46 protein-coding genes and 5 pseudogenes (1 of these 51 only partly in view) are annotated in these 56,829 nt (G+C 67.7%); 28 read left to right on the top strand and 23 right to left on the bottom strand.

Features of this window, described 5'->3' with window-relative positions:
- Positions 1-34 (top strand): annotated as a pseudogene (locus tag BLT59_RS32240) (IS5 family transposase) (its annotated part extends 392 nt beyond the left edge of the window); the annotation flags it as partial.
- Positions 35-198: 164 nt separating this feature from the next.
- Entirely contained in the window at positions 199-2,334 is a 2,136-nt protein-coding gene (locus BLT59_RS09010) for a hypothetical protein (protein WP_091778616.1), read from the top strand.
- A 1,293-nt stretch (positions 2,335-3,627) separates the two neighbouring features.
- Here the strand turns inward: BLT59_RS09010 and BLT59_RS09005 are convergent.
- From BLT59_RS09005 to paoA, 5 genes and pseudogenes are all read right to left on the bottom strand, one after another.
- Positions 3,628-3,822, bottom strand: a pseudogene (locus BLT59_RS09005) (transporter substrate-binding domain-containing protein); the annotation flags it as partial.
- A 119-nt stretch (positions 3,823-3,941) separates the two neighbouring features.
- Positions 3,942-4,658, bottom strand: a complete 717-nt coding sequence (locus BLT59_RS09000; protein ID WP_091778614.1) for a RibD family protein — start codon at positions 4,656-4,658, stop codon at positions 3,942-3,944.
- A 14-nt stretch (positions 4,659-4,672) separates the two neighbouring features.
- Entirely contained in the window at positions 4,673-6,880 is a 2,208-nt protein-coding gene (gene paoC, locus BLT59_RS08995) for an aldehyde oxidoreductase molybdenum-binding subunit PaoC (protein WP_091778612.1), read from the bottom strand.
- A gap of 3 nt (positions 6,881-6,883) precedes the next feature.
- Positions 6,884-7,834, bottom strand: coding sequence for an FAD binding domain-containing protein (locus tag BLT59_RS08990; protein WP_091778610.1), 951 nt, complete (start codon positions 7,832-7,834; stop codon positions 6,884-6,886).
- Positions 7,831-8,466 carry an aldehyde dehydrogenase iron-sulfur subunit PaoA gene (gene paoA / locus BLT59_RS08985; protein WP_091778608.1) on the bottom strand — a complete coding sequence of 212 codons (636 nt, stop codon included), beginning with the start codon at positions 8,464-8,466 and terminating at the stop codon, positions 7,831-7,833. The genes BLT59_RS08990 and paoA overlap by 4 nt, the downstream gene beginning before the upstream one ends.
- Positions 8,467-8,682: 216 nt before the next feature.
- On the opposite strand from paoA, the gene BLT59_RS08980 reads away from it, so the two are divergent.
- The gene (locus BLT59_RS08980) at positions 8,683-9,576 is read left to right on the top strand and encodes a LysR family transcriptional regulator (protein ID WP_091778606.1); all 894 of its coding nucleotides are present in this window, start codon (positions 8,683-8,685) and stop codon (positions 9,574-9,576) included.
- Positions 9,577-9,784: 208 nt separating this feature from the next.
- Here BLT59_RS08980 and BLT59_RS08975 read toward each other — a convergent pair whose 3' ends face one another.
- Complete coding sequence (locus BLT59_RS08975) at positions 9,785-10,672, bottom strand: LysR family transcriptional regulator (RefSeq protein ID WP_091778604.1); 888 nt, start codon at positions 10,670-10,672, stop codon at positions 9,785-9,787.
- A 146-nt stretch (positions 10,673-10,818) separates the two neighbouring features.
- Between BLT59_RS08975 and BLT59_RS08970 the strand changes: the two genes are divergently transcribed.
- Positions 10,819-11,742: an aldo/keto reductase gene (locus tag BLT59_RS08970; RefSeq protein WP_244513912.1), complete on the top strand. Its 924-nt coding sequence runs from the start codon at positions 10,819-10,821 to the stop codon at positions 11,740-11,742.
- A 427-nt stretch (positions 11,743-12,169) separates the two neighbouring features.
- Here the strand turns inward: BLT59_RS08970 and BLT59_RS08960 are convergent.
- The 5 genes and pseudogenes from BLT59_RS08960 to BLT59_RS08940 form a co-directional block, all read right to left on the bottom strand.
- A pseudogene (locus BLT59_RS08960) lies at positions 12,170-12,487 on the bottom strand (SDR family NAD(P)-dependent oxidoreductase); the annotation flags it as partial.
- Positions 12,488-12,540: 53 nt separating this feature from the next.
- Positions 12,541-13,044 (bottom strand): annotated as a pseudogene (locus tag BLT59_RS08955) (DUF1993 domain-containing protein).
- 31 nt (positions 13,045-13,075) lie between these two features.
- A complete protein-coding gene (locus BLT59_RS08950) occupies positions 13,076-13,834 on the bottom strand; it encodes an isocitrate lyase/PEP mutase family protein (protein ID WP_091778600.1) in 759 nt (252 codons plus the stop codon).
- A 63-nt stretch (positions 13,835-13,897) separates the two neighbouring features.
- Positions 13,898-17,089 carry an efflux RND transporter permease subunit gene (locus BLT59_RS08945; RefSeq protein WP_091778598.1) on the bottom strand — a complete coding sequence of 1,064 codons (3,192 nt, stop codon included), beginning with the start codon at positions 17,087-17,089 and terminating at the stop codon, positions 13,898-13,900.
- Between the two features lie 36 nt (positions 17,090-17,125).
- On the bottom strand, positions 17,126-18,367 hold the full coding sequence (locus tag BLT59_RS08940; protein WP_091778597.1) for an efflux RND transporter periplasmic adaptor subunit: 1,242 nt from the start codon (positions 18,365-18,367) through the stop codon (positions 17,126-17,128).
- Between the two features lie 124 nt (positions 18,368-18,491).
- Between BLT59_RS08940 and BLT59_RS08935 the strand changes: the two genes are divergently transcribed.
- Complete coding sequence (locus BLT59_RS08935) at positions 18,492-19,115, top strand: TetR/AcrR family transcriptional regulator (RefSeq protein WP_210185969.1); 624 nt, start codon at positions 18,492-18,494, stop codon at positions 19,113-19,115.
- A gap of 236 nt (positions 19,116-19,351) precedes the next feature.
- On the opposite strand, the gene BLT59_RS08930 is transcribed toward BLT59_RS08935, so the two are convergent.
- A complete protein-coding gene (locus tag BLT59_RS08930) occupies positions 19,352-19,858 on the bottom strand; it encodes a winged helix-turn-helix transcriptional regulator (protein ID WP_091778593.1) in 507 nt (168 codons plus the stop codon).
- Between the two features lie 106 nt (positions 19,859-19,964).
- Here BLT59_RS08930 and BLT59_RS08925 point away from each other — a divergent pair, with 106 nt between their 5' ends.
- Positions 19,965-21,146 carry an MFS transporter gene (locus BLT59_RS08925; protein WP_091778925.1) on the top strand — a complete coding sequence of 394 codons (1,182 nt, stop codon included), beginning with the start codon at positions 19,965-19,967 and terminating at the stop codon, positions 21,144-21,146.
- Between the two features lie 112 nt (positions 21,147-21,258).
- The gene (locus tag BLT59_RS08920) at positions 21,259-22,197 is read left to right on the top strand and encodes a DMT family transporter (protein ID WP_091778591.1); all 939 of its coding nucleotides are present in this window, start codon (positions 21,259-21,261) and stop codon (positions 22,195-22,197) included.
- Here the strand turns inward: BLT59_RS08920 and BLT59_RS08915 are convergent.
- On the bottom strand, positions 22,172-22,939 hold the full coding sequence (locus BLT59_RS08915; RefSeq protein ID WP_091778588.1) for an antibiotic biosynthesis monooxygenase family protein: 768 nt from the start codon (positions 22,937-22,939) through the stop codon (positions 22,172-22,174). The two genes, BLT59_RS08920 and BLT59_RS08915, sit on opposite strands and share 26 nt — an antisense overlap.
- Positions 22,940-23,116: 177 nt before the next feature.
- On the opposite strand from BLT59_RS08915, the gene BLT59_RS08910 reads away from it, so the two are divergent.
- Complete coding sequence (locus BLT59_RS08910) at positions 23,117-23,809, top strand: ArsR/SmtB family transcription factor (protein ID WP_091778586.1); 693 nt, start codon at positions 23,117-23,119, stop codon at positions 23,807-23,809.
- 95 nt (positions 23,810-23,904) lie between these two features.
- Here the strand turns inward: BLT59_RS08910 and BLT59_RS08905 are convergent, their stop codons facing one another.
- On the bottom strand, positions 23,905-25,179 hold the full coding sequence (locus BLT59_RS08905) for a flavin monoamine oxidase family protein (protein WP_091778923.1): 1,275 nt from the start codon (positions 25,177-25,179) through the stop codon (positions 23,905-23,907).
- Between the two features lie 501 nt (positions 25,180-25,680).
- On the opposite strand from BLT59_RS08905, the gene BLT59_RS08900 reads away from it, so the two are divergent.
- Positions 25,681-26,037, top strand: a complete 357-nt coding sequence (locus tag BLT59_RS08900; protein ID WP_139174035.1) for a hypothetical protein — start codon at positions 25,681-25,683, stop codon at positions 26,035-26,037.
- Here the strand turns inward: BLT59_RS08900 and BLT59_RS08895 are convergent.
- On the bottom strand, positions 26,034-26,609 hold the full coding sequence (locus BLT59_RS08895) for a helix-turn-helix transcriptional regulator (protein WP_091778583.1): 576 nt from the start codon (positions 26,607-26,609) through the stop codon (positions 26,034-26,036). The two genes, BLT59_RS08900 and BLT59_RS08895, sit on opposite strands and share 4 nt — an antisense overlap.
- Before the next feature lie 713 nt (positions 26,610-27,322).
- On the opposite strand from BLT59_RS08895, the gene BLT59_RS08885 reads away from it, so the two are divergent.
- A complete protein-coding gene (locus BLT59_RS08885; RefSeq protein WP_175543976.1) occupies positions 27,323-27,616 on the top strand; it encodes a hypothetical protein in 294 nt (97 codons plus the stop codon).
- Between the two features lie 261 nt (positions 27,617-27,877).
- On the opposite strand, the gene BLT59_RS08880 is transcribed toward BLT59_RS08885, so the two are convergent.
- The 4 genes from BLT59_RS08880 to BLT59_RS08865 all read right to left on the bottom strand — a co-directional run bounded on the left by BLT59_RS08880 (position 27,878) and on the right by BLT59_RS08865 (position 32,438).
- Positions 27,878-28,360: a hypothetical protein gene (locus BLT59_RS08880; RefSeq protein ID WP_139174033.1), complete on the bottom strand. Its 483-nt coding sequence runs from the start codon at positions 28,358-28,360 to the stop codon at positions 27,878-27,880.
- A 979-nt stretch (positions 28,361-29,339) separates the two neighbouring features.
- A complete protein-coding gene (locus BLT59_RS08875; protein ID WP_175543975.1) occupies positions 29,340-30,062 on the bottom strand; it encodes a Crp/Fnr family transcriptional regulator in 723 nt (240 codons plus the stop codon).
- 344 nt (positions 30,063-30,406) lie between these two features.
- Positions 30,407-31,774, bottom strand: coding sequence for a sensor histidine kinase (locus BLT59_RS08870; protein WP_091778579.1), 1,368 nt, complete (start codon positions 31,772-31,774; stop codon positions 30,407-30,409).
- Positions 31,758-32,438, bottom strand: coding sequence for a response regulator transcription factor (locus BLT59_RS08865; protein WP_091778578.1), 681 nt, complete (start codon positions 32,436-32,438; stop codon positions 31,758-31,760). Before BLT59_RS08865 ends, BLT59_RS08870 begins: the two co-directional genes overlap by 17 nt.
- Before the next feature lie 333 nt (positions 32,439-32,771).
- Here BLT59_RS08865 and BLT59_RS08860 point away from each other — a divergent pair, with 333 nt between their 5' ends.
- The 5 genes from BLT59_RS08860 (at position 32,772) to BLT59_RS08840 (ending at position 40,227) form a co-directional block, all read left to right on the top strand.
- Entirely contained in the window at positions 32,772-33,434 is a 663-nt protein-coding gene (locus BLT59_RS08860) for a sigma-70 family RNA polymerase sigma factor (protein WP_244513911.1), read from the top strand.
- Positions 33,435-33,938: 504 nt separating this feature from the next.
- Positions 33,939-35,255, top strand: coding sequence for a TadE/TadG family type IV pilus assembly protein (locus tag BLT59_RS08855; RefSeq protein WP_244513910.1), 1,317 nt, complete (start codon positions 33,939-33,941; stop codon positions 35,253-35,255).
- 452 nt (positions 35,256-35,707) lie between these two features.
- Positions 35,708-38,365 carry an MHYT domain-containing protein gene (locus BLT59_RS08850; protein ID WP_091778576.1) on the top strand — a complete coding sequence of 886 codons (2,658 nt, stop codon included), beginning with the start codon at positions 35,708-35,710 and terminating at the stop codon, positions 38,363-38,365.
- 425 nt (positions 38,366-38,790) lie between these two features.
- Entirely contained in the window at positions 38,791-39,753 is a 963-nt protein-coding gene (locus tag BLT59_RS08845) for a CorA family divalent cation transporter (protein WP_175543974.1), read from the top strand.
- A 30-nt stretch (positions 39,754-39,783) separates the two neighbouring features.
- Positions 39,784-40,227, top strand: coding sequence for a low affinity iron permease family protein (locus BLT59_RS08840; protein ID WP_091778574.1), 444 nt, complete (start codon positions 39,784-39,786; stop codon positions 40,225-40,227).
- Between the two features lie 81 nt (positions 40,228-40,308).
- Here BLT59_RS08840 and BLT59_RS08835 read toward each other — a convergent pair whose 3' ends face one another.
- Complete coding sequence (locus BLT59_RS08835; RefSeq protein ID WP_091778573.1) at positions 40,309-41,214, bottom strand: SDR family oxidoreductase; 906 nt, start codon at positions 41,212-41,214, stop codon at positions 40,309-40,311.
- A gap of 897 nt (positions 41,215-42,111) precedes the next feature.
- Here BLT59_RS08835 and BLT59_RS08830 point away from each other — a divergent pair.
- The 3 genes from BLT59_RS08830 (at position 42,112) to BLT59_RS08820 (ending at position 43,680) form a co-directional block, all read left to right on the top strand.
- The gene (locus BLT59_RS08830) at positions 42,112-42,606 is read left to right on the top strand and encodes a hypothetical protein (protein ID WP_210185968.1); all 495 of its coding nucleotides are present in this window, start codon (positions 42,112-42,114) and stop codon (positions 42,604-42,606) included.
- A gap of 2 nt (positions 42,607-42,608) precedes the next feature.
- Positions 42,609-43,049, top strand: a complete 441-nt coding sequence (locus tag BLT59_RS08825; protein ID WP_091778571.1) for a DUF421 domain-containing protein — start codon at positions 42,609-42,611, stop codon at positions 43,047-43,049.
- A 154-nt stretch (positions 43,050-43,203) separates the two neighbouring features.
- A complete protein-coding gene (locus BLT59_RS08820; RefSeq protein ID WP_091778570.1) occupies positions 43,204-43,680 on the top strand; it encodes a hypothetical protein in 477 nt (158 codons plus the stop codon).
- Between the two features lie 244 nt (positions 43,681-43,924).
- On the opposite strand, the gene BLT59_RS08815 is transcribed toward BLT59_RS08820, so the two are convergent.
- Positions 43,925-44,773, bottom strand: coding sequence for a MurR/RpiR family transcriptional regulator (locus BLT59_RS08815; protein WP_091778569.1), 849 nt, complete (start codon positions 44,771-44,773; stop codon positions 43,925-43,927).
- A gap of 151 nt (positions 44,774-44,924) precedes the next feature.
- On the opposite strand from BLT59_RS08815, the gene BLT59_RS08810 reads away from it, so the two are divergent.
- The 8 genes from BLT59_RS08810 (at position 44,925) to BLT59_RS08775 (ending at position 53,749) form a co-directional block, all read left to right on the top strand.
- On the top strand, positions 44,925-45,689 hold the full coding sequence (locus tag BLT59_RS08810) for a COG4280 domain-containing protein (RefSeq protein ID WP_091778568.1): 765 nt from the start codon (positions 44,925-44,927) through the stop codon (positions 45,687-45,689).
- An 11-nt stretch (positions 45,690-45,700) separates the two neighbouring features.
- On the top strand, positions 45,701-45,913 hold the full coding sequence (locus tag BLT59_RS08805) for a hypothetical protein (RefSeq protein WP_091778567.1): 213 nt from the start codon (positions 45,701-45,703) through the stop codon (positions 45,911-45,913).
- Complete coding sequence (locus tag BLT59_RS08800; protein WP_244513909.1) at positions 45,910-47,124, top strand: efflux RND transporter periplasmic adaptor subunit; 1,215 nt, start codon at positions 45,910-45,912, stop codon at positions 47,122-47,124. The genes BLT59_RS08805 and BLT59_RS08800 overlap by 4 nt, the downstream gene beginning before the upstream one ends.
- Positions 47,121-50,231 (top strand): efflux RND transporter permease subunit, encoded by a 3,111-nt coding sequence (locus BLT59_RS08795; protein WP_091778566.1) that lies wholly within the window; start codon positions 47,121-47,123, stop codon positions 50,229-50,231. Before BLT59_RS08800 ends, BLT59_RS08795 begins: the two co-directional genes overlap by 4 nt.
- Positions 50,232-50,342: 111 nt before the next feature.
- Positions 50,343-51,134, top strand: coding sequence for a COG4705 family protein (locus tag BLT59_RS08790; RefSeq protein ID WP_280141044.1), 792 nt, complete (start codon positions 50,343-50,345; stop codon positions 51,132-51,134).
- Positions 51,135-51,288: 154 nt separating this feature from the next.
- Positions 51,289-51,681 (top strand): hypothetical protein, encoded by a 393-nt coding sequence (locus tag BLT59_RS08785; RefSeq protein ID WP_091778565.1) that lies wholly within the window; start codon positions 51,289-51,291, stop codon positions 51,679-51,681.
- A gap of 77 nt (positions 51,682-51,758) precedes the next feature.
- Complete coding sequence (locus tag BLT59_RS08780) at positions 51,759-52,421, top strand: response regulator (protein WP_091778564.1); 663 nt, start codon at positions 51,759-51,761, stop codon at positions 52,419-52,421.
- Positions 52,421-53,749: a sensor histidine kinase gene (locus BLT59_RS08775; RefSeq protein WP_091778563.1), complete on the top strand. Its 1,329-nt coding sequence runs from the start codon at positions 52,421-52,423 to the stop codon at positions 53,747-53,749. The genes BLT59_RS08780 and BLT59_RS08775 overlap by 1 nt, the downstream gene beginning before the upstream one ends.
- Before the next feature lie 37 nt (positions 53,750-53,786).
- Here BLT59_RS08775 and BLT59_RS08770 read toward each other — a convergent pair whose 3' ends face one another.
- Positions 53,787-54,563, bottom strand: coding sequence for a COG4705 family protein (locus tag BLT59_RS08770; protein WP_091778562.1), 777 nt, complete (start codon positions 54,561-54,563; stop codon positions 53,787-53,789).
- Between the two features lie 35 nt (positions 54,564-54,598).
- On the bottom strand, positions 54,599-55,372 hold the full coding sequence (locus tag BLT59_RS08765) for a COG4705 family protein (RefSeq protein WP_091778561.1): 774 nt from the start codon (positions 55,370-55,372) through the stop codon (positions 54,599-54,601).
- 281 nt (positions 55,373-55,653) lie between these two features.
- Between BLT59_RS08765 and BLT59_RS32130 the strand changes: the two genes are divergently transcribed.
- Positions 55,654-55,785, top strand: coding sequence for a hypothetical protein (locus BLT59_RS32130; RefSeq protein WP_280141043.1), 132 nt, complete (start codon positions 55,654-55,656; stop codon positions 55,783-55,785).
- A gap of 50 nt (positions 55,786-55,835) precedes the next feature.
- Positions 55,836-56,668 (top strand): annotated as a pseudogene (locus BLT59_RS08760) (IS3 family transposase); the annotation flags it as partial.
- Between the last annotated feature and the right edge of the window lie 161 nt (positions 56,669-56,829).

Below are 56,829 nucleotides of genomic sequence, written 5' to 3'. Positions count from 1 at the left end.
CGCGCTAGTTTCCTCTGTCATCGCATGGACCTGAATGAGTCCCCTACCTAGGCGCCAGCACGGACAGGAGGCTCAGCCGCAGCATCCAGACGTGACAAAAAAAGTCTCGTCGAGGGTCGGTTTTCGCTCTGATGGCCCTGGAGATATGCCTACGGCCACGTAACAGTACTCGACAGGAAATCGCTTCGGTCTCAGCCCTTGTCCGCCAACCCCGGCCTTTTCGACCATATCTCGGACGCTGCCCGGCGCTTCACCGTCCAGCGCGTGCGCGAGACCGGTGCCCCGCTCGACGCCACCGAGATCCAGTCTTTCCTGGTGGCCGCAGCGGACGCTTACGTCGCGGCGGGTGGTACCGGCGTCGATGAGGACATGCTGGCCGACGTCCTGCCGCGCGTAGCCCGTTACTGCGTCGGCATGGACGTCAGCCCCGGGAAGAAAACGGCGTCGAACGAGCTGCTGTTCCGCGCGGTCGAGCCGGACGTGCGGGCATGGACCGTCGCGCACCGCCGGGCCACGCGCGCCCCGGTCGACGCCACCGCGCTACGGGCCGCGGTCGTGGCGTTTGTCGAGGCTTACCGGTCGGTCCCCGGTCAGGCCCAAGACGACGACGGGCACGCCGAGCTGATCAAGCGGTGGGTCGCCTGGTACAGCCGCATGACGGCGGTCCGGCAGGAGAGCACGCAGAAGCCCGGCGCGACTTATCGTGCCCGACAGGAGGCCGATTTCGAAGTGCACCTGATCGTCTCGTGGGAGCGGCAGGTTGCGGAGCACGAGGGCCGCGCCCCGAAGCGCCTGTCTATCGACGCCATCACGGAAGCCCTGCACGGTACCGGTATGAAGCGGTCCGCCATCCGCGGGGCCATGGAAAGGCTTCGCGGCCGCCCCGAGCGGCAGGCCCACATCGACGCCCTGCCCGGTACGGCCCGCGACCTGGTCGAGGCCTTGGAGACTTCCGGCCTCCCTAAAAACCGCCTGACGGTCGTGCGCACGGACGCCTTGGCGGCGAAGCTATGGCCGGCCACGATGAACACGGCGACGAAGCGCAAGCATCGCCAACGCCTACGGCAGGCCGCTGCCGAGATCACCGCGGCGCCCATCGACCTGCACGTCGTCGTCCTCGGCGAGGTGACGCTCGTGGGTCGCGGCCGCCGCCTGCCGGACGGTCCTGACGCGTTCGCAGCCGCGGTCGTCCGCCAGGGCAAGGTCCGTCAGATCCCGGGTGGCCTGCTCGCCCGTCGTCAGGGTGACTGGGGTACGCCGGAGGGTCAGGACGCACAGGCCTTGTGTCGCGTCGTTGCCTCGCACGCGGGCGACGAAGACATGCAGCGCGTCCTCGTGCAGGCCGGTCTCGCCGACGCCTGCGAGGATTTTATGCGTGTTAGCGGCTCCTACGCCGACGCCTGCCACAGGGACACGGAGGAGTGGTGCCGGGTCGTCGAGGAGCGCGCCGTCGGGCCGCTCGCGGGAATCGTCGCCGAGGCTTCAGGACAGGCCACCGAGGCCGTAACCCGGGTGCGCGGCCTGATCGAGCGGGCGCGTCAGGATGGCCTCGGCGCCGCCTGGGACGCCTACGTGGCCGAGGGCACGTCCTACGCTTACCGCCTGCATCGTGCCGAGGCCGCCCCTGTTCGCGAACGCCTGCGCCGCATCGGCGCTGCCCTGGCGACGGCCCCGACACCCGAGGCTTGGGAGGCGATCATGCTGCTCGCCTTGAGCTCAGGGCGTCCCGGCCGGCGCCCCTTGAACATCGCCCTGCCGCCGGAGCGTCGCCGCCCCGACCGCGCCGCCGCCACCACGAGCTACAAGAAGATGGACCTCTCGCTCAAGACCACGGTCCTCGAAGCCTCGAAGAAGTTCGTCCCGCGGCACACCGAGCGCACGGTGCTTTCGAGGTGGCTGGAGACAGAGGTGTCCAAGAACTGGCGCATCAACAACATCCGGCCGGCCGCCGACGACCTCATGCTCGCGTACCTTGGGCTGACACCCGAAGAGGCCAGGGGCATGGAAAAGCGGCCCCTCGTCCCAGGCGCCGGCACGGTCGAGGACGCCATGGAGGGCCTGCGCCGCATCCTCAGGAACTGGGGCGGGATGATCGCTCAAGCCGACGCCGAGCTCGACGGTGCTCTCCGCGGCTCGCTCGTCTGGGCCGGTCAGGCCCTAAGGGCGCACGGTTATGAGGCATATGTCATCGCCGCCGGAATTCCCCACGTCATCGTCGATGGTCTGCGCTCGTACGAGGGGACCGTGACCCTGCGGGCGGAGCTGGCGAACGAAGTTGAGTTCTGCGCCTGGGTGCTCGGACAGGCCGCCGCCGAGACCAGCGCCGCGGCCTGACGCGAGGTTTGTCCGTGCGTGGTGGCCTTCGCGCGCGAAGCAACATGAAGACTACGAGGGATCGCCCACGGGCTTGCGGATGTTCTGAGGCAGGCGATGGAGGAGATCGTCGAGCGTCGCGGCGTCGCGCAGCCTATGGTTGAGTGCGCTCTTATACAGCGCCTCGGGCTGACCCGTCAGGTCCGAAAGGGCACGCGCGGCCTGTCGTCGAGGAAGACCTGTCAGCAATCGCTGTCACACATGCGATTTATCTTCAAACGAGGGCCTACAACTGCAGCTACTTAACGTCAGAAAATCCTGACATGAACTGCCGAGCAGCATGAAGCGCGAAATATGACATGTCAGCAAATCCTGACACGCTATAATGCTTAAGTTGGTTGAGCGTCAACCGAACGCTGAGGTTGCTGTCATAATAACCTGACTATCGCTGCCGCGCTAAGCGGAAGTCTATGGCCTACGGTGTCAGAAATCTTAGACAGCACCATCAGCGTCTAATGCTTCAGGGGAGCGAATGGGTGTGACGCTGCGCCTTCTGATCGGATGCGCTTCTGAAGAAGCGTTCAGGGGCGGCTCGCTCAAAGATAGAGCTACCTGTATTTCGTTCCTGTACCGCTCGGCTACTTCGCGTAGACGCTCAATATGTTTGAAAGGCGGCGTCCCTCGAAACTGCATAGTTTTCGGATCCGTCTCCTCCCAGCGTCGAAGTTGCTTCTGATCGACTCCAAGCTCATTGGCTGCGCGACCGTGCCAAGTCGATCCCCAAATAGCTGTGGCCAAAACGCGTATCTGAACAATGGCAGGCAAGCGTGGAGCTCGCAGCAGCGGAGGTTGATATCTGGTCGCGCGTATCGGACCAAAGTACGCATGTTGATTGATGTCGTCTGCAGTCTCGTGGTCATCAGCGGCTGACCCATTCTTCAGCCATCTTAATCCCCCCATCCAGTCAACCATATCCAGTTGGCCTGGGAGAAATTCGGTCTGCACCCGTGGCTTGCTGGGCCTCTTCGCCATCACCTACGCCTAAAAAAATCTGGATCGACGTTCTACAACAGCGGCTATGGGGCACCGAGTCTGAAAGAGGTGGACGGTTAAAAGAAGTCTGCGAAGCGCGATGGCTGAGCTTCTTCGAGACAGCCTCGAAGGCCGACGTCACTATGACAAGGCGCTTCCGCGTTAGATTCTGCATCCAGTCCCTCGGTATCGTCGGCACGCGTTGCTCCACCGCAATGTCCTGCGGACGAATTGGGCACAGGCGACAGAAGAGCTGACTCGGGCCTCAGACGTGGCCGAGGCGGTCTGGCTGGCGATGAGCGGGATGCGCGTGGCCGAGGTCACGGCGTTGAGGCAGATGTCGAGTTTCACCAGGCCGAGACGCTCCTTCACGGCGTCCGCGATGCGGTAGCAGATGTCGAGCGCGTACCCGACCGGCTTCTGGTTGCCGTCGAGGAAGGAGAGCGGCACCGAGGCGTCCCTGAACCCCAAGGTGATCATTCACGGACGTGACGGCCCAGGCGGACGCGGCGAGGCCGCCGAGGACGGCGCGGCGGGGAAGCGGCATGGGCGCGAGCCTTCCATCGATGTTTGTCCCTGTTTCGAGAAGGGGAGACTCAGGCTGGGGCCTTCTCCACTTGGTAGCGGAGCCAGACCATCCCGCCGTCGAGGGTCTCCGTGTGGACGTGGCGAAGCGCCTGGCCAGCACCCGGCCGTTCGTCGGCCTCGCCCGCGTACTCGAAGATAGTCTGGACGCCGGCCAAGCCGTCGACGGCCGGGTGGATGAGCACGCTGATTTCGTCGAGGAGCCCAGCCTTCAGGAAGGCGCCGTTGATGGCCGCGCCGCCTTCCAGCAGGAGGGTCTCGACCCCGAAGGTGTCGCCAAGCGCGTCCATGGCCTTGGCGAGGTCGCGACCGTCCGGCCCGGCGAACACGTACGAGACGCCGTCCTCGCGCAGCTCGGCGAGGTAGGCGTCGGGCACACCCTCCGAAAGCACGGCGACGGCGTGGTCGCCGAGGAGGTGGTCCTTCCCGTAACGGACCTTGCCGTGCGGGTCGATGGCGACCGCGAGGTCCCGGTCCCCCCGGTCGCCGACGAACGGCTCTCGCGAGGAAATACCGGGCCCCTTGACCGTCCGGGCCTTCCCCTTCGAGATCTCCTGCATGGTCACGCGCCCGCACATCCAGCCCTGGGCGCCGAACTTGGCGGAGACCTCGTCGTAGTGCTTGCGGAGCCGTCCGGCATCGACGCCGGCGGCCGGCACGGTGAAGCGGCTCGGATGCAGCTTGCCGTCGACGGACGCCACCATGTGGCAGATGATCCTCGGACGCATCGGCGTTCCTCCGTTCAGGCAGCTTCCGGCATGCCGCCGAGGAGCTTGTCGAGGGTCACCGGGTAATCCCGGACCCGCACGCCGGTTGCGTTGTGGACCGCGTTGGCCACCGCGGCGGCGGCTCCCGAGATCCCGAGCTCGCCGACGCCCTTGGCCTTGAGCGGAGAGGCGGCAGGGTCGATCTCGTCGAGGAAGGACACCTGCAGGTCCGGGATGTCGGCGTGGACCGGCACCTCGTAGCCGGCGAGGTCGTGGTTCACGAAGAAGCCCCGCCTCGCATCGACGGCGAGCTCCTCCATCAGCGCCGCGCCGATGCCCATGGTCATCCCGCCGATGATCTGGCTGCGGGCGGCCTTGGGACTGAGGATGCGGCCCGCCGCGCAGACCGCCAGCATGCGCCGCACCCGCACCTCTGCGGTGTCGACGTCCACGCCGACCTCGACGAAGTGGGCGCCGAAGGTTTGCAGCGCGAACCACTCGGCGAGGTCGCCGTACTCGACGCCGTCCTCGGCCACGAGCTCGCCCCCGGCGGCCGCCCGGACGAGCGGCTCGCTCCGGTTGCCCGCGCGGACCTGGCCGTCCTCGAACACCGCGTCCGTGGCGTTGAACCCGAGCCGCCGGGCCACGGCCTCGCGCAGCTTCACGCAGGCGGCGTAGACGCCGGCGGTCGAGGAGGCGGCGCCCCACTGCCCGCCCGAGCCGGGGGACTCCGGATAGGCCGAATCCCCCAACCGGACCACGACCCTGTCGAGCGGCAGGCCCATCATCTCGGCGGCGGTCTGGGCGATGATGGTGTAGCTGCCGGTGCCGATGTCGGTCATGTCGGTCTCGACCGTGACCATGCCACGGCCGTCGAGGCGGACCCGGGCGGCGGACCTCATCACGGGCGCGCCGCGGATCGCGGAGGCCATGCCCATTCCGACGAGCCAGCGCCCGTCGCGAACCTGGCCGGGCTTGGCCACGCGCCGTTCCCAGCCGAAGAGTTCTGCGCCCCGGCGGAGGCACTCGACCAACTGCCGCCGCGAGAAGGGTCGCCTCGGGTTCTCCGGATCGACCTGGGTGTCGTTCAGGACGCGGAAGGCGACGGGGTCCATCCCCAGCCGCTCCGCCATCTCGTCCATGGCGATCTCAAGCGCCATCATCCCGGGGGCCTCGCCCGGGGCCCGCATGGCGCCGCCCTCGGGCAGGTCGAGGCGCGCCAGGTGCATGCGCATCAGCCGGTTGGGCCCTGCGTAGAGCAGGCGGGTCGGCTCCGTCGCGGTCTCGGGCGGGCCATCGGGCAGGTTGCCGGACCAGCTCTCATGGCCGATGGCGGTGATCCGCCCGTCCGGGCCCGCCCCGATGCGGATGCGCTGGATGGTGGCCGGACGGTGGGTCACGTTGTTGAACATCAGCGGACGCGGCAGCGACACCTTCACCGGGCGCCCCGCCGCGCGGGCGCCGAGCGAGGCGAGCACGGCGTCGGACAGGATCGTGCCCTTGCCGCCGAAGCCGCCGCCGATGAAGGGCGAGACGAGGCGGACATTCCCCTTGGCGATGCCGAGCGTCTTGGCGATGTCCCGCACGCCCCAGTTCATCTGCTGGATGGCGGTCCAGAGGGTGAGGCGGTCCCCGTCCCAGGACGCCACGGTGGCATGGGGCTCCATCATCGCGTGGGCGTGGTCGGGCGTGCCGTAACTCTCGTCGATCCTGACCGGCGCCGTGGCGAAGGCCGCCTCGAAGTCGCCGGCCTTCGCCTCCGGCGAGACGAAGGGGCCGGCCTTCGGCGCGACGGCGGTGTCCTTCGCCGCCGCGAGGTCGAAGACGCCCTCGGACCGGACGTAATCCACCCGGACCAGTGCGGCCGCGGCGCGGGCCTGCTCGAAGGTCTCGGCGACGACCAGCGCAACGGCCTGGTGGTAGTGGTCCACGTCCGGTCCGGCGAGCGCTCGGGCGACATAGAAGGCGCCGCGGTCGAGCTTGCCCGCGTTCGCCGCGGTCACGACCGCGAGCACGCCTGCCGCCGCTTCGGCCCGGGACACGTCCATGCCGGCTATGCGGCCCTTGCCGATCCCGGCGCCGACGACGTAGCCGTATGCGAGCCTGGACTGCGGATCGTGCCAGTCATTGGCATAGGGGGCGGTGCCGGTCGTCTTGCGCGGGCCGTCGATCCGGTCGGTCGGCTTGCCCACGACCTTGAGCCGGTCGATGGGGTTGGCGCCCGCGGGGGTGTCGAACTTCATGGATCAGGCCCTCGCCTGGTGGAGCACCGCGCCGAGGGTCCGCTCGGCGAGCTTCAGCTTGAACGCGTTCTCGTGGGTCGGCCTGGCACCTGCCAGCACGCCCTCGGCGACCGCCCGCGCGCCCCGGGGCAGGTCGGCCTCGGCCGCCTCGACCCGCCAGGGCTTGTGCGCCAGGCCGCCGAAGGCGACCCGGCCCGTTCCGTCCGGCCGGACGACCGCGGCGACCGAGACCAGCGCGAAGGCATAGGACGCCCGGTCGCGAACCTTGCGGTAGACGTGCGCCCCGCCGAGCGGCTTCGGCAGCGTCACCGCGGTGACGAGTTCGCCGGGCCTGAGCGTCGTGTCGAGTTCGGGCCGCTCGTCGGGCAGCCGGTGGAAATCGGCCATCCCGATCCTGCGCCGGGTACCCTCGGCGTCGACGGTCTCGACCGTGGCGTCGAGTATGCGCATGGCCACAGCCATGTCGCTCGGGTTCGTGGCGATGCAGGCCTCGCTCGATCCGACGACCGCGAGTTGCCGGCTGACCCCGTCGAGCGCGGCGCAGCCCGAGCCCGGCCGGCGTTTGTTGCAGGGTTGGGCGGTGTCGTAGAAGTACGGGCAGCGCGTCCGCTGGAGCAGGTTTCCGGCGGTGGTCGCCCTGTTACGGAGCTGCCCGGAGGCGCCCGCCAGGAGCGCGCGGGAGAGCACGGCGTAGTCCTTCCGGACGCGCGCGTCGGCCGCGAGGTCGGTGTTGCTGACCAGGGCCCCGATGCGCAGGCCGCCCTCGGGCGTCGGCTCGATCCCGTCGAGGCCGAGCCCGTTGACGTCGACGAGGTGCGCCGGCGTCTCGACCTGCAGCTTCATCAGGTCGAGGAGGTTGGTGCCGCCGGCGATGAACCTGGCGCCGGGCGTGCTCGCCGCGGCGGCCGCCGCCTCGGCCGGGGTGCCCGGGCGCTCGTAGGTGAAGGGCTTCATCCGCGGGCTCCCTCGTGGACCTCGCGGATGGCCGCGACGATGTTCGGGTATGCGCCGCAGCGGCAGATGTTGCCGCTCATGCGCTCGCGCACCTCGTCCTCGGAGAAGGCGACCTTGCCCAGGTCCGCGGTCGCGTGGCTCGGGATGCCGGCCTCGATCTCCCTCAGGACCGCGACGGACGAGCAGATCTGGCCCGGCGTGCAGAAGCCGCACTGGAAGCCGTCGTGCCTGATGAAGGCGGCCTGCATCGGGTGCAGGTCGCCCGGCTGGCCCAGCCCCTCGATGGTGGTGATCTCGGAGCCCTGGTACATCACGGCGAGCGTCAGGCAGGCGTTGATCCGGCGGCCGTCGACGAGCATCGTGCAGGCCCCGCACCGGCCGTGGTCGCAGCCCTTCTTGGACCCGGTCAGGTGCAGGTGCTCGCGCGCGGCGTCGAGCAGGCTGGTGCGGGTGTCGAGTTCGAGCTCGCGGCGCTCGCCGTTCACCGTGAGGCCGACCTTGGCCATCACGGGCTGCTCGCCCCCGGCGGGCCGGGCCGAGGTGCCCGTGGGCATGGCGGCCATGGCGGTGGCGGCCGAGGCGCAGGCCATCAGGTCCCTCCGATTGAGCTCGAAATCTTTCGGTCGTCGCATCGTGGTCTCCGAGCCTGCCCGCTGGAGGCACGGCGCCCGGGAAAGCCCCGGCACCTTGGATGACCTGCAAGGTAGCGGTGCCGGCACGTGGCGATTAGGCGCTCAAACCGGCATGAGGCTATGAACCATGCTTATGGATCGGGCTGGACGTGCCGCTTCCCGTGAGCGAGGCTCGCGGGCCGTTCCCGTTCGACGGGGCACGGTCCCGGGACATCGATGCTGCGTGAGAACCTGACCGACCTGCTCAACTTCGCGACCGTGGCCCGGGAGGGCAGCTTCACCCGCGCCGCGACGCGCCTGGGCGTGACCCAGTCGGCGCTGAGCCACGCCGTGAACGGCCTGGAGGGGCGGCTCGGCCTGCAGTTGCTGAACCGCTCGACGCGCAGCGTGACGCCGACCGCGGCCGGCGAGCACCTGCTGCGCGTCGTCGGCCCCCAGTTCGAGGGCCTGGAGGCCGATCTCGCGGCCCTGACCGAGCTCCGGGACAAGCCGGCGGGCACGGTCCGCATCACCGCATCCGAGCACGCGGCCGAGATGGTCCTGTGGCCGGTCCTGGAGAGGCTGCTGCCGGACTACCCCGACATCAACGTCGAGGTGGTCAGCCACGACGGGCTTACGAACATCGTGGCCGAGCGCTTCGACGCCGGCGTGCGGCTCGGCGAGGAGGTCGAGAAGGACATGGTGGCGGTTCGCATCGGCCCCGCCATGCGCATGGCCGTCGTCGGTTCGCCCGCCTATCTCGACACCCGCCCCGCGCCGGAGCGACCGGAGGACCTGACGGCCCACCGCTGCATCAACCTGCGTCGCCTGACGCGCGGCGGGAACTTCCCCTGGGAGTTCGAGAAGGCGGGGGTCGGGCTCGACGTCCGGGTGGAGGGGCAGGTCGCGCTCACCAGCCTGCACCTGGCCCGGGGCGCGGCCCTGGCGGGCGTCGGGTTGGCCTACCTCCCGGACGACCAGGTCCTGGCCGACGTGGAGGCGGGCCGCCTCGTGCGGGTGCTGGGGGACTGGTGCGACCCGTTCCCGGGCTACCACCTCTACTACCCGAGCCGCCGCCAGGCCTCGCCGGCATTCGCTGTCTTGGTCGAGGCCTTGCGTTACCGGGGCTGAGGCGCGCCAGGGTTCGCCGATGGTCATCCGGCGAGCATGGCCGCATCCATGCGCGGCGCGCCGGATCGAGATGGCCGAATCCCGACGGATTCGCGGTCCAACCTGATCGGCTCGGCAGGGAGAAGGACCGCCCAGGGTGGCAGGCGGGCTTCGGCGCCGCGCCTGGAAGCTGACCACCAGCCCTCGACCGAGGCCGCATGGGAATGCGCTAAAGTGCTCTCACGAAGCGTACGAAGGCCGCGAGCGCCGGATCGCGGCGATGGCTCCGAGGGAAGTTGATGCGGGGTCCGTCAAACTCCAGCGGCCAGTCGTCCAACAGGGTGGTGAGCTCACCGCGCTCGACATGATGGGCAACGAACTCCTCGAAGGTGAACAAGACGCCGTTTCCAGCGATGGCTGCGGCGACCTGGATGTCGCTTGAGGTGGTTATCAGCCGCCCTTCCGGCCGCACCCTGATCCGTTCGCCATCTCGCTCGAATTCCCAGACGGCCACACGTCCGCTCGGGAACAGGTGCCCGATGCCCGCATGGGCTTCCAGTTCCGCCGGATGGCGTGGCGTGCCGTATGCGGCCAGATACGCCGGGGACGCCACGCCAACATACCGCTGACGCCTCGGTCCGATTGGCACTGCCATCATGTCGGCTGCGATGTGCTCGTCGTAGCGGATGCCAGCGACGCATCCCGCTTCCATGACGTCGACCAAGCCTTCGGTCACGCTGATCTCAAGTCGGATGCGAGGATGGGCGGCGAGAAAGGCGGCGGCGATCGGGGGGAGGATGTGGCGTGCGACGACGCCGGGCACATCGAGCTTCAGCGTGCCGCCCGGCTCACCACCGGGCGTCAGGTCGTCGTAGGCCACCGCGATTTCCGTCAGGGCGGGACGCAGCCTTTCCAGGAGCCGCTGACCAGCCTCCGTCGGCACGATGCTCCTGGTGGTTCGATTGAAGAGGCGGACGCCCGTCGCCTGTTCCAGCCGCTGGACGGCATCACTGAGTGAGGAGGCCGAAACGCCATGGCGTTGCGCGGCGGCCCGAAAACCTCCGGCATCGGCGACCCGCATGAACGAACCCAGGTCATTGAGGTCGGCACCTGCCATTGTCCGGCTCCGCGAACGCCTCGTTCGTGCGTGTGCGTCTTATCGGACAATAGGTCGATGGCCTACTGCATTCTCGGGAGCCCCGCCGATGGGGTTCATGAATGGAGGGTGCAATGGAGACGCGTCGTCTCGGCCCGAACGGGCCGATGGTGTCGGCAATCGGCCTCGGCTGCATGGGCATGTCGGAGTTCTACGGCCACAGTGACCGTGCCGCCGCCCTTGCCACGATCTCGGCGGCAATCGAGGCGGGGGTCACCCTGTTCGACACGGGCGACTTCTACGGCATGGGCCACAACGAATTGCTCTTGGCCGAGGGCCTGCGCGGTAAACGCGGCAGGGCTTTCATCCAGGTAAAGTTCGGCGCCCAGCGAGGGCCGGACGGCGCGTTCGTCGGGACCGACGCGCGCCCTTCCGCCGTGAAGACCGCGTTGGCCTACTCGCTACGGCGTCTCGGGACCGACCACGTCGATCTCTACCAGACGGGTCTCGACCCGGCCGTCCCGGTCGAGGACACGGTCGGGGCCATAGGAGACCTCGTGCGGCAGGGTTACGTCCGGCACGTCGGCATCACCAACGTCGATGCCGCGACCTTGCGGCGGGCCCACGCGGCGCATCCGGTCACGGCGCTGCAATTCGAGTATGGGCTCATGTCCCGCGACATCGAAAGCGAGGTGTTGCCGACCTGCCGAGAGCTCGGCATCGGTGTCACGGCCTACGGCGTCCTCGGCCGGGGCCTTCTGACGGGCAGTTCGGGAAGCGGCGCGGGCGACTTCCGGGCGACCGTCTTCCCACGTTTCCAAGGGGTGAACCGGGCTCGCAACGGAGAGCTTGCGGGCGCGCTGCACCAAGTCGCGCGGACTTACGGGATCACGATCGCGCAGGCGGCCATCGGTTGGGCTGCAAGCCAGGGCGACGACATCGTCCCCCTGGTCGGCGCTCGCACGCCGGAGCGTCTGACTGAAGCGTTGGCATCGCCCTTACGGCTGTCGCCTGAAACCCTGTCGGCCATTGACAAGTCGGTTCCGCAAGACGCGGTTCGCGGGAGCCGTGAGATGATCGCGCACGGTTGAGCAGGAGCGAGCGCGGAGATCAGGCCGACAACCGGTTCGCGCTCCGCCGGTCGATCTTCCATCCATGGCGGCCATGCCGCGCCACTCCAACAGGCGGCCCGCCAGCGGACATCCCCGAGGCCGCTCGGGATCGGAAGCCGATGCCTGCTCGACCCGGCAGGATGCGCAAGGACCGGGATCGTCAACGATTTCCAAAAAGGGGCAGCGCTTTGGCGAAAGCCCCGGCGCGGAAGATGGTCGCGCCCCGGCCACCATCGCCGTCGCTCGTCACGATGAGGAGCTCATCGGTGCCCAGCCTGAGCGCCATGCTGGTGGTGCGCAGGTGGTGGCCCTCGTCCCGGCCCGGCAGCAGCACCTGCCCGATGGGGATGCCTTTCGGATTGAACACCATGACGCGTCCCTGCCCGTAGAGGGCGACGTAGAGGTTGTCCGAGAGCGCCATGTCCTTGACCTCGGAGAAGCGGATGATCCCCGCGTTGTTGACGAGGATGTCCAGCCCGCCGAGCGCCTCGACGGCCTTTCCGACGGAGGCCCCGACCGCGTCCGGGTCGGCGCTGTCGGCCTGGATGGCGACGCCGCGGCGGCCCTGCTCCTCGACGGCGCGAACGACGCCCGCGGCGGCGTCCGCCGACTTCTCGTAGGTGATGGCCACGTCGGCCCCCTCGGCGGCCAGGGCCTTGGCGATTGCGGCGCCGATGCCGCGGCTCGCGCCGGTGACGAGGGCGCGCTTTCCTTGAAGTGACATCGTCGTTCTCCTCAGTTGGGGATTGCCTTGGGTCGTCCGGCCGGCTGGTCCGGTCATGGCTTCTCGAAGTTCAGTTCTCCGAGGAAGTCCATCTTCCCGAGATCGACTCCGTTGTGGCGGAGGATCACGTAGATCATGGCGAGGTGGAAATAGACGTTGGGTATGGTGATCTGCAGCACTTAGTCCTTGGCCGCGAGGGTTTTTCCCGGCGCCCACGGAAGCGTGATCTTTCGTTCGGCGGCTCCGCCGTAAGCATGTGCTTCGACGCCCTCGATGAACGAGAGGGTCTTCGCGACGCGGGTGCGCAGTTCCGGGAACGTCGTCTCGGTGTCGTCGTGCCGGGGCGGCGCCAGGCCGGCGAGCCGGGCCCCCGCCTTCACGTAGTCGCAGGCGCTGGTGACCTGGTAGGCGAGCGGCGCCATGTCGGGGGCGAGGCGCGCGGAGGCCAGCACGCCGGCGTCGAACTTCCGCTCCGTGGCATGCTCCTCGGCCTTGTCGAGCCAGGCGTCGACGAGCCTCAACGTGCTGGCGCATTGGGAGACGACGTCGTGGTACATCGGATGCTCTCCGTCGATTGGGCGGGGCGCCTCAGAAGAAGGCGTAGCGGGCCGCTTCCGTGAGGGTCGCGGTGGCCTGGACGTACGGGGACGAGCCGTGGCTCAGGCGCGCCACCCCGAGCTCCGCGAGGCGGCGCTGCGCCGGCACGCCCTCGCCGGTCAGGACGTTGACGGGCAGGCCGGCGCCCTCGACGGCGCGACCGATCAGGCGCTCGTCGCGCAGGCCCGGGACGAAGAACCCGGAGGCGCCGGCCTCGCGGTAGGCCTCGGCCCGATCCAGCGCCTCCCCGATGGCCACCTCCGGGTCGGGACCGCGGCCCAGGAACAGGTCGGTCCGGGCGTTGATGAAGAGCGGGAGGCCGAGGTTGTCCGCGGCCTCGCGGATGGCCGCGATCCGGCGCGCCTGCCGGTCGATGGGGTAGAGGCCGGGCCCCTGGACGACGCGGTCCTCGAAGTTGATTCCGACGGCGCCGAGGGCCACGAGCCGCGAGACGTTCGCGGCGAGTTCGTCCTCGTCCTCGGCGTAGCCGCCCTCGAAGTCGACCGTGAGAGGCGCGTCGACGACGGCGGCGATGCGCGCCGCGACCCGCTCGACCTCGGCGAGCGGGATGATCTCGCCGTCGCGGTAACCCTGCGCCTCGGCGACCGCCCAGCTGCTGGTGGCGATGGCCTTGGCGCCCGCCCCCAGCACGGCCTTCGCCGAGCCGGCATCCCAGACGTTGTAGAGGATCAGCGGCGAGCCGGTGGCGTGCAGCGACGCAAACAGCTTGGCCTTCTCGACCTGTGTCATGACGAACTCCTGGTTTTCTGGGGGGACGAAGGACGGGCGGTATGGCCCGACCAGTGGAGAGGGTCAGGCGGAGTGGGCCTCTCGGTGGGCGGCTTGGGCGTTCGCTCCCTGAGGGCCCGCCACCCGGCTCTTTGCGCCCAGACCGCGCACGATCACGTAGAAGGTCGGCGTGAAGAGCAGGCCGAAGAGGGTCACGCCCAGCATGCCCGTGAGCACCGCGGTCCCGAGCGATTGCCGCATCTCCGAGCCCGCGCCGGTGGCGATGGCCAGCGGTACGACGCCGAGGATGAAGGCGAACGAGGTCATCAGGATCGGACGCAGGCGCACCCGCGCCGCCTCGATGGCCGCTTCCTTGGCCGTCTCGCCGTGCTCCTCGGCCTGCCGGGCGAACTCGACGATGAGGATCGCGTTCTTGGCGGCGAGGCCGACGAGGACCACGAACCCGATCTGCGCGAGGATGTCGATGGGCATGCCCCGGAGGTCGAGACCCGTTGCCGAGGCCAGCAGGCACATCGGCAGGATCAGCACGATGGCCAGCGGGACCATCCAGCTCTCGTACTGGGCGGCGAGCACGAGGAAGACGAACAGGCCAGCCGCGGCGAAGATGGCGACCGTCGGCGTCCCCTGCTGCTCCTCCTGGTGGGCGAGGTCGGTCCACTCGAAGTCGAAGCCGGCCGGCAGCACCTGCCTCGCGAACTCGGACATCGTCGCGATGGCCGTGCCCGACGACACCCCGGGCCCGGCCGCGCCCATGATCTCGGCGGCCGGGTAGAGGTTGTAGCGCGGCACGCGGTAAGGGGCGGTCTGGGTCTTGAAGGTCGCGACCGAGCCGACCGGCACCATCTCGCCGCTGGCGTTGCGGGCCTTGAGCCGTGCGATGTCCTCGGCGGTGCGCCGGAACTGCTCGTCGGCCTGGACGAAGACCGGGTAGGTCCGCCCGATGAAGTTGAAGTCGTTGACGTACTGCGAGCCGATGTAGAGCTGCAGCGTCGAGAACACGTCGGCGGGCGTCAGGCCGACCTTCTCTGCCTTCAGGCGGTCGATGTCGGCGTAGATCGACGGGGCGCCGGCGTTGAACAGCGTGAACACGCCCCCGAACTTCCCGGACTTGTTGGCGGCCGCGACGAGGTCGTTGGTCGCCTTCGCCAGGGCCTGGGGCCCGTGGTCGCCGCGGTCCTGCACCATCAGCTTGAACCCGCCGGCGGCGCCCAGGCCCTGAACCGGCGGCGGATTGACCACGACGATGTAGGCGCCCTGGATGCCGGCGAGGCGGGCGCGGATCTTCGGCAGCATGGACGCCGCGTTGATGCCGGGCACGTGCTCGTCGTAGAGCGAGGGCAGGCCGTAGAAGACCGTGCCGACGTTCGGCGCGACGGTCGAGGTGGTCACGTCGAATCCTGTGACCGGCGAGGTATGGGTGATGCCCTTCACCTCGGGCGTGTCGAGGATGATGTCGTTGATCTGCCGGACGACCGCGTCGGTGCGTTCCAGGCTGGAGCCCGGCGGCAGGAAGGCGACGACCGCCTGGTATCCGATGTCCTGGTCGGGGATGAAGCCGGAGGGCATCCGCGACATCTGGAAGCCCGTCAGGCCGATCAGGGCGACGTAGACGACCGCGACCACGGCGGCCGCCCGGATGAGGCGCCCGGTGAACCGTCCGTAGCTCGACGACAGCCACTCGAAGCCGTGGTTGAAGCGCCCGAACAGGGCCGCCAGGATGCGGCCGAAAAACCCCTTCTGCGCATGGTTGTCATGGGGCTTGAGGAGCACGGCGCACAGCGCCGGGCTGAGCGTCAGGGAGACGAAGCAGGAGATCACCGTCGAGGCGGCGATGGTGATGGCGAACTGCTTGAAGAACAGCCCCGAGATGCCGGAGATGAACGCCGTCGGGACGAACACGGCGCAGAGCGTCAGCGCGATGGCGATGAGCGCCGTCGAGACCTCGGTCATCGTCTTGTGGGCGGCTTCCCGCGGCGACAGGCCGGCCGCCATGTTCCGCTCGACGTTCTCGACCACCACGATGGCGTCGTCGACCACGATGCCGACCGCCAGCACGAGGCCGAACATCGACAGGTTGTTGATCGAGGCGCCGAACAGGGACAGCAGCGTGAAGGTGCCGATCAGCGAGATCGGGATGGCGATGACCGGGATGATGGTCGCGCGCCAGCTCTGGAGGAAGATGAAGACCACGGCCACGACGAGGAGCACCGCCTCGAAGATGGTATGGATGACGCCTTCGATGGACTGGTCGACGAAGTTCGTCGGGTCGTAGATCTTGATGTAGTCGATGCCCGGCGGGAACTTCTTCTTAAGCTCCGCCATCTTGTCCCAGATCGCGTGGTGCAACTGGTAAACGTTGGCGTCGGGCGTGGCGATGACGAACCACGGGGCGGAGGCGTACCGGTCGGCGTAGGCCTTCGAGCTGTAGTCGGCCGAGCCGACCTCGGCGCGGCCGATGTCGCGGATGCGGGTGACGCGGCCCTGGTTGTCCGACTTGACGATGATGTTCTCGAACTCCTCCGGCGTGGTCAGCCGGCCGAGCGTCTCGACGTTGATCTGGTAGGCCGCCGGGCTCGACTGCGGCGGCTTGTTGAGCACGCCCGCCGAGACCTGTGCGTTCTGGGCCCGGATGGCGGCCAGGATCTCGTTGGCGGTGATGTCGTAGGCGGCGGCCTTGTCCGGGTCGATCCAGACGCGCATCGAGTATTGGCGCTCGCCGTAGATCTGGAAATCGGCGACGCCCGGGATGCGCGCGATCTCGTCCCGGATGCGCAGCATGTAATTCGAGATGTACTCGGGCGAACGGGATCCGTCCGGGGAATAGACGTGGACGCCGAGCAGCAGGGCCTGGATGGTCTTCTTGACCTGCACGCCCTGGAGCTGGACCTCCTGGGGCAGCCGGCTGAGGATGTCCTGGACGCGGTTGCGGGTCAGCAACAGCGCGGTGTTCACGTTGGTGCCGATCTTGAAGATCACCGTGACCGTGAGCGCGCCGTTCCCGGTCGACTGACTGGTGATGTAGTCCATGCCCTCGACGCCGTTGACCGATTGCTCGATGGGCGTCGCGACGGTCCTGGCGATGGTCTCGCCCGAGGCGCCTGGATAACTCGCGCTGATCTGGATCGTGGGCGGGACGATGCTCGGGTACTGGGCGATGGGAAGCGAGACCATCGTCGCCAGGCCGAACACCACGATGAAGATGTTGAGCACCACCGCGAACCGGGGGTGGTCGATGAAGAAGTGCGCGAGTCTCATGACGGCCCCCTGCCGTTGCTGTGCGTGAAAGCGCCGTCAGTTCTGAGCGGAAGCGACGGCGACGGTGGCCTGCTTCGCCGAGACCTTCGTCCCGGGGCGCGCCAGCGCGATGCCGTCGACGATGACCCGGTCGGTGGGCGCCAGCCCCGAGCGGATCACGCGCAGGCCGTCGCGCAGGTCGCCGACCTCCACCTTCTTCGGGGTCACGACATCGTCGGCGCCGACGGTCATCACGACGAAGTCCGACTGGTCGGGCAGCACGGCGGCGTCGGGAACGAGCAGCGCAGGCGCGGGCTTCGAGAGTGCGACGCGAACGCGGGCGAACTGGCCGGGAGACAGGAACAGGTCCGGGTTGGCGTAGGTGGCGCGGGCGTGGATGGTGCCGCTGGAGCGGTTCAGGACGTTGTCGACGAAGTCGAGCTTGCCGGTCCGGTCGAAGCCCGCCTCGTCGCCGAGCGCCGCCGTGACGGTCTTCGAGAGCGGCTGCTTCTGGTCGCGGCTGCGCTGGAACTTCAGCCAGTCGCCCTCGCTCATGTCGAAGTCGAGATAGATCGGGTCGAGGGATACGATGGTGGCCAGCAGCGTCGTGGCGCTCGCGCCGGCGCGGCTGCCGGCGATCAGGCCTCCGAGCGAGACCTGCCGGGCGCTCATGCGGCCGCTGAAGGGCGCGGTGACCCGGGTGTATTCGAGGTCGAGCTTGGCGTCGCGGACGCGGGCCTCGCTGGTATCGACGGCGGCCCGAGCGGCGGACTGCTCGTTCACGCGCTGGTCCAGGGTCTCCTGCGTGGCGTACTGGCTGCGGGCCAGGGACTGGGAGCGGGCGAGCTGGCTGTCGGCGAGGCCGAGCCGGGCCTTCGCGGTCTCAAGCTGCGCCTGCGCCTCCGCCAGCTTGATCTCGTAGGGGCGCGGGTCGATCACGAAGAGCAGGTCGCCCTTCCTGACGATGTCGCCGTCCTTGAAGTGGATCTCGGTCAGCGAGCCGCCCACCTGGGCGCGCAGCTCGACGCGATTGATGGCCGAGAACTGGCCCAGTCCAGTGAGCCGCACGTCAACGTCGCGTTCGGCGGGGACAGCCACCGTCACCGTCGGCAACGGCGTCGCCGCCGGGGCAGCGGCGTGCGAAGCCTCGTAGTGGCCGTAGCCGTACCAGCCCGCTCCGCCGAGCAGCGCCGCGACCAGCGGCAGGGCGACGAACCGCGCCTTGGAGGAGCGCCGCGGCGCGCCGTCCCGCGGGAGGGCCTCGAAGTCCGTCAGGGATTTGGGGGCGACGTCGATCATGACCGAGGTTCCTTCGCGCTCCGGCCCCGAGGGGCCTTTATTTGTGGAGCGTTTGCTCCTATAATCTGCATATGGCGAGGCGGACGGCCCCGTCAACACATTTTTGGAGCGAAGGCTTAGAAAAATGTCCGAGCCGCAAAAAAGGGGTCGCGGTCGACCCCCCAAGCTCGACCGGCAGGCGGCCCTGCGGGACGCGATGACGCTGTTCTGGGAGAACGGTTACGAAGGCACGACCTTCGACGACCTCATCGGCAAGATGAGCATCAGCCCGTCCAGCTTCTACAACGCGTTCGGCAGCAAGGAGCAGCTCTACCGGGAGGCGACCGAGTGCTTCGTCGAGGGCGCCCGCGAGTGGATCCTCGGAAGCCTGTTCGAGGAGGGCGTGACCGCGCGCGCGGCCTTCTCGAACCTGTTCGAGGCGGCGGCGACCCACTTCACGAAGCCGGGTACGCCGCGCGGCTGCATGGTCTCGCTGTCCGGCACGCACCAGGCCGCGAGCCTCGCGCCGCTGCGCGAGATGATGGTGGACATCCGTGCCGGGACGGAAACGTACTTCGCCGAGCGCCTTCGCAAGGGGATCTCGGACGGCGACGTGCCGGGCGACATCGACGTGGACGCTCACGCGGCCTTCCTCCACACGCTGCTGCGCGGCCTCGCGGTCCAGGCCCGCGACGGCGCCTCTTGCGAGAAGCTCGTGAGGATCGCGAAGGCCGGCCTCGCTGGGATGCCGGGGCGGATGGACGCGTGACCGCGTCCGGTGCGGTCGCCATGCCCAGGTGGCGGCCGCCCCGCCCGACCCGGGACTCCCTGCGAGCGTCGGCCTTGCGGCGACCCCCGGGAGTTTGTCCCTTCTTTGCGCCTCGGCACAAAGGTCAACGGAGCGTCAATTCCTGCCAAACGGCCGGAAGGCACCGCGGGGCCGGGGATGTCCCGTAGGCGCCGGTAGCCGGGGTTGCGCCTCGCCGGAGGCCGTCCCGGTCTCGGTCAGGCGCGGCCGAGGACCTTGCGGTTCCTGTCCTCGATCACCGCGTGCGTCGTGGCCGTCGCTCCCGGTCCGGGCACGAAGCGGACGTCCCGGAACGAGAGCGGGCGCCCGTTCTTGGTGCGCACGGCGATGGGCTCGACCGGCTCGCCGGTGGCGTCCTCGACGAGAGCCGTCCGGGGCTTGCAGTCGTCGGCCAGCCAGCGGTCGCCCCACTGCATCAGCGCGACGACGACCGGGTAGAGGTCCTCGCCCTTCGGGGTGAGCCGGTAGCCCTCCGTGTTGGCGCGCTCCTCAAGCTCAAACCGCTCGATGATCCCGAGTTCGGTCAGGCGCTGGAGGCGGGCGGTGAGGATGTTGCGGGCGATGCCGAGCCCGCGCTGGAACTCGTCGAACCGGCGCGCGCCCTGGGTGCACTCCCGTACGATGAGCAGCGACCACCACTCGCCGACCTCGTCGAGCGCACGGGCGATGGAGCAGTTCATGCCGGAGAAGCTCTTCCGCTGCATGGGACCCTTCCGCGAGAAAACAGTTGCATCATAAAACTGACGTTGATAGTTTCATGATGCAACTGCGATGGCCGAGGGTCAAGGCGCAGTGACGGAGGAGGCCTCCATGGATAGGCGTTTGCTCGTACTCGCCCTGGGCATGTTCGCCCTCGGGACCGACAGCTTCGTGATGGCGGCGGTGCTCCCCGAGATAGCCAGGGGCTTCGACGTCTCCATCGGCGCGGCCGGCCAGGTCACGACCGTCTACGCCATCACCTACGCGCTGATGGCGCCCACCGTGGCGGCCGTCGCCGCGAACGTGCCCCGCAAGACCCTGCTGCTGGCGAGCCTCGCGACCTTCGTGGTCGCCAACCTCGCCACCGCGCTGGCCCCGACCTTCGGCTTCGCCCTCGCCACGCGGGTGCTGGCGGGCATCGGCGCGGCGATGTTCGCTCCGACCGCCACCGGCGCCGCCGCGAGCATGGTGCCGCCCGAGAAGCGCGGCTTCGCGCTCGCGGTGGTGATCACCGGCCTGACGACCTCGACCGCGCTCGGCACGCCGGCCGGCGCGCTGATCGGCGGTCTCGGCGACTGGCGCTGGACGATGGTGTTCGTGTCCGCCCTCGCCGCCGTCTCGGGGCTGGGCGTCTGGGCGCTGCTCGCGGAGCTTCCGCTGCCCCCGGCCATCGGCCTGGCGAAGCGCCTGGCGCCCGTCGCCGACCCACGCGTGGCGCTGACCCTGCTGACGACCCTCGTCTACCAGACCGGCCACTTCATCAGCTACACGTACTTCACCGTCGTCCTCGACCGCGCGCTCGGCCACGACACGCTCCTGATCAGCGCGCTGCTCGTGCTCTGGGGGGCGAGCGGGATGGTCGCCAACCTCGTGACCGGGCGCCTGTCCGACGTCATCGGCAACCGCCGGGTGATCCTGGCAGGGCTGGTAATTCTCATCGCGGACATGGCGTGGCTGCCCACCGCCGGCGCCCACCTCTGGACGACGGTCATCGCCGTCGCGGTCTGGGGCGCGGTCGCCTGGGGCTTGCTCGCCCCACAGCAGCACCGCCTCGTCGTCGTCGCGCCGCAGTCCGCCCCGGTGGTGCTCGGCCTGAACACCTCGGGCACGTACCTCGGGGTCACGGCGGCCGGCGTCATCGGCGCGCTGGCCATCCCGACGGTGGGCGCGCACGACCTCGGCTACGTCGGTGCCGGCATCGTGGTCGCCGCCCTCGTCCTGGCGGAGCTCGCGACCCTCAGGATCAACGCGGCCAACCGCAGCGCCCACAGCGCGGCGCTGGCTTCCGCCTGAACCGAGGCGCATCGGGTCTCGGCCCGAAGTCTGGGAATGGCTCCGCTATAGGGACCATTCCCGTGCATGGGGATCGAGCCCCGCAGACCGAGCCATTCCCTGAGGGGCCGTCGTGACAACCACCTCGCAAGCCATCGCCCCTGGCGAGGCACCAGCCGCCGCCTCGCCCCTGTCGACCCTGGCGCTGTTCGGGTTCGTGGTGACGGCCTGGAGCCTGAACTGGGTCGTCATGAAGGTGGCCGTGCAGGAAGTCAGGCCGCTCTGGGCGGTCGCCATCCGCACCGCTCTCGCCGCCGTCGTGCTGTTCCCACCCTTGCTGGCTACCGGGCAGCTTCGGCGCCCCCCGCGCGCCGACCTGCCGGTCCTGCTCGCCATCTCGCTGTTCCACATGACCGCCTTCGCGGCCCTCATGACGATGGGGTTGGCGCTGGTACCGGCCGGCCGCGCCATCGTGCTCGGCTACACCACGCCCCTCTGGGTGGCGCCCGCCGCCTTCGTTTTCATCGGCGAGCGCATCTCCGCCCGGCAATCGGCCGGCATCGTCGTCGGCCTCGTCGGCCTGCTGCTGCTCTTCGGGCCGGCGAGCCTGGACTGGGGGAACCGGCAGGCCCTCCTAGGCCAGGTTCTGTTGCTCGCGGCGGCCCTCTGCTGGTCGGTGAGCATCGTCTACACCCGCGCCCATCGATGGGTGGCGACGCCGCTGCAGCTCATGCCCTGGCAGTGCCTGCTGGCCACGATGGTGCTTGCCAGCCTCGCGGTTCTGGTCGAGGGGCCGCCGCCTGATCCTGGCCGGACGAGCACGGCCGCCTTGCTGGCGCTCGCCTACAACGGCGTGATCGGCACCGCCCTTGGCTTCTGGGCGATGACTGTGGTGAACCGGCGGGTTCCCGCCACCACGGCCGCTTTGGGGGTCCTGGCGACGCCGGTGCTTGGCATCGGGCTCTCCGCCGCCGTCCTCGGCGAGGGATTCGACCCGATGCTCATCCTGTCCGCCTTCATCATCCTCGCCGGCATCGCCATGGGCGTCACCGGGCGCAAACGGTCCGCGTAACGCCGATGCCGGCGCAGCCATGCCGCGTCGGCCGGCGACGACCGTGGCGGAGCGGACGGAGCGTCGGGCTCACCGCTACTCCCGTCGGTCGACCGGCGGGTAGAACTGCGGGCTCGCGGCGGTCGAACATGCCGTAGTCGCGGATCACCCGCACGGTCCGGATGCGCATGCGTTCGGCCTGGTCTGGCGCGACAGGCCTGAACGCCGAGGCCGCGTCGGCATCGACCCACGACAACAGAAGCATGGTCTTGTCCGGATTGTAGATCGAGTCGAACACATCCGATGCCACGAGGCCGCCGGCCGTGAGCGCGAGCCCGAGCGCGCCCGTCAGGTCGTCCGGCAGGGCTTGGCCGGCGCGAGGCACCGTCTCGCACAACTGGCACACCTTGGCGTCGCCGACCTCGGTCGCGTCGAGCCGCTGCTCGCGCACCGCATGGCCCTGGGGCGGGTGGCTGTCCGCCGTCACCTCACCGATCCGAAGGTGGTAATCGGAGAACACCTCGAACCGGCCCTCCTCCTGGACGAGATGGTGGCCCGCATGCGTCCGCCAGCGGATCACCGACTTCTCGTCCCGCCAGGTCGAGTGCGACAGCACCCAACCCGGTCGGGTCCGGCTCGTGAAGCGCTCGTTGTCGATGAAGCCGTCGATGTTCTCCAACTCGGGCTTCAGCACCTTGCCGTGCTCAAGGTACGCGTCCTTCCGGCCCTCGCCGGGATGGACCTCGAAGATGACCGAGAACATGACTCCTCCGTCTTTGCAGGCCTGGTGAGGCCGAGTTGATCCCGGCCAGGTAGCCGGCCGACGCTGCATTGACGAGGAGTGTGTGGCGGGAAGCTCATGATGTCAGCGGCGAACGCTTCGGTCGCGACCGTAGCGTTCCGTCGTGATCGGCGAACGTCGGGGGCCTATGGTCGTGCGATGACGAACGCCGCCAGCCTCTCCGGCACCGCCGCCCTGATCGGGGATCCCGCACGGGCCAACATCCTCACGGCCCTGCTCGATGGCCGGGCCCTGACGGCCACGGAACTCGCCTACACGGCGGGCGTCACGGCGCAGACCGCGAGCGGCCACCTCGGGAAGCTGGTCGAGGGGCGCCTGCTGGGCGTCGCCGTGCAAGGCCGCCACCGATACTTCCGGCTCGCCTCGCCCGAGGTCGCCCGGATGCTGGAGACCATCTTGGTGGTGGCGGCCGCGGGACCGGGGGCGGCCAAGCCACGCGCGACACCGCGGGTCAGTCCGGAGCTGCGGGCGGCCCGAACCTGCTACGACCACCTTGCCGGACGTCTCGGGGTCGCCATCGCCGATGCGCTCGTCTCGCGCGGCCTGATCGTCTTGGGCGAAGAGGCGGGCGAGGCGACCGAGGCTGGTCACGCGTGGCTCGCGCGGTTCGGGGTGTCGGTCGAGCCCGTCGGCCGGACCAAGCGCCTATTCTGCCGCCCGTGTCTGGACTGGAGCGAGAGGCGACCACACCTCGCCGGTCGCCTCGGGGCGCTGCTTTGCCGCCGCTGCGAGGAACTAGGCTGGATTGATCGGGCCAGGGACGGGCGGGTCGTCACCTTGACCCAAACCGGCCGGCGCGGGTTCGCGGATACCTTCGGGCTCCACGTTTGAGGGCACGGCGAAGGGGGATGGGGTGACGCCGGCGTCGAGATCGTCGACCACGGCTCTGTGCTCTGCGGCCCAGGCCGCTACCAGGCCGCTCGCACTCACGCGGCGGCGAGCGGGTCTCGTCTTCCGAGGCGGTGCCTGTCCCGAAGCGCGGCCAGGGCCTCGTCGGCGGCCCTCAGCCCGCTGTCGTGGGCCCCGTGGGCGGTCATGAAGTCGAAGGGGTGCGTCGCCTCGCCCGCGAAGAAGAGCCGATCCTCGAAGGGCCGGGCCAGCCGCGCCCGCGCATCGGCCCGGCCCGGCAGGGCGCAGCTATAGGCGCCGCCGATGGACGCCATGCGGCTCCACGACGTCGCCGCCAGCGGCCGGATGGCCGACGCCACGTCGCTGCCGAACAGGGCGACCAACTCGGCCGCGACGTGGGCGAAACCGGCGGCCGGGCCGTCCTCCTCCAGGATGCGGGCGCCCTCGCCGCCGAGGAACGCCTCGATCACCGGCCAGCCGTTGGGTCGGATGGAATAGGCGGCGGCCCGCGGGTCGCGCAGGTCGCCGTAGGCGTGGCTGTCCGGCGCGAACGCGGCGTCGCGCGCGATCTCCAGGAAGATCTTCTCGTTGCGTCCGAGCGGCAGCGCGGCGGCCGCCTCGCGCCAGGGGTCGACCCCGGCGGGCAGGCGGATCGCGTCGCCAGCCAGGACCGCGGTGGAGACGGTGAGGATGGCGGCTCCGGCGCGGACGGTGCCGACACGGGTGGTCACGGCGACGCCTTCCGCCGTCAGTTCGATCCGCTCGGCCGGCGTGGCCAGCCGCAGCGCAGTTGAGGACGGCAGGCTGGCGGCGACCAGCGTGCCGTAGCCGAGCGGCAGGTTCCAGTTCTTGCCGGTCGAGGCATCGTCGTAGGCGAGGTAGTCGGTGGCGGAGATCTGCTCGGGTGCCATGCCGCTCATGAAGCCGGCGATAGCCCGCACGTAGGCGTTCCATTTGACACCCGCCTCAAGGGCGTCGCTTGCGCGGTCGCTGCCTTGCGCGACCTGGGCGAGGCGCTCTTCCCAATCGCCGAACGCCTTCCGGGCCGCCTCCTCGGCGTCTTCGTCCCGGGCGATGGAGGGATGCGCCTTCGTCCACGGCGGATCGCTGCGGTCGACCGGGAAGCCCGATGCCTCGGCGATGCCGACCCACGCGTTGCGGTCGCCCGAGTGAAGCCACTCGCAGCCGAGGTCGAGCGGATGGCCTCCGAGGTCTTGCGTGTACGCGCGGCCTCCGAGGCGCGACGACGCTTCAAGCAGCAGCACCGCCTTCCCGTCCGCCGCAAGCTGCCGTGCCGCGCCAATGCCAGCTGCGCCGCCGCCTACGATGATGATGTCAAACTCGCTTGCCATGAGGCTGTACGTGAGGCCGACCATTGGGTGCCACAAGCACCGAGGCTCGCGGGGAGCGGCATCGTTCGAGGTGGCTCAGCGCTACTTGGACTTTGTCGGCTGAGCTGCTGGAGTGTCCGCTTCGGAGAAGGCACCGGAGTTGGCTGAATGGCCGAGATGGGCGCGAAACCGAACGTCCGGTTCTGCGCGCGATGGCAGGCCGGCCTGACGGAAGTTGGCCGGAAGCGGAATGACCGCTTCGGAGAAAGCGGGCCGGAAAAGCGGACTGCCTCCTACCGACCCAACACAGCCGCCCACGCCGCCGTTGGCGCTACTCCAAAGCGGCCGTTCGTCAGGCTCTTGGCAAACTCAACCCGGGGTGGGAGCCTGACTGTGACGGGCAGCGTAAAAATGAGCTGCCGCTGAAACATTCGAAAGTTGAACTTAAAATACAAGAATAGGTTCTCACCATTCCAGAAACGAATCTGCCCTCAAAAGGGGGATGACAACCATACCGCTTTGATGGCAGAAAGTGTCGATCTCGGCTGCGTTGCGGTGCCACGCTCACTCAGTGATCGGGAGATCCGCTTGAATTTTCAAAGCTCGGTCTATGTGAGCTTCACGGGGGTCTGCGCCGCGACGCGACGGGCTTCTGAGGACGCGCACCTCGTCTTCGCCGATCAGTGCCTGGCTGCAGTCCTTCTTCCGGCCGAGGGGGGCTGGTTTCTGCAGGCCGGCTTCGGACCGTGCGATCACGAGGCCATCGTGTTCGATACGCTCTCGTCTGCAGCCGATTGGGTGCGGGAATGCTTCGCCGCGGCGGCCTCTGCCTTGAGTGCCGAGGCGCTGAACACGGAGGGTCCACCGGCCAGAATCTAGGGCAGCGACGCCAGGCGCAAGACGAGCACCACTAACTCGGCTTGGCGATGGGTGTGCGTCTTGTCAAACACGTATTTGAGCTGCGTCCGCACCGTCGCGACGCTGAGGTTGAGCATCTCCGCTATCTCCGCCAGCGTCTTGCCGCCGACCAGGAACAGCGTAAGCCGCGCCTCGGCGCGCGTGAGGCCGAATATCTGCTCCAGGCAGGCCGTGTTGGGCAGCGGTGTCGCATCGAGATCGATCAGCAGCAAAACCGAGTGCGGACCGTCGTCGCTGAGCACGGGTACCGGTACGCAGGTCATGATCAGCGGCCGCCGACAGCTGCGCTCGATCAGAATCCAATCTTCATTATCGAGGTTGATCCGAGATCGACCTCGGCTGAGCAGCTGTTTGATAGTCTCACGCCCCGAGCCGTTCAGGGCAGCGACGGCGGCGTCGTCAAGATTGAACATCTGCTTCAGGGTGAGCCGAGCGCTGATGTTTGTCGCCAGGATTTGGCCGGTGGTGGCCAGGATGATGCCCCCGCATCCCATGCGGTCGAATACGCGCAGCAATGGCATGCCCACCAGCATGTTTGATGGTCCTCCCGTTACCTCTCTCAGCCGACCCCATCGGGAAACTGTAGACTGATTATAAGGCGCGAATTTGCCCCGCCATACCCTTTCGATACGATGAAATAGAATTTATTATTGGGACGACAAGGTCTCGTTGCGTCCCGATGGTGATACATACCTTAGGTGCTTTCCTATGCCGGAATGTCTATGTTTCTACATTCTATCTGCCGCAAATCTGCAGATGCAACAGATATGCAACACGACGCTCAACTTCCGACTATTGAGTTTAGTGAATAGCTGCACATCCCTCATTTAAGGGATCCTGCTAGCGGCGATCTCATATAGTGCCCCGGTCGTCCGACCCGTAGATCCATTCGGAGATCACAGACTTGTACCGCTTGACCCCCCCTATGGCCGTGTGCGCGCTACTTGTCGTGGCGGCGCTTTCGCAGATTGCTGTCGGCGATCCAGTAAAGGCTTCGGAGGTCACCAGAGACGCCGGAGCGCCGGGCCTCGTCGGGGCTAACGTAGCCGCTTGCGCGGACGCCAATTCGGATTACGAGCGCTACGAGCTCGGCTGCCCGACCGATGAGCCCAGCCGCGACGTGGCGCCCGCCCTGAGCGACGACTGACCGCGCACTGTGCTCCTCTTGCAAGACGCAGTTTGCGGCAGCGCCGCCTTCGGCCTTTCCGCACCTGCCGGCCGCGACGCTTTCGTGTAGGACAAGTCGATGATCAGCATATCTGCGCCGGCCGTGCAGGTCTGCGCCTTCGCGGCGGGCTGCGCCGCCATACATGCCGCCCGAGCTCACGCCACGGCTGTGACATACTTACTCGTTGCCGCTGCGGCTGTCGTTGCGACCGCCCTCTCGTTTGTCGTGTCGCTGAACATCGCACCCGATCATGAGCTGCCGTTTGACGAGATGATGTTGTTTGCCGACCTTGCATCGAAGCCTGTGGCCATCCGAGCTGAGGCGGAAGCGCGGCCAGGAGGCCCATCGATACAGCAAGGTGGCGGCAATTGAGTGAGTGTCCCCCGGAGCCCGGCAAGGCCGAGACTTAGGCCTCCAAATCTCATCTGGCGGCCTTTTAGGCCGCCCATTTCGAGCCCCAAAGACCTATTCGACGGTATGGTTCTGAGCCGAGGGCGGACGACGGCCGCACCGGATCGCACGTAACGTTGTGCCACATCTCGGCGCGTGGATGCGGAGGGCGGAACGAGCCTTGGCCGCCAGCAAGCCGCTCGAAGATCAGGGCGAGCAGTTCCTCGACCCTATACGAACGTCTCAACGCTCGTCTGGCTCGATCCGCTCGTACAAGGCGACCAGCCGTTCCGCCAAATGTTGGTAAGTCTGCACGGCGGACTCAACTCGGCCGGCGGCGCACTGCCCCTGGGCGGACTGATAGTCGAGCATCAACATCTTGAAGCCACCCCGCTCAAACGCCGCATTGCTGAGTCTGGCTCGGCGCTGAATCTCACGCTCGAACCAGGGGCTGACCTCGCCCGCCGCCGTCAGACACGGCGCGAGGCGCACCGGCGTATTGTGGGCTTCGGTAAGGGGTGGAGAGAGCAGCATCAAGCCCCAGAACGCCGCGGTAGCGATGCTGAGGGAGAGTCCGAACAGACGCAACCGCCTGTGCGGGCGTCGTCCAAGCTTCGCGATTGAGATGCGGGCCCGCACATCGCAACTCGCGTCGTACTCGCCATGACAGTGGGTGTAGTGGACGGATCCATCCGCGTGGCGGTGAAGAATAGATCTCTGTAGCATGCACGTGCTCCGGGCTTGAATTGAACACAGACACTACGAACGCAGCATATCGGTCCAGATTGCTGCATAATAACCGGTCACGTAATGGGATGATCAGCCCTTCGCGGCGTCTATAATTTACTCTACACCTAAAATGAAGCCGTCAAATATCATATGTTTTTGAGGTCGACTCAATATCTGTTACGGGAATCTGATTGGCGCCCTCCGCGAAATCGTAGAAGAACGCGGACGGCGAAGGCGGGCAGTTGATAGCCTTCGCAGAACCGCCCGCCCGCTGGCGCACTGGCCATTTTGGAACTGCGGATGAGCCTCAGCCACACATTCCATCGGAGCAGGCTACTCCGGTAGCCCCAAATGGATGATGTGCCTCCGCAGCTGTGACGATAATCATCGCTTCATGAACTGACATCAAGTCAGCACAGAGGGGGCAAATGTCGGACATTTCCGAGTTGGACCTCTACTGCAGAGAGGCCCAGAGTATCATTACGCACTCCGAGGAGATCGTTCGGTGCATGAGGAACGCCGGCGCCTGCGAGGGTCACCTCTTGATGGCAGATCAAGGACTTGTCGCACTGAGACACCTCGGCAGGCTTATTGAGCGAAGCCGCAAGCGGTCAGTCTTCGAAGCGCCTTCCGGCCCTATAGATGCGTCGCTTCCGACCAAGCAGAGCTGGTGGTCTGTATTCTGGCGACGTCCGGGAGCCGACGATCGCGCGTTAGAGACACGTACCTAACCGGGCTCTCTACCTTGCGCGACCGGTGACCCGGCCGAACGTCCGCTACCATACTTTTATCTCTCAGCTGCGGACGGGCAGAAATCCACCCAAGCCGGTCGCTCGGGACGCCATTGGCGCTTCTACAACGCGGCCGTTCGTTCGCCCTCAAGGAACGTCGGCTTTGGGGGGGGGACGCGGCCAATGAAATCCGCTCGATGACTGGACCGGCGTCTGCAGGGTGCGGCCGGTGCGCTACCTTCACCTCAGTCTACCCTCTGCCGCACAGCCGCCTGCATCTCCATGGTGCTCGCGCGCATCTCAGAGCGTCTCACCTCGGCGGAGTTGTAGCCGAGATGAAGGTAGTCCGGCGTGAAATCGCAGAAGGCCGCGAGCCGCCCTGCATCCGGCACATGCATCCGACGCTGCTGCAGCAGGATCAGCCCATTCTCCCGTAGCACCCGAAGAGACCGGTTGACGTGAACCTTCGTCATCGCGGTCACGTCGCCAAGCTCGTCCTGGGTCAGAGGCCACGCAAAGCTCTCCTCGACTGATACTTCGACTGCGTGCAACCTAGCCCGTACTTCGCAGATTAGATGGGCGATGCGCGTGGCCGCCAAGCGCCGTCCGTTGTTGATCAGCGCCTGACGCAAGATGCTGTCGGTCTGGAGCGAACTCCAACGCAGAGCTCGCCTGAGGCCGAGCGAGCATTCTAGCGCCACCTCGATCTCAGCCGGGTGGATCTCTGCCATGATACCGCTGGTCAGGGTCGTCACGGAATGGTCGGCGTAGCCGAGCAGGTTCGTGAGCACGTGACTGATGTCGCCGGGGAGGATCAGGTCAGTGATCAGGCGTTCGCCACTGGCCAGCAGCTTCGAGCGGTAGGCCCATCCCTCTAGCATGACGAGAACGCGCTGATTCGCATCGCCCTCATCTACGAGCCGTTGCTGTGGTTCAACGATGCGTGCGTGGCGGACGATATGGCTCAAGCAAGCATGATCGTTCTCGCTGAGCGCCGCTCCATGTGCGAGCTTGCGGACGAGGCGATCTAGCAAGGCGAGGTGTTCCCTATGCCGACTACGTGGCATTCAGTGTTAATGTTAACCTATGTCAGTACATTTGGCCCTCACATATGTTGGCGAGCTACGTCGGAGACCGCACCGTGCCGCTGTGGTTCTATAGTCTCGGAGCAGATCGGGGGGATCTGACGGCCATATCCGTTCCGATGCATCCTCTGCCCGGAAGTGGGCGACCGGAAAACAGCTCATGACCCTTTCGGCTCCGACTCAACCCAGTCGGGTTTGCAGCCAGCCGGCGATCCCCAAAGCAGTCATCAGCCGGCCACCCCCTCACCAATGGGCAGAGCAACAGGAAATGTAACGCTAACTCGCAGTCCAGGCTGCGCATCCGAGAGCGTGAGGCGACCTCCGTGCAGTTCCGCGACCGCTGCGGCGAGGCTGAGGCCGAGGCCGTTTCCGGGGCCTGATCGACTACGCTCAAGCCTGTAGAAGCGGCGCAGCACCTTCTCCCGCTCCGATGCCGGGACGCCGAGGCCGTCGTCGCGGACCGCAGCCAAGACGGAACCGCCTCGCACATCGAGTTCGAGACCGACCGTGCTTCCCGGTGGCGTGTGCTGCAGAGCATTCTCGACGAGGTTGACGAACAGCTGCGCGAGCAGGTCGTGATCGGCCTGCACCCAGGCATCCTCGACGATGCGCGCCACAAGCGTGCGACCGCTGTCACTCGCCGGAGCAGCGTAGGCGTCGGCGACGGTATGAAAAAGTTCCGAGAGGCTGACCGGTCGGAACGACTTCCGAAGCGTGGTGGCCTCGATCTGAGCGATACGCAGCAGTGCTGAGAAGATGTCCAGGATACGGTCGGTCTCCTCGACGGCATGCTCTACGGCTACTCGGTAATCGCCGGCCGTCGTGGCCCGGTGGCTGGTTGCCTCCAAGCCCTGCCGCAACCGCGAGAGCGGTGTGCGCAGGTCGTGCGCGATGTCGGTCGAGACCTGCCTCAGGTTCACCATCAGTCCACCGATCCGGTCGAGCATCCGATTAAGAGTTGCGGCAAGACGGTCGAACTCGTCCTGCGAGCCAGTCCGCGCGATTCGCTGCGTCAGGTCTCCGGCGACCACCGCTTCCGCGGTGCGGGTGATAGCATCGAGGCGGTGCAGCAACGCGCTGGAGAGCAGGAGCGCGGTGCCGAGCCCGAGCAAGCCCGCGGCCGCCAGCGCGGTCAGGAAGGCGCGCGTCACCACGGCCTCGACGTCGCGTACATCTGTAAGATCGTCCGCCACCAGAACGATGCTACCGTCCCCGAGCTTTCGTGCAGCCGTAAGTGGAACGTCGCTCCGGGATGCAGCAGGTCCTGCAGGATCGCGTGTATAGGGCAGGAGCGCTGCGTCTCCGAGGAGGACGTGGCCGTCAGCCCCGATAAGGACGTAGCGGGTATGGGTCAGCGGGTTAGCGAACCGCCCGGTCAGTGCCGCTTCAAGATCCTGCCGTCCACCGGCGTTGAACTCGTCGACGAGAGCTCTGGCCTCGTTATCCACCCCGCGCTGTGCCTGCCGCTCCAGAGCGTCGGTCACCGCGAGTACCGTTAACCAACCGATCGCGCCGACCGAAACCATGAAAGCGAGCGTGTACAGCAGCGTGAAACGCAGGCCCGCGCTCCGCAGGAGATCACGATATGTCCGCATGGAGGATGTACCCCGAGCCACGAACCGTCTCGATCGGGTCCGGCCCACCGTCGCTGTTGAGCTTGGCCCGCAAGCGGCTCATGTGGGTTTCGACGATGTTCGTCCGAGGGTCGAAGTGGAAGTCCCAGACGCTCTCCAAAAGCTGACGCCGGGTGACGAGCTGCCCCACGTTGCGCATCAGAAATTCCAGCAGGCTGAACTCTCGCGGCTGTAGGTCAACGACATGTCCAGCGCGGGTCACCCGCCGCGTGACGAGATCGAGTTCGACATTAGCAACCCGAATGATCGTCTCGACGCGCCCGAGGGGCGGGCGGCGAGCGAGTGCGTTGATCCGGGCGAGTAGTTCCGCGAGGGCGAACGGTTTGACTAGGTAGTCGTCGCCGCCGGCTTCCAAGCCATCGACCCTATCGCTGATGCCGCCCATTGTGGTCAGGAAGAGAACGGGTGTCTGGACGCCCAAGGCGCGGAGTTGGCGCACGAGTTCGAGGCCGTCGAGGCCCGGGAGCATGCGATCTACGACGGCGACATCGTGCGCAGTCTCGCGTGCGAGCCGGAGCCCAGTCTGCCCATCACCGGCCTGCTCCACCACGTGTCCCGCTTCCTCAAGGCTCGACACGAGGAGCGCCAGGGTCGGGGCGTCGTCTTCGACGGCCAGGATCTTCATGCGGCTGCGGTCCTCCAGATCCGGCAGGCGGGGCCGAGCGGCCAAGATTGGGGATTTGTAATTTGACGATCGGCCGACAAACGGGCTTGCTTACAAACCGACAATTACAGCGCTCATCTACGTATTATTCCACATTGCAACCCGGCCGTCGCCGGTTTTGGAACGCAACAGGCTCGAAGCCGAAGTCTATAAGCAACACATCGGGGCTTTATGGTCAACAGTAAATACGGAATGTGGCGACATAAGCTTCGATGCGACAAAGTGAACAATGTATTCACGGGATAATTCTTCTCAATGCCTCATCGGGTGCCCATGGAAACGGATAGGGTCAAGGTGCAGCGCAGCGATGTGGCCGCGATCACAAGCCTTCCTGGCGCTCTCTCAGCGCCTTTGCAGGAGTATTTCGGCTTAGCAGAACAGCAGGCGTTGCCAGCACGACTGGCCGAGCTTGTCACACGCTTTGAGGTGGCGCTCGCCGACCGTGGCCGCACCGTAGCAGTGGAGTTCCGCGACGATCTGATCAAAGCGCTACCTGCGCTGCGGACCTTTGCTCTTTCTTTATGCGGGGATGTGGCCCGTGCCGATGATCTCGTGCAGGAGACATTCGCCCGAGCTTGGACGAAGTGGCACTATTATACTTCAGGAACAAATTTCACCGCGTGGTTGTTCACGATCATGCGCAATCAATTTTACTCAGAGCTGAGAAAACGCAAGCGCGAAGTTGAGGATGCTGACGGGAAGCACGCAGCCCTTCTGACCGCTCGCCCAGTTCAGGAGGAAGCCAATACACTACAGATTGTATGGGAAAAGATCGACAGCCTGCCTATCCCCCAGCGTCAGGCGCTATTGCTGGTCGGCGCCGAAGGTTACACCTACGAAGAGGCGGCGGTGAAGCTTGGTTGCCAAGTAGGGACGGTCAAGAGTCGGGTCAGCCGAGCCCGAGCTGTTCTCGTGGGCACGTTGGGCCTTCCGTTCGAGAGTCAGCCACAGGCTTGATCTAGATCTGAGCCGTAGACGCTTCGGATACAGTGAATGACCCCTGGATGAGGTTGCTCGTCGGTCTCGCACGAGGGATCCTCACCTAAATGCAGTTTCCATACTAAGCCGGCTCGCCGCGAGGCAGCGGGGGATAGCGTCTGCTTCGAGGCATCTCCTTTCCGATAGCGGACCGTCGCAAAACCACCCCGAGCAGCCATTCCGATCTCGACCCACAGCAGCCGACCAAGCCAACAATAGCGCAGCCCGAAAGCTGTCATAGTTGGCTCTAGCTCGAAGACGGCTTGGGTTGGCGGCAGGATCTTGGCCGCATGCCCCGAACGGACAAATGGTGCTCACCTCAAGCAGGCCTTAACCCGACCCCACCATTCTCCGCGTCGCCTGGTCGCGAGCCGACCCAGAAATCAAGTGATGTCTGCCCTTATGGTGCCGCCCCAGCCCAACTTAAGAACACGATCAGGGCGCACGCCGCGACGGAGCCTTTGGACCGATCGACGCGGAGGCGTGGCTGTAATCTTTGGCCTGAGCGCTACCGTCCTACTCGGCCTCGTCGGTGGCGGCATCGACTACGCGCGCCTGTCCTCCCGGCGCAGCCAGATACAGAACGCACTCGACCAAGGGGTGCTCTCAGGTGGCAATGCACTCAAGCTCGCCTCCGCGACCCCCGCCTCGGTAAGCGGCGTGACTGAACAGGCCATTCGGGACGGAGTCACCTCGCCGCCTGACAGACCGCTATCCGTGCAGGTCACAGTTCCCGACGATAAGATGAGCGTTGCTGCGACCGCTTCTGAGGATTTCAAGCTCTCCTTCGGACCGTTCGTCGGTGTGCGCACAGCTCACATCGCACTTCGATCGAAGGCGAGCGTCGTCGGCAATATGCGTCTTTGCATGTTAACGCTCGATCCTGCTGCCCCCGGCGCATTTGACCTGGAAAAAAGCGCGCAGGTGACTGCGGCGGGCTGCTCGCTTTATTCGAATTCCAGCAATCCGGCCGGCATGTTAGGCCAAGATAGCTCCTATGCCCGCGCTCAGTCGATATGCTCCGCCGGTGGCTTTGTGGGCCTCCGAGCCAACTTTGCGCCGCCTCCACAGACTGGCTGCCCGATCATCAAGGATCCGCTGAAAGATCGTCCTGCACCGACAGTAGACGCCTGCACCTCGATCCCAGCGTCCGCCAACAAGAAGGGCGACATCAGCCAAAACCTCGTCGACCAGAGCGTGACGCTGAGCCCTGGCACGTATTGCGGCGGCCTGCACATCACCAAGAACGCCGCCGTCTCGCTGCAGTCAGGGATCTATGTGATGAAGGACGGCCCGCTCATCGTGGACAAGAAAGGCTCCTTGAGTGGCGCCGACGTCGCCTTCTACTTCACCGGCGACAAGGGTGGGCTGCTATTTGACTCAAAGACGTCCATTAGTCTTGCAGCACCCACGACCGGTGTCATGGCAGGCCTGCTGATGATGGAGGAGCGCGTAGTCTCCAATCCAGTGGATCCGACAGCAGCAGTCGACCAAGATCCGCTCGCCCCTACTGCGCCGACGCCGCCGCCGCTCGGCGCAACAAGACCCATGCGGACCTACCGTATCATCAGCGACGACGCTCGCACCATGCTCGGCACCATCTATCTGCCAGCGGGCCGGGTCGTGATCGATGCGAAGAAGCCTGTTGCCGACCAGTCGGCCTACACGGTGATCGTGGCCCAGCAGGTGAACCTCTATCAAGGGCCGAACCTGTACCTCAACGCAAACTACGACTCGACCAGCGTGCCGGTGCCGAAGGGTGTAGGCCCGATCTCGGGAAAGCTGCTGCTCACCCAGTAAGATCTCGAACACCCAAATCAGTTCTGCCCACAGGTTTCTGTCTCGTCCCCTGGCCCACAAACAGGCACTGACAGCCTCTGCAAAGGGTCGTGAGCTGGCACGGAGACTGGGTCCGCTTCCAAGCATTGCCGACTGGAAGCGGACCGTCGGGAAACCACCCTACCCAGACGTTCGATGCGCCCGCCAACGTGACGGGAAATGGCCGGAAGCGGCTGATCAGCTTCGGAGCCACTTCATCGGAAAAGTGGACGGCCACCTAACGGGCCGGCGCTACCATCTCGCGGGCGATCCATCGACAGCGTCGGGCGAACCCTGCCGCTGTGGTGAGTGATGTCTGCGCCTGCCAGATGGGACGCAGCGACGGTTCGCGTTGACGTCGTTCACGAAAGGGCGATTGCTCGCGGACTGCCGTGTTTCCGAGCTATAGCCTCGGAGACGTCACCGGAATTTTCATGGTCCCCACCGGCTACGATCCCGCGCTCGTCGCACTGTCCCTCGCCATCGCGGTGTTCGCCTCCTACACCGCACTCGACCTCGGCAGCCGCGTCCGTGGGGCTGCCGCCGGTCTACGCTGGGCATGGGTCGCGGCAGCCTCGCTAGCGATGGGCGGGGGCATCTGGGCGATGCACTTCGTCGGCATGCTCGCCTTCGAGATGGGCATGCCGGCATCCTACGACCTCGGGATCACGGTGGCATCCCTATTGTTGGCTATCGCGGCCACGGGTGCCGCCTTCACCTGGGTCAGCCGCCCGGACGCCGGACCGCGCGACGCCCTCGTCAGCGGTCCCCTGATGGGTGTCGGCGTCGCGGGCATGCACTACACCGGCATGGCGGCGATGCGGGTGCCGGGCAACCTCGCCTACAGCCTGCCCGTGGTCGCCGCATCGGTGGCCATTGCCGTGTCCGCCGCGACCGCCGCGCTATGGCTGACCTTCCGGCAGAACAGCGTCTGGCAGAAGCTCGCCGCCGCCATAGTCATGGGTCTGGCGGTCGCCGGTATGCACTACACTGGCATGGCCGCGGCGACCTTCACGGCGGAGGATCTCGGGGGGCATGCCGCGCACGCCGCGGGCGTCAGCGTCAGCCAGCAGAACCTCGCCCTGTACGTGTCCGGCGCGACTTTCACGATCCTGTTCATGGCCATCGTGGCCGCGTCGTTCGACCAGCAGCGGGTGCAGCGCCACCTCCACGCCAGCCAGGGCCGCTTCCGGGCCGCGGCAGAGGCGGTCGGCGACATCATCTGGACCGCCGACGCCCGCGGCGCGATGGTAGGGCCCCAGCTGTACTGGCAGGCCTACACCGGTCAGTCTGAGGAAGAGTGCCAGGGCACCGGCTGGGCAAAGGCCGTGCACCCCGACGACGTCGAGGCGACGAAGGCGGCTTGGCGGGAAGCCGTGGCGGCGGACCGGGGCTACGAGCTCCGGCACCGCGTGCGCAACCGGGACGGCGCGTACCGCCTATTCGCGGTCAAGGGGCGCCCGGTGCGGAACGCGGATGGGACGATCCGCGAGTGGGTGGGTGTGCACTCCGACATCACCGAACGCGAGGCGTTCGAGGCCGCCCTGCGGGAAGCCAAGGATGAGGCCGAGGAACACAGCCGTGCCAAGAGCCGCTTCCTGGCCAACATGAGTCACGAGCTGCGCACGCCGCTGTCGGCGGTGATCGGCTACTCGGAGATGCTGGAGGAGGAGGCGGAGGAGCTCGGCCAGGATAGCCTCTTGAAGGATCTCGGGAAGATAAAGTCGAACGCCCAGCACCTGCTCGGGCTGATCAACGACGTGCTCGACCTGTCCAAGGTCGAGGCCGAGAAGATGGATCTGTACCCCGAGGACATCGACGTCGCCGAGTTCGTGCGCAACGCCGCCGGGACGGTCGATGCGCTGGTCGCGAAGAAAGGCAACCGCCTCGTGGTCGCGGTTTCCGAAGATGCGGGACTGGCACGCACGGACGCGGTGAAGCTGCGCCAGTGCGTGTTCAACTTGCTCTCGAACGCGGCCAAGTTCACCGAGGGCGGTACTATCACCCTCGGGGTCGCCCGCGAGGCGGGCGTCGGCGGCGATTGGCTCCGCTTCACCGTGGAGGACACCGGCATCGGCATGAGCCCTGAGCAGGTCGGGCGCCTGTTCGAGCGTTTCACCCAGGCCGATGAGAGCACCACGCGCAACTACGGAGGCACCGGCCTTGGCCTGGCCCTGAGCCGTGCATTCGCCCAGCTTCTCGGCGGCGACATCACGGTGACCAGCGTCGAGGGCCGGGGCACGTGCTTCGCTCTCGTCGTGCCGGCGACGCTTCCGCAGGTGCCCGACGAGGGCGTCGCAGCCGAGCCCGCGCATGAGGAAGGGCACGGCGAGCCGGGGCGCGGCCTCGTGCTGGTCATCGACGACGAGGCCAGCCAGCGCGAATTGATGACCCGATTCCTCGCCCGGCAGGGCTTCTCGGTGCGCACGGCCCCCGACGGTAAGACAGGTCTGGAGATGGCCCGTAACCTGAAGCCGCGAGTGATCCTGCTCGACGTGATGATGCCGGACGTGGACGGCTGGACGGTGCTGGCGACCCTCAAGAGCGAGGACGCCACGCGGGACATCCCCGTGGTCATGGTAAGCTTCGTGGCCGACGCGGCGCTGAGTGCATCCCTCGGTGCGGCGGAGGCGTTGCCGAAGCCGGTGGACTGGGGACGGCTCAAGGGCGTCCTCGACCGGGTCGGACGCGGTGCCGGCGACATCCTCGTTGTCGACGACGACGCCGACATGCGGGCACGCCTCCGGAGCGTCCTCGAACGCAACGGCTGGTCGGTGCGCGAGGCCGGTGACGGGGCCGAGGCCCTTAGGCGCATGGCCGAGGATAGGCCCCGGCTGGTGCTACTCGACCTGACGATGCCCGTGATGGACGGGTTCACGTTCCTGCGCGAGATGCGGGGGCGGCCGGGCTGCGAGGAGATCCCGGTCGTCGTCCTCAGCGCGCGGGACGTTTCGGGCGAAGAGCGCCGCAGGCTGGCCGGGGCGGACCGAGTGCTGCGCAAGGGTGACGCCAGCCTCCAGGACCTCGCGGCGGAGGTTGACCGGCTCGGCCACGGTTCGGAACGCCAAGGCACCCCGCAGGCTTCGGCCTGACCGAACGCCGCCGCGATGGCTCCATCATCGTTCGCGAAGTGTCCCATAGGCGCTGAATACAGGGAGAGCCATGTCCCACGTTCTCCCGGGCGGCCTAGGCGCGCCTGAGACCTGTGTCGACCGGCTCCGAGGTCGACAGCCCTGACGTGTCAGGGGCGTTCCCAGCCGTGGGCGCCGCATGCCGACGTTGCGGGCGACCGGGCGTCAACAGCCAGCTTGCCCCGCCTCGCAACGAACCGTGGCCGTTAGCCGTTGTGTGGTGCCCATGAACGGACACCCCCATGACCGTCCTCGCCTTACTCGTCGCCGCCAACTTCGCCATCGCGGGCACCTTCTCCCTCCTGGCGGTCGCAGCCGACTGAAGGGGTTGCCCGTACGTGCCGTCAATTCCGATAGGTACGCCCCTGCCCGGACTGCTCTGGGCGATGTCCTTCGACGAGCGGGGCTGCGGACGCCTTCTGGCTCCGGACGAGGCGCTGCCGGATCTCGACGCATTCGGCGGGGGCTTCCTCTGGCTGCATTTCGACTTGAAGGCCGCGGACCTGGAGCCGCTGATCGATGCCGGGCACGTCGGGCCGCGGTCGCTCGCCGAAGCCGTCTTCAGGGAAGACGAACACCAGCGCGTCACAGTCGCGGACGGGCATGTCGGCGGTGTGGTCGCCGACCTCGCCCGGCCCGGGGCCAAGCCCGACATCGCCGGCCGCCTTCACTTCGTCATGGGTCCGCGGTCGCTGGTGAGCGGGTGCCAAGGCCTGGCCGAGAGCCCGGACGCCACGCGGACGACCGCCGAGGAAGGGCGCCCGATTACCTCCCCCGTGCTGCTGCTGGAGACGATGGTCGGCTTCGTGGTTGCCGCCATGGCGGCGACGGGGCAGAGGCTCTCCGACGAGGTCGACGGCATTGAGGACCGCGTGCTCGACGGGCGCGTGCGCGACGACCGACGGCGCCTGGGGCCGATCCGCCGCAGCGCAGTGCGCCTGCACCGGCAACTGCTCGGGCTCGCCGCGGTCTTCCACCGGTTGGAGGAGGACGACCTAGCCCGGGACCTGCACGCTCCCGCAATCGCCGTGGCGGCGCGGCTGGCCCAGTGGCTGGATGCCCTCGACCGTGACGTGACCGCGCTCGCCGAGCGGGCGCGCCTTCTGCAGGAGGAGCTCGCCGCCCGGGTGGCGGAGGAGAGCAACCGCCAGCTCTACGTGCTGTCCATCCTCTCGGCCCTGTTCCTGCCGCCGACCTTCATCACCGGCCTGTTCGGCATGAACGTGAAGGGTCTGCCGTTCGCCGACGACCCACGCGGTTTCCTGTTCGTGGCTGGGCTGAGCCTGCTGTCGGCGGCCGCGACCTACGGCATCATCCGGGTGCTCGGCATCCGCCCGCCGCGCGGTTAGAGGCCAATGCCGTCCGAGCAGAGTTCCGCGATGACCCTCTCCCGCCACTTTTCCGCCTTCGCCGGCAAGGTCGCCAAGTGGGCCGGCCATCCGCTTGCTTTCGCGCTTGGAGCGGCCTCGGTCGTGGCCTGGGCGGCAAGCGGTCCCTACTTCCACTTCTCGGACACATGGGAGCTCGTCATCAACACGGGCACCACCATCGTGACCTTCCTGATGGTGTTCCTGATCCAGAACTCGCAGAACCGGGACGGGGCGGCCATCCAGGCCAAGCTCGATGAGCTCATCCGGTCGAGCGCGGCCCAGAACCGTTACATCGGTATCGAGAGCTTGACCGAGGAGGAGCTCGACGAGCTCAAGCAACGCTGCGAGACGCGCGCCCGAGCCGAGCGCCTGAACGATGCGCGCGAGGCGGCCGACGAGGCCGAGGCGCGGGCCCATGAGAAGGCGGCCCGCGCCGCAGAGAGGATGGGTTAGCGCGGCGGTCAGGCGCTAGCTCACAGCTTAGGCTCCGGACCCCGCTTCACCTTGCGGCGAGACCGATGGGTGCGCTTCCGATTAGGCCGTGCCGTTGCCGCCCGTGGCGCCGTAGACCTCGCCGGTGACGTAGCTCGCCTCCTGGCTCGCCAGGAACACGTAGACCGGCGCGAGCTCCACCGGCTGGCCGGGACGGCCGAGCGGGACCTCGGAGCCGAACTTCTCGACGTTCTCCTGCGGCTGGCCGCCGGACGGCTGCAGAGCCGTCCAGAACGGGCCGGGTGCCACCGCGTTTACGCGGATGCCTTTCGCGACCTGCTGCTTGGCAAGCGCCTTCGAGAAGGCAACAATGCCGGCCTTTGTGGTGGCGTAGTCGACCAGGATCTGCGGCGGGTTGTAGGCCACCACCGAAGCCGTGTTGATGATGGACGCCCCCGCCGGCATGTGCGGCAGCGCCGCCTTGGTGATCCAGAACATGGCGTAGAGGTTGGTCTTCAGTGTCCGGTCGAACTGCTCGTCCGTGATGTCTCCGATATCTTTCTGGTTCGTCTGCTTGCCGGCGTTGTTGACCAGGATGTCGAGGCCCCCGAGGTCGGTGACGGCCTTCCGGACCAGCGCCTCGCAAAACGCTTTTTCGGTGATGTCGCCGGGCAGCAGGACGGCCTTGCGCCCCTCGGCTTCGATCAGCTTCGCGACCTCCTGTGCGTCCAGCATCTCGTCCTCGACGAAGCTCAGCGCCACATCCGCGCCCTCGCGGGCGAAGGCGATGGCGGCCGCGCGCCCGATGCCGGAATCGGCGCCGGTCACCAGGGCCTTGCGACCAGCGAGGCGGCCGTGGCCCCGGTAGCTGGTCTCGCCGTGGTCCGGCTTCGGGTCCATCGCTCCGGCGAGGCCCGGCGCCTCCTGAGGCTGTCGCTTGAACGGCGGCTGCGGGTACTGGGTGCGCGGGTCCTGCATCGTGAGGCGCTTGTCGGCGTCGTCGGTCATGGAACTGTCCTGTCGCGCCGCCTTCGAACGGGACAGCTCGTGCGGCACGCGTGTCAGGTGATGCTGTCCGGGGTCACTTGAAATGGACGCCGCCCCCGGATGTTCCGGCGCCTGCGGCCATGTGGACGCCGCCGAGGGCTCCCGTCAGGCAGCTTTGCTCCGCCTGTTCCTGAGTGCGGCCATGGCCTCGTCGGCGGCACGCTGCCCACTGTCATGGGCACTGTGGGCGGTAGTGAAGTCGAAGGGATGCGTCACCTTGCCCGCGAAGAACAGAGACGCCCATACGAGCCATCGCGCGCGACAGAATCTGACCGGTAGCGTCCGCTTACAGGATGTCTTCGCGGCCAGCTGAATGTCTCAATTGGGCGCCAAGGCGAACGTCCGGTTCTGCGGGTGACGGCGTTCCGACATGACGCAGTCCGGCCGAAAGCCGCTGGTCCGCTTCGGAGCACAGGCTACCGATAAGCAGACGCTTCCCGATGCCGTGAGCATTCTCTTCGTCAAAGCCGGTGTTCTTCCACCAAGCACGCTACAGGGAACTGTCCGGCCGACTCGCCTACCAAGACGACACCCTCCGGGCCGGTCGCAGGCAGAACGCCGCCGTCGCCTTCGTCGACATGCGCCGGTCGGCGACACGGTCAACGTCGCCGCTTGTCTGGAACAGGCGACGAGGGCGCATGGCGTGGCCATCCTCGTGTCGGAACATAGTGCCAGCGACTGGCGCGAGATCAGCCAGGTGCCCTTGCGGGGTCGGACCGAGGCCATGGCGTATTTCACCGCGACGGAACCGAACGCGTCGGCCGACCTTGGCATCCCGGTGCCTCGGCTGGCCGAAGTGGGGCCCGGAAAGGCCACGGGGAGCGAACAACCTTGGAAGTCATCCACGACGACCCCCCGATGCCGGAGGAGATCGCGAACGGGTTCTACCCGGCCTTCGAGGACCGATGGCGCAAGGCTGAACTTGCGGGTCGGTTCGCCATGGTCGGATTCGTGCTGGTGTGCGCCCTCGGCCTGCTTGGGCATGGTCCGTTCAGCGAGCGCAGTCTAACGAACAAGGATGGCTCGATAAGCATCCGTTACGAGCCAGTGGTCCGTTTCGGGGCGCCCACAATTATTCGCTTCGACACACGTGTTCCACCGGGCGGCGACAAAGTGGCCGTGACCATCGCCAAGGACCTCGTCGACCAATTCGGCCTTGAGAGCATTACGCCGCGGCCGGCGACCTGGGAGATTGCCGGGAGCAACATCCGCCTCGTGTTCCCTGTGCAGGTCGGGGAGAGCCACGCGCTGATCCGCTTCACGGGTTCGCCGGCTTTCCGGGGCGGGATGGATCTCACCGCCCGGCTCGATGCAGGTGAGACCCTGTCCTGGTCGCAGTACGCGGTGCCGTAGACATGAACACCGTGCTTAAGGCCGCCGCGGCCTACCTCATCGTCTTGTTCGTCATTCGCCTCGTCGGGCGACGGACCGCCAGTCAGCAGGCGCCCATCGACATGGTGGTGCTGTTCCTTTTCGGCGGCCTGAGCGTCAGCGCCATCCTCGGCGATGACCACTCGTTCACGGGTGCCATGAGCGCGCTGTTCACCGTCGGGCTGATGCACGTCTCGGTGTCCTGGTTGAAGCTGCGCTTCGTCTGGTTCGAACGCATCGTCGACGGCACGCCGATCGTGGTCTACCGTGATGGCGACTGGGACGAGACAAACATGCGGCGCCTGCGGATGCAGCAGGCCGACGTGCGCACGGCGGCGCGGCAGCAAGGGCTAGACGACCTAGAGAAGATCGCCGTCGCTATCGTCGAGCGAGACGGCAAGGTGTCCGTCATCGAGAAAGACTGAGCCGCTCCCGGCAACGCATCTCGTTGTCTCAAATCGATACCGGCCGAAAGCGCGTTTCACAAAACTGTGTGAAGCTAAAGGACCACTTGAACTTAGGTTCTTGCATGCCGACTTCCGAGCTGCGCCTGCGGTTGGGCGCTCTACGGAGAAGATCATGCCGCACCACGACACAGTCGCTCTGACGGGCACAATTGAACACGTATTTGCACACCGCTTCACCCTGGAGGCGGACGGGAAGACCCATCTAGCCGACCTGACGCCGAAGGGTTTGGAAGCCTTCCCCCTGAGCGAGGGGCTCCGCGTCTCACTTGAGGGCGAGCTCCGGCCTTCCGAGATCAAGGTCACCCGCATCGCCGCCGACGGTCGCGAGCCCGTCCGAATCGAGCACAAGAAGCCGAACCACGCCCCGGGCCACAAGCACGCCGACGTTCCCGCAGATCCCGAGCGCGTCCTCGCCTCGGCGAAGGCTGCGGGCTGGGCCTCGGCGGGCGAGCCCCGCCGCAAGCCCGAGCACTTCGAGGTGCTGGCGCGACAGGGCAACGGCCCCTGGACCGAACTTCACGTCGACTTCGCGGGCACCATCTACAAGCGGAAGCCCGCCGATGCGGAGAAGTGGGGCTTGGCCGCCTAAGGACGGTCGCGGGGCCGCAATCACGGCCCCGCGCGTTGACTGCCGATGGCGACCGCTACTCGCGGGCTGCGGCCGAGGTGGCGTTCGGGCGCCAACTCGTCGGATCCAAGTCTGCCTCGGAGGTTGCGGGACCTACAATGGCGTCGGCCGCCGTCGTCGCCCCAATGCAGCCGTTCTGGTGCGTCCTTGCAGGCCCGAGGCTGAGCCGGCCCAGGACGACTGCGAAAAGCTCCAGGCAACCCGGTCACTCGCCGATCAGCTTCCTCAGCCGGTTGAGGTCGGCCAATTGCTGGAGCGCGTGGTCGCGGTCGGCCGCCGCGAGGCCTAGCGTGACGGCTTCCAGCGCGATCAGGGTCGTGGCGTGAAGGGCGACCTCGTTCGCGCGACCGCGCCGGGCCAGCAGCACGACCGTGGCCTGCCTTGCCAACGCGCTCGTGTGCCTATCGGTCACCAGCACCACCGGCAGCCCTAAACGGCGGGCTTCCGCCATCACGGCCTGGACCTCGCGATAGGGCTGCCCATAGGCGAGGAGCAGGACCGCGTCGCCGGCCTGCAGGCCGAGCAGTTGGTCGGCGAGCGACCAGCCCGTGGCGTCGAGAAGGAAGCTGCCTCGCCCCGAACGGGTGAGCTGGAAGGCGAGGTATCGGGCGAGGTGGGCGGAAGGCCCGATCCCGAACACGCCGATGCGGGTCGCCGGATGCAGGGTGGTGATGGCCGCGAGGATGGCCGCCTTTCCCTCTTCCGTCCGCAGCGCCTCCATTCCCTCTTCATGGGCCGCCAGCACGGCGTCGATGGCCTGGCCCGCGTTCTCGCCGACGCTGGCCAGGGTGCGTCGCATATCGGCCGCCGGCGTTCCGCGGTCATCCAGGCCGGCAGCCAGCGCCTGCTTGAGGTCCGCCAGGCCGTCGAAGCCGAGCGCCTGCACGGCCCGGATGACGGTCGCGTCCGACGTGCCGAGCTGGGCCGCGATCTGGGCGGCGGAACTCGCAAGGACCGCCGCACGGTTCCGGTCGAGATAGCTTGCGACCCGGGCCGCCGACGGCGTCAGCGTCGGCGTCAGGCGTCGGACCAAGGTCCCGAACTCTTCCGTCACGGCGTTCCCCTCGTTCGGCGAGGCATTTCGATCCGCCCCGAGTCCGCAATGTAGTGATTTCTACACAGCTCTTGACAAAGGTAGTGATACCTACAATTTGGCCGTCCATCAAGCCGATGCGCGCAGGCCCGTCGGCAGGAGGGCGACCCGGATGACCGTCGACTGGATCCATGCATGGCCGACGGCGCTCGCCGCGTTCCTGGCGTCCGCGGTCGAATTCGTCGAGGCGTTGACGGTGGTGCTTGCCGTCGGTGCGATCCGCGGATGGCGGGGAGCCCTCACCGGCACCAGCGCGGCCCTCGCCCTCCTGCTGGCCGTCGTGCTGATGTTCGGCCCGGCGCTGACCCGCATACCGCTCCAGGACGTCCAACTCGTCGTCGGCGGGCTGCTCCTGCTGTTCGGCCTCCGGTGGTTGCGGAAGGCCGTCCTGCGTGCGGCCGGCGTCATCCCCCTTCATGACGAGACCGTCGCCTACGAACGGGAGACCGGCAGCCTGCGGGCGGCTGGTCCCTCCGATGGCGCCTGGGACGCCGTCGGGTTCGCCACCGCGTTCAAGATCACCATGCTCGAAGGCCTGGAGGTCGTGTTCATCGTCATCGCCGTCGGGGCTGGCGGCGCCGGCCTCCTGGTTCCCGCAAGCGTCGGGGCCGTGGCCGCACTCCTGCTCGTGGCGGCGCTCGGCCTCATCCTACACCGGCCGCTGTCGACGGTGCCCGAGAACGCGCTCAAGTTCGTAGTCGGGGTCCTGCTCGCGGCGTTCGGCACGTTCTGGGTCGGCGAAGGCATCAGCCTGGACTGGCCCGGCGCCGACTGGTCGATCCTCGGGCTTACCCTCGGCTTCCTCGCCGTCGCCTCGCTCGCCGTGCCGCTGTGCCGCCGCCGCGCGGGCACCGGTCAATTCCTGGCCCTCCGCTGAGCCGATCCGTCATGAACGCCATCAGAGCCATCGCCCGGGAGCTTCTGGGCCTCGTCGTCGACGATGTCGGTTTCGCCGCCGCCACCCTAGGCTGGATCGCCTTCGTCTGGGTGTTCGCCACCATGGCGCCGCAGCCGGTCCCCTGGATGGCGATCCTGCTCTTCTGCGGCGTTGCGGCGATCCTCGTGGAGAGCGTCCTGCGTCGCTCGGGAGCCGCGCGATGACCGGTACGCCGACACCCTTGGACGGCGGACACGGCACGCCGTCCACGCGACGCGGTCCACGGGGCCTGATGGTCGCCGTCCTGGCCCTGTGCGCCGTCGGCTTTGCCGCCTATCGCCACGAGGCGGCACCTCCCCCGGCCCCGGAAGCCGCCGCCCCGGCGCCCGTGCCGGTCGTGACGGCGGCCGTGCGGACCCAGGACGTGCCCATCGTCCTGACCGGCGTCGGGACGGTCAACGCGCTGAACCTGGCGACAATCCGCAGCCAGGTCACCGGGTACCTGCAGAGTGCTGACTTCACGGAGGGCCAGTTCGTGAAGCGGGGCGACGTGCTCGCCCGGATCGACCCGCGCATCTACCAGGCCCGCCTCGAACAGGCGCAGGCCCAGCTGGCCAAGGACCAGGCGCTGCTCGCCAACCAGAAGACCAACCTCGCCCGCAACGAGCCCCTCCTGCAGAAGGGTTTCGCGACCGACCAGCAGGTCGTCAGCGAGCGCGCCCAGATCGCGCAGACCGAGAGCGCTCTGAAGGGCGACCAGGCCGCCATCGACTACGCGCAGACCGAACTCGACTTCACGACGCTGCGCGCGCCCTTCGACGGCGTGACCGGAATCCGCCGGGTCGACATCGGTAACATCGTCAATCCCACGGACACCAACGGCATCGTCGTCCTGACGCAGGTGCAGCCGATCAGCGTGCTCTTCACCCTGCCCACGAGCGACATCGCGGCCGTGCAGGCGGCCCTGAACCGGGGCCCGGTCGCCGCGACCGCCTACGACCAGTCCGGCGACCGAAAGCTCGACACCGGCACCCTGCTCCTCATCAACAACCAGGCCGACCCGAGGTCCGGCACCGTGCAGCTCAAGGCGGTCTTCCCGAACGCCCAGCGCCAGCTCTGGGCCGGCAGTTTCGTCAACGCCGCGGTGACCACCTCGGTCGAGAAGGGGGCGTTGACGGTTCCGACCAACGCCCTGCAGGTCAGCGACACAGGCCAGTTCGTCTACGTGGTCGGGGCGGACGACACGATCTCGGTCCGCCCGGTGACGGTCAAGCAGCGCACCCGCGGCGTCGCGCTGGTCGCGGACGGTCTGAAGGACGGCGAGACGGTCGTGGTCCAGGGCCAGTACCGGCTCAAACCCGGCACGCGGATCACGCCCGCGTCGCCGGACCAAGTGCCCGACACCTCCACGGCCTCGGCGGGGATGCTGCCATGAACATCTCCTCCGGCTTCATCCGGCGGCCCGTCGCCACCGGCCTGCTGATGTTCGCCGTCGTAGTGCTCGGCGCGATCAGCTATACGCTCCTGCCAGTCGCCTCGCTCCCGAACGTCGATTCGCCGACGATCCAGGTCACCGCGCAGCTGCCCGGCGCCGACCCGAAGACCGTCGCCTCCTCGGTGGCCACCCAGCTCGAGCGCCAGTTCGGCCAGATCCCCGGCCTCACCCAGATGACGTCGAGCAGCGGGACGGGCTTCACCCAGGTCTCGCTGCAATTCGACCGGGGCCGGACCATCGACTCGGTCGCCTCCGACGTGCAGGCGGCCATCAACGCCACGCAGGGCCAGTTGCCGGCGGCGCTCCTCAACCCGCCGACCTACCGCAAGACCAACCCGGCCGACGTGCCGATCCTCCTGATCGCCATGTCGTCGGACGTGTTCCCGATCACGACCGTGAGCGACTACGCCTACTCGCTCATGGCCCAGAAGATCTCGCAGATCCCGGGGGTCGGCCTCGTCGGCGTCGGTGGCCTGCAGAGCCCGGCCATCCGCATCCAGGTCAACCCGGCCCAGCTCGCTGCCGAGAACCTCGATTTCGAGACGGTGCGGACCGCCCTCTCGAACCTGACCGTGCTGCAGCCCAAGGGGCAGCTCTACGGCGGCCAGCAGGCCGTGGCCCTGCAGAGCAACGACCAGATCACGACGGCCGCCGGCTTCGAGGACGCCATCGTCGCCTACCGCGATGGGGCCCCGATCCGGGTCCGGGACCTTGGGCGCGCGGTGAAGGCGCCCCAGGACGTCACCATCGCCGGTTGGGTCGGCGAGAAGCCGGCCGTGGCGCTCGCCGTGCAGCGGGCACCCGGCGCCAACGTCATCGCGACGGTGGCGGCCATCAAGAAGGCGCTGCCGCAGCTCCAGGCCTCGCTGCCGCCGGGCATCGACGTGCGGATCACCTCGGACCGGACCCAGACCATCCAGGCCAGCGTCAAGGACGTGCAGTTCACCCTGCTCCTGACCATCGTGCTGGTGGTCGGCGTCATCGCCCTGTTCCTGCGCAGGCTCTGGGCGACGGTGATCCCCGCCGTGTCGGTGCCGATCTCCCTCGTGGGCACCTTCGCGGTGATGTACGTGCTGGGCTACAGCCTCGACAACCTGTCGCTGATGGCGCTGACCATCGCCATCGGCTTCGTGGTCGACGACGCCATCGTCATGGTCGAGAACATCGTCCGCCATATCGAGGAGGGCGCCAGCCCGATGCAGGCGGCGCTCGACGGGGCCGGTGAGATCGGCTTCACGATCCTGTCGATCTCGATCTCGCTCGTGGCGGTGTTCATCCCGCTGTTCCTGATGGGCGGCGTCGTCGGGCTGATGTTCCGCGAGTTCGCGGTGACCGTGGCGGTGTCGATCCTCGTCTCGGTCATCGTGTCGCTGACGCTCACGCCGATGATGTGCGCCCGGCTCCTCCCGGGCGGCGAGGAGAAGGCCCCGGGACGGCTATCGCGCTGGCTGGAGGGCTTCTTCACTTGGCTGACCGCGCGCTACGACGACGGGTTGAAGTTGGCCCTGCGCTACCGCTTCGTCACGCTGCTGACCTTCTTCGGCACGGTGGCGCTCACCGGCTACCTGTTCTGGACGATCCCCAAGGGCTTCTTCCCGCAGCAGGACACGGGCCTGATCGTCGGTATCAGCGAGGCGGCCCAGGACGTCTCGCCCGAGGGCATGAAGCAGCGCCAGCAAGCCATCCTCGGCATCATCATGAAGGATCCGGCGGTGGCGGACGTCGCCGGCTACATCGGCCCCGGCGGTCCGACCGTGACGGAGAACAACGGCCGCGTCTTCATCACGCTGAAGCCGGACACCGAGCGGAACGTCACCGCCGACCAGGTGATCGCCCGCCTGTCCAAGGCCCTCGACCAGGTCCAGGGCATGAAGGTCTACATGCAGGCCGCCCAGGACATCACCATCGGCGCCGTCGTCTCGAAGACCCAGTACCAGTTCACCATGACCGACATCGACCAGTCGGAGCTCGAACACTACGGCCCGAAGCTGCTCGACGCGCTGCGGAAGCTGCCCGAGCTGACAGCGGTCGCCAGCGACCAGCAGTCGGCGGCGCGGATGCTCAACGTCGTGGTCGACCGCACGGCCGCCTCGCGCCTCGGCATCGACCCGGCCGCCGTCGACAACACGCTTTACGACGCGTTCGGGCAGCGCCACGTGGCGCGCATCTATCTGCCGCTGAACTACTACTACGTCATCCTGGAGGTCGACCCGCACTACCAGCTCGGGCCCAACGCCCTGCAGCGGATCTACGTCCGGTCGCAGGACAACACCTCCGTGCCGCTCAGCCAGATCGCCAGGATCGAGACCGGCACGATGCCGGCGGTGGTCAACCACCAGGGCCAGTTCCCGTCCGTGACCCTGAGCTTCAACCTCGCCCCGGGCGCCACCATCGGCGCGGCGGTCGCGGCCGTGCAGAAGGCGGCCGCCGACCTGCACATGCCGTCCTCCGTGGCGACCGCGTTCCAGGGCAACGCCCAGGCTTTCCAGACCTCGCTCGGCTCGACGCCGCCGCTGATCCTGGCGGCCCTGTTCGCGGTCTACGTGATCCTGGGGGTGCTCTACGAGAGCACAATCCACCCGCTGACCATCCTGTCGACCCTGCCCTCGGCCGGCCTCGGCGCGCTGGCGACGCTGATGCTGGTCGGGCGGCCGCTCGACATGATCGGCATCATCGGGATCATCCTGCTCATCGGCATCGTGAAGAAGAACGGCATCATGCTGGTCGACGTCGCCATCGTGGCAGAGCGCGAGGGCGGCAAGTCTCCGGAGGCGGCCATCCACGAGGCCTGCCTGCTGCGCTTCCGCCCGATCCTGATGACGACGCTGTGCGCCCTGCTCGGCGGCGTCCCCCTGATGCTGGGCACCGGGACCGGCTCGGAGATCCGCCAGCCGCTCGGCTACGCGATCGTCGGTGGCCTCGCCGTCAGCCAGGTGCTGACGCTGTTCACCACGCCAGTCGTCTACCTCTACATGGACAGGCTCAGGCTGGCGCTCACCCGGCGCCGGCCGACCGAGGCAGGGCGCCCGGCGGTCGAGGCGCGATGACCGTCGTTCGCCGGCGATCCACGATGCGGGGCGCCGGTGCGCCCCGAGCCCCTAAGCCACGCCTAAGCCGCTTCCCTGACCCTCGCGTCACCCGATGCAGACCGAAGGGGAATGGCGATGACACCGACGGTGAGCGCTTCCGCGCGCATGCTGAACAAGGTCCCGCAGGCCACGCTGATCTTCTGGGTCATCAAGATCATGTCGACCACGGTCGGCGAGACCGGCGCCGACTACCTCGCCGTCCATGTCGGCCTGGGGACCGCGGTCACCGGCGCCATCATGGTGTCGCTTCTGGCCGCCGCGCTGGCCCTCCAGGCCCGCACGCGCCGCTACGTGCCGTGGATCTACTGGCTCACGGTCTTGCTGGTCAGCATCGTCGGCACGCAACTGACCGACTTCCTGACGGACAAGCTGGAAGTGAGCCTCTACGCCAGCACCGCAGCCTTCGCCGTCGCCCTCTCGGCGACCTTCGCGCTCTGGCACGCGTTCGAGGGCACGCTCTCGATCCGCACCATCGTGACCCGGAGGCGCGAGGGCTTCTACTGGCTCGCCATCCTGCTCACCTTCGCGCTCGGCACGGCGGCGGGCGACCTCGCTACGGAGGCGCTGGGGCTCGGCTTCGACTGGGGCGTCGTCGCCTTCGGATCGTTGATCGCCGCGACGGCCCTGGCCCGTCGTCTCGGAGCCGGCGCCGTCCTGACTTTCTGGGTCGCCTACGTCCTGACCCGTCCGCTCGGCGCGGCCCTCGGGGACCTGCTCTCCCAATCCCGGGAGTACGGGGGGCTCGGCTTCGGCACCGTCGTCACGAGCCTCGTGTTCCTGAGCGTCATCGTCGCCCTGGTCGCCTTCGTGACCTTCAACGCCGCGCCGGCCGGAGCCGCGCGCACCGCGCAGCGGGCGTGACCGCGCCGGTCGGTGTCCTTCCCCGGGACGGGGCCGAGAAGGCTGGCCGCCGCCGAACGCGGGCGCTCTCCACCCCTAAGCGGGGACTAAGTGAAGGGGAGCAGACGGGCCACGATGTCCGGATACGGGCATCGGTTCGAGAGGAGCGCTTTCCATGACCGTCAAGACCGTCGCCTGCGCCGCCGCAATCCTGGCCTTCACCTCCGTGTATCTGCAAGCGGAAGGCTGGGCCGGCCCCTCGTTCGGCACCGCGCAGGCCGCCGCATCGAAGCTGGGCGACCTGGGCCAGTTCAAGGCCATCGCGGTCGACACCCAGGCCCTCGTCGACAAGGGCGATCTCGCCGCCGCCAAGGCGCGGATCAAGGATCTGGAAACGCAGTGGGACGAGGCCGAGGCCGGCTTGAAGCCCCGGGCGGCGGCGGATTGGCACAAGGTCGACAAGGCCATCGACCGCGCCCTCGACGCGCTGCGTGCCTCGGCGCCGGCCGCCGCGGCCTGCAAGGTCGCGCTCGCCGACCTCGTGCAGACCATGAACGCGGTTGGCTGAGGAGGCCGTCGGCGGCGCGGGCCTTCGGCTGCCTGAGGAAGAACGCCGCGCCGTGCGGCGACGGGATGGATGGGACGATGCGGGTTCTCCTCGTCGAGGATGACAGGATGATCGGGGCCGCGCTCCAGCAGGCGTTGCGGGACGCGGCCTACGCGGTCGACTGGGTCCGTGACGGCGCGTCCGCCCAGGATGCCACGGCGACCGAGGCCTACGACATCGTCCTCCTCGACCTCGGCCTCCCGGGCGACGACGGGATGTCCGTCCTGCGGCGCCTGCGAACGAACGGCGCGACCATGCCCGTCATCATCGTCACCGCGCGCGACGGGCTGGACGACCGCATCGGCGGCCTCGACGTCGGCGCCGACGACTTCGTCACGAAGCCATTCGAGCCAGGTGAGTTGCTCGCCCGGATGAGGGCGGTCCTGCGCCGTCCGCGCGGCGCGGCGGCGCCGCTGCTCGACAACGGCGTCGTCAGCCTCGACCCGTCCACCTTCGAGGCCCGGACCGGCGACACCGCCTGCCGCCTGACGGCGCGGGAATTCGCCTGCCTGCAGGCTCTCATGCATCGCCCCGGCGCGATCCTGTCGCGCCATGACCTGGAGGGGCGCATTTACGGCTGGAACGAGGAGGTCGAGAGCAACGCCGTCGAGTTCCTCATCCACGCCGTGCGCCGCAAGCTCGGCAACGCCGTCATCCGCAACGTCCGCGGGGTCGGCTGGATGGTGGACCGGCCGACGTGATGCGCTCGGTCCGGGCCCGCCTGTTCGTCGGACTGTCGGTGCTCGTCGTCGGCACGAACATCGGTTTCGGGCTGCTGTCGTACCGTCGCGCCGCCGAGGAGGCCACGGAACTCCAGGACGCCGTCCTGCACCAGGTCGACCGGTTCGCAGTCCAGGCGGGCGGCACGGGCCTCGACCTGACCGACGCCCAGGACGAACCGGAGTTCCGCGTCGTCATCGAGGTCCTGGGGGCCGTCCGTCCGGGCTCGCCCCTGGCGGGGGTCCCGGGCGACACCCCCGACGGGATCTCGACGGTCGGGAAGGGTGGCGCACGGTGGCGGCTCCTGGTCCGAACGCGCCCGGACGGCAAACGCGTCGGAATCGCCCAATCGACCGCGAGCCGGGACGAGCGCGTCAGGGACACGCTCCTCCAGACGCTCGTTCCCCTGTTGCTGCTGTTGCCCTGCCTGCTCCTGCTGGTCGGTGTGATCATCCAGGCGAGCTTCAGGCCGCTGTCGGTCCTCGCCGGACGTCTCGACGCACGGCCCCCGGACGACCTGCGAACCCTGCCGGCCGAGGGGGTGGCGGTCGAGCTCCTGCCCTTCATCGATGCGATCAACCGGCTCCTCGGGCGCGTCGGCGAGATGGTCGAGCATCGCCGCCGCTTCGTCGCCGACGCCGCGCACGAGCTTCGGACCCCGGTCACGGCGCTGACCGTCCAGGCGGAGAATCTGTCGCGGCTCGGCATGCCGGCGGAGGCCCTTCCCCGCTTGGCCGCGCTCCAGGGTGGCATCCGGCGTCTCGGCCACCTTCTCGAACAGCTTTTGTCCCTCGCCCGGTACGAGGAAGGCACGGCGGCCGCCACCGCAGGGACGTCGCTCGACGCGGCGGCCCGGGACGTGGTCGCCGCCATGATCCCTGTCGCCGACGAGAGGTCGACCGACCTCGGCTTCAGCCGCATCGAGCCGGCGGACGTCAGGGCGGACCCGACCAGCCTGCGCGTGATGATCCGCAACCTGCTCGACAACGCGCTGCGGCACACGCCGGTGGGCGGTCGGATCGATGTCGAGGTCTATGCGGAGGCCGGCTTCGCGGTCTTCCGGGCGACCGACGACGGCCCGGGCATCGCGGCCGACGAAATCGACCGCATCCTCGATCCGTTCGTGCGCGGCGGCCACGTCGAGACCGAGGGCACAGGCCTTGGGCTGTCCATCGTCCGGAGCGTCGCGGAAACATGCGGGGGCTCCGTCGTGCTCGCGAACCGGACCGACCGGCCCCACGGCCTCGTGGCGACCGTGCGGATCCCCGCCGCGAGCGAGGCCCGATCCGATTCCGCCGTCATCCCGTAAGCACCGCAGCCGGCATGGGGGTGGGGCCGGTCCGCGTTCACCGGTTCAAGGCCTCGGCGTGGGGATGCCGGCCCGGGCGCTGGGGCAGCAACACGACGAGCAGGACGATGAGGGCCGCGAGGACGCCGGACGCCAGCGGTCGGCTGAGGTTCATGCCGCCCTCCGCCAGCGGCTTGTCCAGGAAATCGCCGACCATCGCCCCGAGGGGCCGCGTCAGGATGAAGGCAGCCCAGAACAGCCCGACCCGGGAGACCCGGGTCCCGTAGTACAGCGCGACCACCACGGCGAGGGCCGCGCCGAAGACGAGCGCCCCGCCCTCGTAGCCGAGGCCGTTGGTGTCGGCGAGCCAATCGCCGAGCGCGGTGCCGAGGGTCTGGGAGAAGGTGATGGCCCCCCAGTAGAACGCCTCGACGCGCGGGGACGAGACGGTGTCGACCGAGAGGGTGCGCTCGGAGGCGTACCAGGCCCCGAGCACCGCAGCGAGGCAGGCGAGGAGCAGGGCCGAGCCGCCGGCGTAACCGATCCCGAGGGACCGGTCGGCGAAGTCCGCCATGGTCGTGCCGAACGTGGTCGAGGCGATGATGGTCGCCCAGTAGAGGACCGGGTTAAACCGGTGTGCCACGATCTGCGCGGCGACGAGGGCCAGGAGCAGCGCGGCGAACAAGGCCGTCCCCGCGAGGTACCCCCAGCCGAGGGTCATCGTGACGGTGTCGCCGCCGGTCTCGCCGAGGGTCGTCGCCAGGATCTTGACGACCCAGAAGCCGAGGGTGACTGCCGGCACCTTGCTCAGGGCCTGTCGATGGGCGTCGTCCATGGGCTGCCTTCCGATGTTCGTGAGGGATGCCGGCGTCAGGCCGCTTCCCGGTCTTCCAGGTCGTGCCCCGCCCGCTGCGGGATCAGCAGGACGCAGGCGACCATCGCCGCCGCGAGGACGGCGGAGATCGTGATGTCGCTGATGCCGAGGCCGCCGTTGGCGGCCGGCTTGTCGAGGGAGTTGGCGAGGGTGGCGCCCAGCGGGCGCGTCAGGACGAAGGCGGCCCAGAAGAGCAGCGGCCGGGAGACCTTCGTCAGGAAGTGCAGGCCGGCGACGACCGCCAGGGCGACGGCGATGAGCGCGGCGCTGCCGTTGTAGCCGAGCCCCGTGCTGTCGGCCATCCAATCGCCCAGGGCCGTGCCGAGCGTCTGCGAGAACATGATGGCCGCCCAGTAGAACCCCTCGGCCTTCGGCGAGTGGACCGTCTCGACGGCGATGGTCCCGAGCGTCCGCTTCCAGAGGACAAGGGTGGCGACGACCAGCGAGAGGAGCAGGATGGAGCCGCCCGGGTACCCGATGCCCAGCGAGCGGTCGCAGAAGTCGGCCAGCGTCGTGCCGGCGAGCGTCGTCGCCGTGATCACCGCCCAGTACAGCAACGAGTTGAACCGCTCGGCCCGGAACTGGGCGGCCAGCAGGACGATCAGGGCGGAGGCGAAGATGGCCGTTCCGGCGAGGTAGCCGAGCCCGAGGGTCAGCGTCACGGCGTTGCCACCTACCTCCCCGAGCGTCGTCGCGACGATCTTAATGATCCAATAGCCGCGGGTCACCGCCGGTACCTTGCTCGGTGCTGACCGTCGTTCCGCCTGCATTCCGGGTCGATCCTCGCACATTCGGAACGAGGCCCCGTCGCAGGGCTCGTCCGCGACGGAGCCGGTGACGCAGCAGACTGAGCGCAGACTTAGCGGGTACGGACTTTCCGCGTTGAGGCCTCGGCGGCATCGCCTGAACTCCGAGGGCACGAACGGTCGGGTCCGCCTTCTGTAGCAACTCGGCAACGGTTGCCGGCTAGGTTCGCCGGCCTCCGGAACGCTTAGGCTTCATCCGGCGTATGGGTCACGCGGGGCTATGACCGCGCGTGGAGTGTCCACCCATGGCCGCAGTGGTCGCGTTCCCGTCGAAGTCCCGCCGCCCCGCCAAGACGCAGGACCAGGACCAATCCGACCTCGACCTGTTGCACAGCATCTGCGTCGAGTTGATCGGCGAGAACTGGCCTTCCCCCTGAAAAGTGGTCCTCCCTGAGGTATGGCTTTGCGCCATGTGGAGGATGTTTAGATGCGTCGGAAGAAGCATACGGCTGAAGAGATCGTCGCCAAGCTGCGCCAAGTCGATGTCTTGGTCTCGCAAGGGCGCAAGGTCTCTGAAGCAATTCGATCCATCGAGGTGACGGAGGTCACATACTATCGTTGGCGATCCGAGTACGGCGGCTTGAAGGGAGATCAGGTCAGGCGACTGAAGTCTCTGGAAACTGAGAACCAGCGCCTCCGCCGGGCGATCTCCGACCTGACCCTGGAGAAGCTCATCCTGAAGGAGGCGGCTTCGGGAAACTTCTGAGCCCGGCTCGCCGCCGGGCTTGTGTCGACTACGTCGTGGCCGAGCATGGCGTGTCGGAACGGTTTGCTTGCCGCGTTCTGGGCCAGCACCGTTCGACACAGCGCAAGTGCGCCGTGGTGGTCGAGGACGAGGCCCCACTGACGGCCGCCATCGTCGCCCTGGCTCTCCGGTACGGGCGCTACGGCTACCGTCGGATCACCGCGCTGCTGCGTCGCGATGGCTGGACGGTCAACGTGAAGCGGGTCGAACGGATCTGGCGGCGGGAGGGGCTCAAGGTTCCAGCCCGACAGCCGAAGCGAGCCCGCCTCTGGCTCAATGACGGCTCGTGTGTGCGCCTGCGGCCGGAGCGGCCTGACCACGTCTGGTCCTACGACTTCGTCGAGCACCGGACGCATAACGGTCGCAAGTACCGGATGCTGAATGTACTTGATGAGTTTACCCGTGAGTGCCTGGCGATCCGCGTATCTCGTAAGCTGAAGGCGCACGATGTAATCGATGTCCTCTCGGATCTATTCAGCCTGCGCGGCGTGCCAGGCCATATCCGCTCGGACAACGTCCTACGTAGCGAGGAAGGACGGCTGGTCGGGCAACAGGTCTCTGTCCGCGAACATGCGCCCGCGGTGTGTTTGTCGTCAACGTCGATCCAGGCGGCTCCTGCCGATCCGGAAGAACTCTCGGCCATAGCGAACACAGGATCCAGCCGATGCACGCGGCA

This window comes from Methylobacterium sp. UNC378MF (genome assembly GCF_900103195.1).
Lineage (GTDB): Bacteria > Pseudomonadota > Alphaproteobacteria > Rhizobiales > Beijerinckiaceae > Methylobacterium.
The sequence above is the reverse complement of the archived record's forward strand: the minus strand, read 5'-3'. Positions and strand labels throughout refer to the sequence as shown.

Bases quoted from the DNA above. Each gene is read 5' to 3' on its own strand.
- BLT59_RS09000 (WP_091778614.1), bottom strand. From the start codon at position 4,658: ATGCGTCCGAGGATCATCTGCCACATGGTGGCGTCCGTCGACGGCAAG.
- BLT59_RS08930 (WP_091778593.1), bottom strand. From the start codon at position 19,858: ATGCAGCGGAAGAGCTTCTCCGGCATGAACTGCTCCATCGCCCGTGCG.
- BLT59_RS32130 (WP_280141043.1), top strand. From the start codon at position 55,654: ATGGCCGCAGTGGTCGCGTTCCCGTCGAAGTCCCGCCGCCCCGCCAAG.
- BLT59_RS08915 (WP_091778588.1), bottom strand. From the start codon at position 22,939: ATGTTCTCGGTCATCTTCGAGGTCCATCCCGGCGAGGGCCGGAAGGAC.
- BLT59_RS08870 (WP_091778579.1), bottom strand. From the start codon at position 31,774: ATGCGGACATATCGTGATCTCCTGCGGAGCGCGGGCCTGCGTTTCACG.
- BLT59_RS08785 (WP_091778565.1), top strand. From the start codon at position 51,289: ATGACCGTCAAGACCGTCGCCTGCGCCGCCGCAATCCTGGCCTTCACC.
- BLT59_RS08885 (WP_175543976.1), top strand. From the start codon at position 27,323: ATGATCAGCATATCTGCGCCGGCCGTGCAGGTCTGCGCCTTCGCGGCG.
- BLT59_RS08925 (WP_091778925.1), top strand. From the start codon at position 19,965: ATGGATAGGCGTTTGCTCGTACTCGCCCTGGGCATGTTCGCCCTCGGG.
- BLT59_RS08810 (WP_091778568.1), top strand. From the start codon at position 44,925: ATGACCGTCGACTGGATCCATGCATGGCCGACGGCGCTCGCCGCGTTC.
- BLT59_RS08775 (WP_091778563.1), top strand. From the start codon at position 52,421: ATGCGCTCGGTCCGGGCCCGCCTGTTCGTCGGACTGTCGGTGCTCGTC.
- BLT59_RS08950 (WP_091778600.1), bottom strand. From the start codon at position 13,834: ATGACACAGGTCGAGAAGGCCAAGCTGTTTGCGTCGCTGCACGCCACC.
- BLT59_RS08780 (WP_091778564.1), top strand. From the start codon at position 51,759: ATGCGGGTTCTCCTCGTCGAGGATGACAGGATGATCGGGGCCGCGCTC.
- BLT59_RS08835 (WP_091778573.1), bottom strand. From the start codon at position 41,214: ATGACCGACGACGCCGACAAGCGCCTCACGATGCAGGACCCGCGCACC.
- BLT59_RS08845 (WP_175543974.1), top strand. From the start codon at position 38,791: ATGTCCTTCGACGAGCGGGGCTGCGGACGCCTTCTGGCTCCGGACGAG.
- BLT59_RS08895 (WP_091778583.1), bottom strand. From the start codon at position 26,609: ATGCTGGTGGGCATGCCATTGCTGCGCGTATTCGACCGCATGGGATGC.
- BLT59_RS08825 (WP_091778571.1), top strand. From the start codon at position 42,609: ATGAACACCGTGCTTAAGGCCGCCGCGGCCTACCTCATCGTCTTGTTC.
- BLT59_RS08970 (WP_244513912.1), top strand. From the start codon at position 10,819: ATGGTGTCGGCAATCGGCCTCGGCTGCATGGGCATGTCGGAGTTCTAC.
- BLT59_RS08905 (WP_091778923.1), bottom strand. From the start codon at position 25,179: ATGGCAAGCGAGTTTGACATCATCATCGTAGGCGGCGGCGCAGCTGGC.
- BLT59_RS08935 (WP_210185969.1), top strand. From the start codon at position 18,492: ATGTCCGAGCCGCAAAAAAGGGGTCGCGGTCGACCCCCCAAGCTCGAC.
- BLT59_RS08945 (WP_091778598.1), bottom strand. From the start codon at position 17,089: ATGAGACTCGCGCACTTCTTCATCGACCACCCCCGGTTCGCGGTGGTG.
- BLT59_RS08975 (WP_091778604.1), bottom strand. From the start codon at position 10,672: ATGGCAGGTGCCGACCTCAATGACCTGGGTTCGTTCATGCGGGTCGCC.
- BLT59_RS08795 (WP_091778566.1), top strand. From the start codon at position 47,121: ATGAACATCTCCTCCGGCTTCATCCGGCGGCCCGTCGCCACCGGCCTG.
- BLT59_RS08900 (WP_139174035.1), top strand. From the start codon at position 25,681: ATGGCAGAAAGTGTCGATCTCGGCTGCGTTGCGGTGCCACGCTCACTC.
- BLT59_RS08880 (WP_139174033.1), bottom strand. From the start codon at position 28,360: ATGCTACAGAGATCTATTCTTCACCGCCACGCGGATGGATCCGTCCAC.
- BLT59_RS08820 (WP_091778570.1), top strand. From the start codon at position 43,204: ATGCCGCACCACGACACAGTCGCTCTGACGGGCACAATTGAACACGTA.
- BLT59_RS08770 (WP_091778562.1), bottom strand. From the start codon at position 54,563: ATGGACGACGCCCATCGACAGGCCCTGAGCAAGGTGCCGGCAGTCACC.
- BLT59_RS08980 (WP_091778606.1), top strand. From the start codon at position 8,683: ATGCTGCGTGAGAACCTGACCGACCTGCTCAACTTCGCGACCGTGGCC.
- BLT59_RS08910 (WP_091778586.1), top strand. From the start codon at position 23,117: ATGACGAACGCCGCCAGCCTCTCCGGCACCGCCGCCCTGATCGGGGAT.
- BLT59_RS08840 (WP_091778574.1), top strand. From the start codon at position 39,784: ATGACCCTCTCCCGCCACTTTTCCGCCTTCGCCGGCAAGGTCGCCAAG.
- BLT59_RS08790 (WP_280141044.1), top strand. From the start codon at position 50,343: ATGGCGATGACACCGACGGTGAGCGCTTCCGCGCGCATGCTGAACAAG.
- BLT59_RS08990 (WP_091778610.1), bottom strand. From the start codon at position 7,834: ATGAAGCCCTTCACCTACGAGCGCCCGGGCACCCCGGCCGAGGCGGCG.
- paoA (WP_091778608.1), bottom strand. From the start codon at position 8,466: ATGCGACGACCGAAAGATTTCGAGCTCAATCGGAGGGACCTGATGGCC.
- BLT59_RS08800 (WP_244513909.1), top strand. From the start codon at position 45,910: ATGACCGGTACGCCGACACCCTTGGACGGCGGACACGGCACGCCGTCC.
- BLT59_RS08805 (WP_091778567.1), top strand. From the start codon at position 45,701: ATGAACGCCATCAGAGCCATCGCCCGGGAGCTTCTGGGCCTCGTCGTC.
- BLT59_RS08830 (WP_210185968.1), top strand. From the start codon at position 42,112: ATGCCGGAGGAGATCGCGAACGGGTTCTACCCGGCCTTCGAGGACCGA.
- paoC (WP_091778612.1), bottom strand. From the start codon at position 6,880: ATGAAGTTCGACACCCCCGCGGGCGCCAACCCCATCGACCGGCTCAAG.
- BLT59_RS08850 (WP_091778576.1), top strand. From the start codon at position 35,708: ATGGTCCCCACCGGCTACGATCCCGCGCTCGTCGCACTGTCCCTCGCC.
- BLT59_RS08865 (WP_091778578.1), bottom strand. From the start codon at position 32,438: ATGAAGATCCTGGCCGTCGAAGACGACGCCCCGACCCTGGCGCTCCTC.
- BLT59_RS08940 (WP_091778597.1), bottom strand. From the start codon at position 18,367: ATGATCGACGTCGCCCCCAAATCCCTGACGGACTTCGAGGCCCTCCCG.
- BLT59_RS08765 (WP_091778561.1), bottom strand. From the start codon at position 55,372: ATGCAGGCGGAACGACGGTCAGCACCGAGCAAGGTACCGGCGGTGACC.